Source organism: Enterobacter sp. B79-1, from assembly GCF_057444735.1.
Map to the genome: position 1 here is coordinate 57,672 of NZ_JBYAZJ010000005.1, position 56,371 is coordinate 114,042.

56 protein-coding genes and 5 tRNA genes (2 of these 61 only partly in view) are annotated in these 56,371 nt (G+C 57.2%); 29 read left to right on the top strand and 32 right to left on the bottom strand.

Annotated features, from left to right (window positions below; translation table 11 throughout):
• The 5 genes from AC2T6E_RS15035 to nudI form a co-directional block, all read left to right on the top strand.
• Positions 1-1,641, top strand: the final stretch of a protein-coding gene (locus AC2T6E_RS15035) for a BapA/Bap/LapF family large adhesin (protein ID WP_486692364.1). Its footprint begins 9,783 nt before the window's first position; the window shows 1,641 of its 11,424 coding nt (coding positions 9,784-11,424); its start codon lies off the left edge, out of view; it ends in the stop codon at positions 1,639-1,641.
• A gap of 79 nt (positions 1,642-1,720) precedes the next feature.
• The gene (locus AC2T6E_RS15040) at positions 1,721-3,124 is read left to right on the top strand and encodes a TolC family outer membrane protein (protein WP_486692366.1); all 1,404 of its coding nucleotides are present in this window, start codon (positions 1,721-1,723) and stop codon (positions 3,122-3,124) included.
• Positions 3,121-5,313: a type I secretion system permease/ATPase gene (locus AC2T6E_RS15045; RefSeq protein WP_486692368.1), complete on the top strand. Its 2,193-nt coding sequence runs from the start codon at positions 3,121-3,123 to the stop codon at positions 5,311-5,313. The genes AC2T6E_RS15040 and AC2T6E_RS15045 overlap by 4 nt, the downstream gene beginning before the upstream one ends.
• A gap of 10 nt (positions 5,314-5,323) precedes the next feature.
• Complete coding sequence (locus tag AC2T6E_RS15050; protein ID WP_174341028.1) at positions 5,324-6,493, top strand: beta-barrel domain-containing protein; 1,170 nt, start codon at positions 5,324-5,326, stop codon at positions 6,491-6,493.
• Between the two features lie 209 nt (positions 6,494-6,702).
• The gene (gene nudI, locus AC2T6E_RS15055) at positions 6,703-7,128 is read left to right on the top strand and encodes a nucleoside triphosphatase NudI (protein ID WP_108416440.1); all 426 of its coding nucleotides are present in this window, start codon (positions 6,703-6,705) and stop codon (positions 7,126-7,128) included.
• Here nudI and AC2T6E_RS15060 read toward each other — a convergent pair.
• Complete coding sequence (locus AC2T6E_RS15060) at positions 7,100-7,831, bottom strand: helix-turn-helix domain-containing protein (protein WP_108416439.1); 732 nt, start codon at positions 7,829-7,831, stop codon at positions 7,100-7,102. The genes nudI and AC2T6E_RS15060 overlap by 29 nt on opposite strands.
• 97 nt (positions 7,832-7,928) lie before the next feature.
• Here AC2T6E_RS15060 and AC2T6E_RS15065 point away from each other — a divergent pair, with 97 nt between their 5' ends.
• Positions 7,929-8,348, top strand: coding sequence for a nuclear transport factor 2 family protein (locus AC2T6E_RS15065; protein WP_148400974.1), 420 nt, complete (start codon positions 7,929-7,931; stop codon positions 8,346-8,348).
• A gap of 54 nt (positions 8,349-8,402) precedes the next feature.
• Here the strand turns inward: AC2T6E_RS15065 and AC2T6E_RS15070 are convergent, their stop codons facing one another.
• Both AC2T6E_RS15070 and AC2T6E_RS15075 read right to left on the bottom strand, forming a co-directional pair.
• On the bottom strand, positions 8,403-9,584 hold the full coding sequence (locus tag AC2T6E_RS15070) for an aminotransferase-like domain-containing protein (RefSeq protein WP_212474289.1): 1,182 nt from the start codon (positions 9,582-9,584) through the stop codon (positions 8,403-8,405).
• A gap of 19 nt (positions 9,585-9,603) precedes the next feature.
• Complete coding sequence (locus tag AC2T6E_RS15075) at positions 9,604-10,491, bottom strand: LysR family transcriptional regulator (protein ID WP_042715351.1); 888 nt, start codon at positions 10,489-10,491, stop codon at positions 9,604-9,606.
• Positions 10,492-10,588: 97 nt separating this feature from the next.
• Between AC2T6E_RS15075 and AC2T6E_RS15080 the strand changes: the two genes are divergently transcribed.
• On the top strand, positions 10,589-11,191 hold the full coding sequence (locus AC2T6E_RS15080; protein WP_486692372.1) for a short chain dehydrogenase: 603 nt from the start codon (positions 10,589-10,591) through the stop codon (positions 11,189-11,191).
• Here AC2T6E_RS15080 and AC2T6E_RS15085 read toward each other — a convergent pair.
• The 7 genes from AC2T6E_RS15085 to AC2T6E_RS15115 form a co-directional block, all read right to left on the bottom strand.
• Positions 11,185-11,919 (bottom strand): class I SAM-dependent methyltransferase, encoded by a 735-nt coding sequence (locus AC2T6E_RS15085; protein ID WP_120159310.1) that lies wholly within the window; start codon positions 11,917-11,919, stop codon positions 11,185-11,187. The two genes, AC2T6E_RS15080 and AC2T6E_RS15085, sit on opposite strands and share 7 nt — an antisense overlap.
• A 125-nt stretch (positions 11,920-12,044) precedes the next feature.
• Positions 12,045-13,424, bottom strand: a complete 1,380-nt coding sequence (locus AC2T6E_RS15090) for an amidohydrolase family protein (protein ID WP_447854691.1) — start codon at positions 13,422-13,424, stop codon at positions 12,045-12,047.
• Position 13,425: 1 nt separating this feature from the next.
• On the bottom strand, positions 13,426-14,382 hold the full coding sequence (locus tag AC2T6E_RS15095; protein WP_253178953.1) for a carbamate kinase family protein: 957 nt from the start codon (positions 14,380-14,382) through the stop codon (positions 13,426-13,428).
• Positions 14,379-15,959 (bottom strand): xanthine permease, encoded by a 1,581-nt coding sequence (locus tag AC2T6E_RS15100; protein ID WP_486692375.1) that lies wholly within the window; start codon positions 15,957-15,959, stop codon positions 14,379-14,381. Before AC2T6E_RS15100 ends, AC2T6E_RS15095 begins: the two co-directional genes overlap by 4 nt.
• An 11-nt stretch (positions 15,960-15,970) precedes the next feature.
• Positions 15,971-17,386 carry a YlbE family protein gene (locus tag AC2T6E_RS15105; protein ID WP_486692377.1) on the bottom strand — a complete coding sequence of 472 codons (1,416 nt, stop codon included), beginning with the start codon at positions 17,384-17,386 and terminating at the stop codon, positions 15,971-15,973.
• Positions 17,386-18,927, bottom strand: coding sequence for an acyl-CoA synthetase FdrA (gene fdrA, locus AC2T6E_RS15110; RefSeq protein WP_486692379.1), 1,542 nt, complete (start codon positions 18,925-18,927; stop codon positions 17,386-17,388). Before fdrA ends, AC2T6E_RS15105 begins: the two co-directional genes overlap by 1 nt.
• Positions 18,928-19,034: 107 nt before the next feature.
• Positions 19,035-19,640 carry an ankyrin repeat domain-containing protein gene (locus AC2T6E_RS15115; protein ID WP_108416429.1) on the bottom strand — a complete coding sequence of 202 codons (606 nt, stop codon included), beginning with the start codon at positions 19,638-19,640 and terminating at the stop codon, positions 19,035-19,037.
• 320 nt (positions 19,641-19,960) lie between these two features.
• On the opposite strand from AC2T6E_RS15115, the gene AC2T6E_RS15120 reads away from it, so the two are divergent.
• Positions 19,961-20,890, top strand: a complete 930-nt coding sequence (locus tag AC2T6E_RS15120) for a LysR substrate-binding domain-containing protein (RefSeq protein WP_100166249.1) — start codon at positions 19,961-19,963, stop codon at positions 20,888-20,890.
• Here AC2T6E_RS15120 and AC2T6E_RS15125 read toward each other — a convergent pair.
• Positions 20,887-21,045 carry a YqaE/Pmp3 family membrane protein gene (locus AC2T6E_RS15125; protein ID WP_010434321.1) on the bottom strand — a complete coding sequence of 53 codons (159 nt, stop codon included), beginning with the start codon at positions 21,043-21,045 and terminating at the stop codon, positions 20,887-20,889. The two genes, AC2T6E_RS15120 and AC2T6E_RS15125, sit on opposite strands and share 4 nt — an antisense overlap.
• Before the next feature lie 176 nt (positions 21,046-21,221).
• On the opposite strand from AC2T6E_RS15125, the gene AC2T6E_RS15130 reads away from it, so the two are divergent.
• The 3 genes from AC2T6E_RS15130 (at position 21,222) to AC2T6E_RS15140 (ending at position 22,310) form a co-directional block, all read left to right on the top strand.
• Positions 21,222-21,521 carry an ArsR/SmtB family transcription factor gene (locus tag AC2T6E_RS15130; RefSeq protein WP_089598175.1) on the top strand — a complete coding sequence of 100 codons (300 nt, stop codon included), beginning with the start codon at positions 21,222-21,224 and terminating at the stop codon, positions 21,519-21,521.
• 9 nt (positions 21,522-21,530) lie between these two features.
• Positions 21,531-22,052, top strand: coding sequence for a rhodanese family protein (locus tag AC2T6E_RS15135; RefSeq protein ID WP_148400988.1), 522 nt, complete (start codon positions 21,531-21,533; stop codon positions 22,050-22,052).
• A gap of 78 nt (positions 22,053-22,130) precedes the next feature.
• Positions 22,131-22,310, top strand: a complete 180-nt coding sequence (locus AC2T6E_RS15140; protein ID WP_010434327.1) for a YodC family protein — start codon at positions 22,131-22,133, stop codon at positions 22,308-22,310.
• 38 nt (positions 22,311-22,348) lie between these two features.
• Here AC2T6E_RS15140 and stpA read toward each other — a convergent pair whose 3' ends face one another.
• A complete protein-coding gene (gene stpA, locus AC2T6E_RS15145; RefSeq protein ID WP_148400990.1) occupies positions 22,349-22,753 on the bottom strand; it encodes a DNA-binding protein StpA in 405 nt (134 codons plus the stop codon).
• 492 nt (positions 22,754-23,245) lie between these two features.
• On the opposite strand from stpA, the gene alaE reads away from it, so the two are divergent.
• A complete protein-coding gene (gene alaE / locus AC2T6E_RS15150; RefSeq protein WP_120159318.1) occupies positions 23,246-23,695 on the top strand; it encodes an L-alanine exporter AlaE in 450 nt (149 codons plus the stop codon).
• Positions 23,696-23,727: 32 nt separating this feature from the next.
• Here the strand turns inward: alaE and AC2T6E_RS15155 are convergent, their stop codons facing one another.
• Positions 23,728-24,072: a DUF2002 family protein gene (locus AC2T6E_RS15155; protein ID WP_010434335.1), complete on the bottom strand. Its 345-nt coding sequence runs from the start codon at positions 24,070-24,072 to the stop codon at positions 23,728-23,730.
• Positions 24,073-24,232: 160 nt separating this feature from the next.
• On the opposite strand from AC2T6E_RS15155, the gene AC2T6E_RS15160 reads away from it, so the two are divergent.
• From AC2T6E_RS15160 to leuA, 13 genes are all read left to right on the top strand, one after another.
• Positions 24,233-24,559: an ElaB/YgaM/YqjD family protein gene (locus tag AC2T6E_RS15160; protein WP_010434339.1), complete on the top strand. Its 327-nt coding sequence runs from the start codon at positions 24,233-24,235 to the stop codon at positions 24,557-24,559.
• 242 nt (positions 24,560-24,801) lie between these two features.
• Positions 24,802-25,041: a glutaredoxin-like protein NrdH gene (nrdH, locus tag AC2T6E_RS15165; RefSeq protein WP_108416426.1), complete on the top strand. Its 240-nt coding sequence runs from the start codon at positions 24,802-24,804 to the stop codon at positions 25,039-25,041.
• Entirely contained in the window at positions 25,038-25,448 is a 411-nt protein-coding gene (gene nrdI / locus AC2T6E_RS15170; protein ID WP_325839731.1) for a class Ib ribonucleoside-diphosphate reductase assembly flavoprotein NrdI, read from the top strand. The genes nrdH and nrdI overlap by 4 nt, the downstream gene beginning before the upstream one ends.
• The gene (gene nrdE / locus AC2T6E_RS15175; protein WP_212474284.1) at positions 25,421-27,565 is read left to right on the top strand and encodes a class 1b ribonucleoside-diphosphate reductase subunit alpha; all 2,145 of its coding nucleotides are present in this window, start codon (positions 25,421-25,423) and stop codon (positions 27,563-27,565) included. The genes nrdI and nrdE overlap by 28 nt, the downstream gene beginning before the upstream one ends.
• Positions 27,566-27,574: 9 nt before the next feature.
• Positions 27,575-28,534 carry a class 1b ribonucleoside-diphosphate reductase subunit beta gene (gene nrdF, locus AC2T6E_RS15180; RefSeq protein WP_182401275.1) on the top strand — a complete coding sequence of 320 codons (960 nt, stop codon included), beginning with the start codon at positions 27,575-27,577 and terminating at the stop codon, positions 28,532-28,534.
• Positions 28,535-28,867: 333 nt separating this feature from the next.
• Entirely contained in the window at positions 28,868-30,070 is a 1,203-nt protein-coding gene (proV, locus tag AC2T6E_RS15185; protein ID WP_182401277.1) for a glycine betaine/L-proline ABC transporter ATP-binding protein ProV, read from the top strand.
• A complete protein-coding gene (gene proW / locus AC2T6E_RS15190) occupies positions 30,063-31,133 on the top strand; it encodes a glycine betaine/L-proline ABC transporter permease ProW (RefSeq protein WP_108416422.1) in 1,071 nt (356 codons plus the stop codon). The genes proV and proW overlap by 8 nt, the downstream gene beginning before the upstream one ends.
• Before the next feature lie 9 nt (positions 31,134-31,142).
• Positions 31,143-32,138: a glycine betaine/L-proline ABC transporter substrate-binding protein ProX gene (proX, locus tag AC2T6E_RS15195; protein WP_260662672.1), complete on the top strand. Its 996-nt coding sequence runs from the start codon at positions 31,143-31,145 to the stop codon at positions 32,136-32,138.
• A 211-nt stretch (positions 32,139-32,349) separates the two neighbouring features.
• Positions 32,350-33,534 carry an MFS transporter gene (locus tag AC2T6E_RS15200; protein ID WP_486692387.1) on the top strand — a complete coding sequence of 395 codons (1,185 nt, stop codon included), beginning with the start codon at positions 32,350-32,352 and terminating at the stop codon, positions 33,532-33,534.
• A 314-nt stretch (positions 33,535-33,848) separates the two neighbouring features.
• On the top strand, positions 33,849-34,379 hold the full coding sequence (gene mprA / locus AC2T6E_RS15205; RefSeq protein ID WP_089601288.1) for a transcriptional repressor MprA: 531 nt from the start codon (positions 33,849-33,851) through the stop codon (positions 34,377-34,379).
• Between the two features lie 128 nt (positions 34,380-34,507).
• Positions 34,508-35,680, top strand: a complete 1,173-nt coding sequence (gene emrA, locus AC2T6E_RS15210) for a multidrug efflux MFS transporter periplasmic adaptor subunit EmrA (protein WP_042714077.1) — start codon at positions 34,508-34,510, stop codon at positions 35,678-35,680.
• Between the two features lie 16 nt (positions 35,681-35,696).
• Complete coding sequence (gene emrB / locus AC2T6E_RS15215; protein ID WP_089601284.1) at positions 35,697-37,244, top strand: multidrug efflux MFS transporter permease subunit EmrB; 1,548 nt, start codon at positions 35,697-35,699, stop codon at positions 37,242-37,244.
• 197 nt (positions 37,245-37,441) lie between these two features.
• The gene (leuA, locus tag AC2T6E_RS15220) at positions 37,442-39,097 is read left to right on the top strand and encodes a 2-isopropylmalate synthase (protein ID WP_431643079.1); all 1,656 of its coding nucleotides are present in this window, start codon (positions 37,442-37,444) and stop codon (positions 39,095-39,097) included.
• Here leuA and AC2T6E_RS15225 read toward each other — a convergent pair.
• From AC2T6E_RS15225 to mltB, 19 genes are all read right to left on the bottom strand, one after another.
• A complete protein-coding gene (locus AC2T6E_RS15225) occupies positions 39,084-39,848 on the bottom strand; it encodes an AraC family transcriptional regulator (protein ID WP_431643081.1) in 765 nt (254 codons plus the stop codon). The genes leuA and AC2T6E_RS15225 overlap by 14 nt on opposite strands.
• 54 nt (positions 39,849-39,902) lie before the next feature.
• Positions 39,903-40,418 (bottom strand): S-ribosylhomocysteine lyase, encoded by a 516-nt coding sequence (gene luxS / locus AC2T6E_RS15230; RefSeq protein ID WP_010434381.1) that lies wholly within the window; start codon positions 40,416-40,418, stop codon positions 39,903-39,905.
• Positions 40,419-40,572: 154 nt separating this feature from the next.
• Positions 40,573-42,117 carry a glutamate--cysteine ligase gene (gene gshA / locus AC2T6E_RS15235; RefSeq protein ID WP_042716438.1) on the bottom strand — a complete coding sequence of 515 codons (1,545 nt, stop codon included), beginning with the start codon at positions 42,115-42,117 and terminating at the stop codon, positions 40,573-40,575.
• A gap of 83 nt (positions 42,118-42,200) precedes the next feature.
• Entirely contained in the window at positions 42,201-42,629 is a 429-nt protein-coding gene (locus AC2T6E_RS15240; protein WP_008499541.1) for a YqaA family protein, read from the bottom strand.
• Entirely contained in the window at positions 42,626-43,192 is a 567-nt protein-coding gene (gene yqaB, locus AC2T6E_RS15245; RefSeq protein ID WP_120159325.1) for a fructose-1-phosphate/6-phosphogluconate phosphatase, read from the bottom strand. The genes AC2T6E_RS15240 and yqaB overlap by 4 nt, the downstream gene beginning before the upstream one ends.
• A 258-nt stretch (positions 43,193-43,450) precedes the next feature.
• Positions 43,451-43,527: transfer RNA gene (locus AC2T6E_RS15250), tRNA-Arg, on the bottom strand.
• A 28-nt stretch (positions 43,528-43,555) separates the two neighbouring features.
• Positions 43,556-43,632: transfer RNA gene (locus AC2T6E_RS15255), tRNA-Arg, on the bottom strand.
• 29 nt (positions 43,633-43,661) lie between these two features.
• Positions 43,662-43,738 (bottom strand) — tRNA-Arg (locus AC2T6E_RS15260).
• 64 nt (positions 43,739-43,802) lie between these two features.
• Positions 43,803-43,879, bottom strand: a tRNA-Arg gene (locus tag AC2T6E_RS15265).
• A 4-nt stretch (positions 43,880-43,883) separates the two neighbouring features.
• Positions 43,884-43,976: transfer RNA gene (locus tag AC2T6E_RS15270), tRNA-Ser, on the bottom strand.
• Positions 43,977-44,318: 342 nt separating this feature from the next.
• Positions 44,319-44,504, bottom strand: coding sequence for a carbon storage regulator CsrA (gene csrA, locus AC2T6E_RS15275; RefSeq protein WP_000906486.1), 186 nt, complete (start codon positions 44,502-44,504; stop codon positions 44,319-44,321).
• Positions 44,505-44,745: 241 nt separating this feature from the next.
• A complete protein-coding gene (gene alaS / locus AC2T6E_RS15280) occupies positions 44,746-47,373 on the bottom strand; it encodes an alanine--tRNA ligase (protein WP_464357331.1) in 2,628 nt (875 codons plus the stop codon).
• Between the two features lie 131 nt (positions 47,374-47,504).
• On the bottom strand, positions 47,505-48,005 hold the full coding sequence (gene recX, locus AC2T6E_RS15285; protein ID WP_010434398.1) for a recombination regulator RecX: 501 nt from the start codon (positions 48,003-48,005) through the stop codon (positions 47,505-47,507).
• 70 nt (positions 48,006-48,075) lie between these two features.
• Positions 48,076-49,134 (bottom strand): recombinase RecA, encoded by a 1,059-nt coding sequence (gene recA, locus AC2T6E_RS15290; RefSeq protein ID WP_028014189.1) that lies wholly within the window; start codon positions 49,132-49,134, stop codon positions 48,076-48,078.
• An 89-nt stretch (positions 49,135-49,223) separates the two neighbouring features.
• Positions 49,224-49,721 (bottom strand): nicotinamide-nucleotide amidase, encoded by a 498-nt coding sequence (gene pncC, locus AC2T6E_RS15295; RefSeq protein ID WP_042713547.1) that lies wholly within the window; start codon positions 49,719-49,721, stop codon positions 49,224-49,226.
• A gap of 129 nt (positions 49,722-49,850) precedes the next feature.
• Complete coding sequence (locus AC2T6E_RS15300) at positions 49,851-50,729, bottom strand: metal ABC transporter substrate-binding protein (RefSeq protein ID WP_182401774.1); 879 nt, start codon at positions 50,727-50,729, stop codon at positions 49,851-49,853.
• 14 nt (positions 50,730-50,743) lie between these two features.
• A complete protein-coding gene (locus tag AC2T6E_RS15305; protein ID WP_010434409.1) occupies positions 50,744-51,604 on the bottom strand; it encodes a metal ABC transporter permease in 861 nt (286 codons plus the stop codon).
• Positions 51,601-52,254 (bottom strand): metal ABC transporter ATP-binding protein, encoded by a 654-nt coding sequence (locus tag AC2T6E_RS15310; RefSeq protein ID WP_182401285.1) that lies wholly within the window; start codon positions 52,252-52,254, stop codon positions 51,601-51,603. Before AC2T6E_RS15310 ends, AC2T6E_RS15305 begins: the two co-directional genes overlap by 4 nt.
• Positions 52,255-52,567: 313 nt before the next feature.
• Positions 52,568-53,668, bottom strand: a complete 1,101-nt coding sequence (gene mltB / locus AC2T6E_RS15315) for a lytic murein transglycosylase B (RefSeq protein WP_174340992.1) — start codon at positions 53,666-53,668, stop codon at positions 52,568-52,570.
• A gap of 252 nt (positions 53,669-53,920) precedes the next feature.
• Here mltB and srlA point away from each other — a divergent pair, with 252 nt between their 5' ends.
• The 4 genes in view from srlA to srlD are tightly spaced (at most 14 nt apart) and all read left to right on the top strand, a layout consistent with a single transcriptional unit that may run on beyond the window.
• Positions 53,921-54,484, top strand: a complete 564-nt coding sequence (gene srlA, locus AC2T6E_RS15320) for a PTS glucitol/sorbitol transporter subunit IIC (RefSeq protein ID WP_023333189.1) — start codon at positions 53,921-53,923, stop codon at positions 54,482-54,484.
• Positions 54,481-55,440 (top strand): PTS glucitol/sorbitol transporter subunit IIB, encoded by a 960-nt coding sequence (srlE, locus tag AC2T6E_RS15325; RefSeq protein ID WP_486692396.1) that lies wholly within the window; start codon positions 54,481-54,483, stop codon positions 55,438-55,440. The genes srlA and srlE overlap by 4 nt, the downstream gene beginning before the upstream one ends.
• A gap of 12 nt (positions 55,441-55,452) precedes the next feature.
• Positions 55,453-55,815, top strand: coding sequence for a PTS glucitol/sorbitol transporter subunit IIA (gene srlB, locus AC2T6E_RS15330; protein ID WP_008499554.1), 363 nt, complete (start codon positions 55,453-55,455; stop codon positions 55,813-55,815).
• Between the two features lie 14 nt (positions 55,816-55,829).
• On the top strand, positions 55,830-56,371 hold the 5' portion of the coding sequence (srlD, locus tag AC2T6E_RS15335) for a sorbitol-6-phosphate dehydrogenase (RefSeq protein WP_148401014.1). 238 nt of this gene lie beyond the right edge of the window; only the first 542 of its 780 coding nucleotides appear in the window; the start codon lies at positions 55,830-55,832; its stop codon lies beyond the right edge, outside the window.

The window sequence follows — 56,371 nt, forward strand, 5'->3', positions numbered from 1 at the left end:
TATAAGTTCAACGATGCGACCCAAACCTTCGAGCAGATGCGCGTTCAGCCGGGCTGGCTGCGCGCGCCGCTGCTGGGCGGCACCTCGTCCACGCTGACGCTGAATCTGCCGTCCGGGGAGTACCTCTTCCTCCTGAACACGGCGGCGGGGATCACCGCGCTGACGGCCTACACGCTGAACGTGCTGGAAGACCACGTCTATAGCGTGGCAAGCGTCGGTACCAGCACCACCGGGGATGTGCTGGCGGATGACGTCGCGCCATCCGGCACGCTGGTGACGGAAGTAAACGGCGTGGCGGTAAACAGCAGCGGCCTCACCACCATCGTGGGGGAATACGGCACGCTCTCCATTAACGCGTCCGGTCAGTACACCTACACCCTGAAGAGTGGCGTTGGCGCTGACCACATCAGCACGCCGGATACCTTCGTCTACACCATTACCGCGCCGAACGGTGCCAAAGATACGGCCTCGCTCAACATCACCCCAACCGCGCGGGCGATGGATGCGGTGAACGATGTCAGCACCGCGATGGACGTGACCTCGGTACACCATACAACGGCCTACTCGGATACAACCGTAGGGACGGCGAGCTGGAACGCCGCGCTGTTGGCATCAACCCAGGGTAGCGGAAACGGTACCTTCGTGGTGGATCCGAATACGGCCCTGCACAACGTGGTCTTGACCTTTAACGTCGCATCGCTCCTTTCTCTGGGCGGGTTGACGGTGGACTGGACGATAACCAATGGCGCGACCACCGTAAGAAGTGGTTCATTCAACGGCGGGCTGCTGCTGGGCGGCACAGCCACCATCAACCTGACGGGACTGGATCTGGATGCAGGTACCTATACGCTCAGCTATACCGGCAAAATGGGTCCACTGGCTGCGGGGAATATCACCATTACCCCAAGCGTCAGCGGCACCGCCTACTCCCTGACCCAGTTCGACTCCACCAGCGGTCATACCGTCAACGGCAACATCTTTGACGGCACCGACTCCGCCGGGGCAATGGATCAGCTGCACTCGGTGGATACTCGCCTGAGCATCACGGGCTACAACGGCGTGACCACCACCCTGGATCCTTACACCGGCAGCACTGCGGTGAACATTGTTGGCCATTACGGCACGCTGGCGATTGCGGCAGACGGTCATTACACCTACAGCCTCAACGCCGGGGTATCGCTCTCAACCATCACCTCGAAGGAGGTCTTTAACTACACCCTGACCGACGCGACCGGTAAAACGGATACCGCCTCGCTGACCATCAATATGGCGCCGCAGTTCATCAGCTCTGAACACAACGACGTCATTACCGGTACGGCTTACGGCGATACGCTGATTTACCAGGTGCTGAACAGCACGGCAGGTAACGCAACGGCGGGGAACAGCGCGGGCGACCACTGGACCAACTTCTCGCTGGCGCAGGGAGACAAGATCGACATTGGCGATCTGCTGGTGGGCTGGAACGGCAGCGCGTCGACGTTGGGTAACTATCTCACTGTTTCACAAAGCGGTGGCAATACTGTGATCTCCATCGACCGTGACGGTACGGGGGCCGCCTACACTAAATCTGCACTCGTTACGTTGGATAACGTTCAGACCACCTACGACGAGCTTGTTAACCAGCAGCACATCATTACCTGATAGCAACAGAACCACCTGACCCGGGCGCACAGCGCCCGGGCACAACAATAAAGCTGTACCATTTTATTAGGGACAAGACATGGGAAAGAAGATGCCTTACTGGTGGCTCTCGTGCTGCCTGATATCTGTGCCCGCTCTAGCTGCCAACCCGGCGGGAACGATCAATGCCGAACAACTCAGCGAAACGCAGGAACTCCCCTCTTTGAACGGCCGCGTGGCCCCGGTGGCCACGAAAGCTGCGCCCGGCACGCTGCAGCTGGGCGAAGCCGTAAACCGTGCCGTCACCTGGCACCCGGCCATCAGCGAAGCGGTAGGTAAACTCTACCAGCAGAGCGAAAACGTGGACGTCGCCAAATCGAAATACTATCCGCAAATCAATGCCGGAATGGAGAACGGCTATACCCACGACGGTGACGACAACGGCTTCACGCCGTCGCTGGTGCTCTCCCTCTCGCAAATGCTCTACGACTTCGGCAAAGTGGCGAGCCAGGTGCGCGCCGAAAGCGCGGGCGTCGCCCAGCAGCAGGCTAACGTGCTGGTCAGCATTGACACCATTGCCCACGATACCGCCATCGCCATGGTGCAGGTTCAGACCTTGCAGCAGATGGTAGACACCGCCAAAGAGCAGCTTGATGCCCTCTCCTCTATCGGAAAGCTGACGAAGCTGCGCAATGACGAAGGGGCCACCTCACTCTCTGACGTGGTGCAGACCGATGCCCGTATCGAAGGCGCGCGCGCCCAGCTGATGCAGTACCAGGCCAGCCTCAACAGCGCCCGCGCCACGCTGATGAGTTTTCTGGGCTGGGACAGCCTGAACGTCGTCAGCAACGACTTTCCGCAGAGCCTGGCCCGCAGCTGCGACATCGCCGAGCCGGACGATCGTCTGGTGCCCGCCGTGTTAGCGGCCTGGGCGCAGGCCAACGTCGCGCAGGCCAACCTTGACAATGCCAACGCGCAGATGACGCCAACCATTTCGCTTGAGCCGGAAGTGCGCCACTACCTTAACGACCGCTATGCGGGCAACGAAACGCGGGATCGCACCCAGTATTCCGCCTGGGTAAAAGTGCAGATGCCGCTCTATCAGGGGGGCGGCCTGACCGCCCGACGTAACGCAGCCGGACACGCGGTCGAGTCGGCGCAGTCCACCATTCAGCGCACCCGCCTCGATGTGCGGCAAAAACTGCTCGAAGCCCGCAGCCAGGTAATGAGTCTGATGGCCACGCTGCAAATTCAGGGGCGTCAGGAAGCGCTCAGCGCCCGCACCCGCGAGCTGTATCAACAGCAGTATCTCGACCTCGGCTCGCGTCCGCTGCTCGACGTGTTAAACGCCGAACAGGAGGTTTATCAGGCGCGTTTCACCCAGCAGCAAACCGCCGGACAGCTGCATCAGCTTCAGCTCAACTGCCTGTACAACACCGGGCGCTTACGCCACGCGTTCGAACTTGATAACCGCACCATCCAGACTGTGGAGATCCAGCCATGAAGCAACGCGATATTCCGCAGGGTGAAAACATGACGGATGATGCGCTGGAACAGTGGGCGCAGGCGTTTGGCTACGTGGCAACGCGTTATCGCGTAGCCTGTTCACCCGGCGCGCTGATGGCGGGTGCGCCGTGGCTGAAAGGTAAACCGATGGTGCCTGCCCTCACCCAGCTTGCGCGCGAGGCCGGACTGTCATTTGAGCTGCTGACGGCAGATCGGCAGTCCATCAATAGCTGGCGCTTGCCCGTCGTGGTGGAGCTGAGCGAGGGGAAAATCGGCGTCATTGAACATTTCGACGGCGAAGACACCCTTGAGGTCAGCTTTTTCGACGACAACACGCACACCAACCGCCTGTCGATGACGGCCATGCTCCCGGCCATCCGCCACGTGATCGCCCTGCGTCCCCTGGCCGCCCTGAAGGACAGCCGGGTGGATGCCTATATCTCTAAATATCGCCCGGACTGGCTCTACAGGCTGGTAATGCGCGACCTGCGCCCTTACAGCTGGGTCATGCTCGCCGCGCTGTTTATCAACGTGCTGTCGCTTTCGGGGATCGTGTTTTCCATGCAGGTTTACGACCGGGTGATCCCGGCTCAGTCCTACCCGACGCTGTACGTTCTGACTATCGGGGTGCTGATCGCCACGCTGTTTGGTTTTGTGCTGCGCGTGGCCCGCGGGCACATTATGGATCTGCTGGGCAAGCGCTCGGATCTGCGCGTGTCGGATCGCGTCTTTGGCCATGCGCTACGACTGCGCAACAGCGCCATCCCCCGCTCCACCGGCAGCTTTATCTCCCAGCTGCGCGAGCTGGAGCAGATCCGCGAAATGGTCACCTCCTCTACCATTTCCACGATTGTTGACCTGCCTTTCTTCCTCCTGTTTGTGGTGGTGCTGGCGATCATCGCGCCGCAGCTGGCGTGGATCGCCCCGGTCGCGGCGGTGATCATGGTGCTGCCCGGCCTGCTGCTGCAAAAGCGGCTGGCGGAGCTGGCGAAGCAGTCGGCACACGAATCCACCCTGCGCAACGCGGTGCTGGTGGAGAGCGTGCAGGGGCTGGAGGACATCAAATTGATGCAGGCGGAAAACCGCTTCCTGCAGCAGTGGAACAGCTATATCCAGATCACTGCCGAGTCCGGTCTGCGCACCCGCGAGCTGACGCAGAACCTGATCAGCTGGGGGATGACCATTCAAAGTCTGGTCTACGCAGGCGTCATCGTGGTCGGCGCACCGATGGTGATCGACGGGACGCTCACCACCGGTTCGGTGGTCGCCGCCTCGATGCTGGCCTCCCGCATGATCGCTCCGATGGCGACGCTGTGCGGCGTGCTGGCCCGCTGGCAACAGGTGAAGGCCGCCAAAGAGGGGCTGGACAGCATTATGCAGCTGCCCACCGAAAACCAGCGCGAAGAGACGCCGATCCGTCAGGACGTGCTGCGCGGCCATTACCTGTTCGAGCAGGCCCAGTTCCGCTATCACCCGGAAGATCCCCGCATGGCGCTGCGCATTAACCGTCTGGAGATCAAACCTGGCGAGAAAGTGGCGATCCTCGGGCGCAACGGCGCGGGCAAGTCCACCCTGCTGCAGGCGATGGCGGGCGGGATGGATCTGGCGGGCGGCGAGCTGCGGCTCGACAACTTCAGCCTGCCCCATCTCGACGTGGCGGACGTGCGGCGTAACGTCGGCTTTATGACCCAGAACGCGCGGCTGTTTTACGGCACCCTGCGCGAGAACATCACGCTGGGTATGCCGCGCGCCACCGATGAAGAGATTTTTGAAGTGCTGGAGATGTGCGGCGCGGCGAGCTTTGTGCAGAAGCTGCCGAAGGGGCTGGACTACCCGATTATGGAGAATGGCGTGGGGCTGTCCGGCGGGCAGCGGCAGTCCATTCTGCTGGCGCGCATGCTTCTGCGCGATCCGAATATCGTGCTGATGGACGAACCCACGGCGTCGCTTGACGAGCATACCGAGCGGGAATTTATCCAGCGCCTCACCGCCTGGCTTGGCAATCGTACGCTGGTTGTCGCCACCCACCGCGTCCCGGTGCTGGAGCTGGTGGAGCGCGTGGTAGTGTTGAAAGAAGGGATGCTGGTGATGGATGCGCCAAAAGCGCAGGCCCTGAGCAACAGCCGCATGCAGCAACAGCAGCAGGCAACCGGACGGGAGTGGAAAAATGAAAATCAGTCAGCGTGACGTTGCCGCAATGGACGATCTGGATAACGCCCTCGACTCCGAAAGCGGCTACACCGGCGCGCGGCGGATTGTCATCTTCTCTCTGCTGCTGTTTGTGGTGCTTGGCGTCTGGGCGTGGTACGGCATTCTGGATGAAGTTTCCACCGGGACCGGCAAAGTGATCCCCAGCTCGCGCGAACAGGTTTTACAGTCGCTCGACGGCGGGATCCTGACGGAACTGAACGTGCACGAAGGGGATCAGGTTCAGGCAGGACAGGTACTGGCGCGGCTCGATCCGACGCGATCGGAATCGAACGTCGGCGAAAGCGCGGCACGCTACCGGGCATCACTCGCCTCCAGCGTCCGGTTGTATGCCGAAGTGAACGATCTGCCGCTGAAATTCCCGCCTTCGCTGGCGAAATGGACGGATCTGATCGGGGCTGAAACGCGCCTGTATAACTCACGTCGCGCACAGCTTGAAGATACCCAGCGGGAACTGCGCTCGGCGTTAGATCTCGCCAATAAAGAGCTGGCGATCACCCAGCGGCTGGTCAAAACCGGTGCCGCCAGCCACGTGGAAGTGCTGCGTCTGCAGCGGCAGAAAAGCGATCTGGAACTCAAGCTGACCGACGTGCGCTCGCAGTATTACGTTCAGGCGCGCGAGGCGTTATCCAAGGCCAACGCGGAGGTGGATATGGTTTCCGCCATTCTCAAAGGGCGTGAAGATTCGGTGACGCGTCTGACGGTGAAATCCCCGGTGCGCGGCATTGTGAAAAACATCAAAGTGACCACCATCGGCGGCGTGATCCCGCCCAACGGCGAGCTGATGGAGATCGTGCCGGTGGACGATCACCTGCTGATTGAAACCCGCCTGTCGCCGCGCGATATCGCCTTTATCCACCCTAATCAGGAAGCGCTGGTCAAAATCACCGCCTACGATTACGCGATTTACGGCGGGCTGCATGGCGTGGTGGAGACCATTTCACCGGATACCATCCAGGACGAAGCGAAGCCGGAAGTGTTTTATTACCGGGTATTTATCCGCACCAGCCAGGATTACCTGGTGAATAAGGCGGGCAGGCACTTCTCGATTGTGCCGGGGATGATTGCGACGGTGGACATTAAGACCGGAGAGAAAACGGTGCTGGATTATATGATCAAGCCGTTTAACCGGGCGAAAGAGGCGCTGAGGGAGCGGTAGTCAATCGCCGGGTGGCGGCTCCGCCTTACCCGGCCTACATCCGCATAGAGTGAAAATTCGCTATGATTTTCTCCCTCTCCCTGTGGGAGAGGGCTGGGGTGAGGGCATCACAAAACGCAGAAAACCAAGGAATGAGAATCGAACACCCCTAACATAACCTCCCCCCCAATCTGCTAAAGTAGCCCAAACTCATTTTTCAGGAAGAAACCATGCGCCAACGTACCATTGTCTGCCCCATCATTCAGAACGACGGGGCCTATCTGCTGTGCAAAATGGCCGACGATCGCGGCGTATTTCCCGGCCAGTGGGCGCTGTCCGGTGGAGGGATGGAGCCGGGTGAAACGATGGAACAGGCGCTGCGCCGTGAGATCCGCGAAGAGCTTGGCGACGCGCTGGAGATTACCGAGGTAAAACCGTGGGCATTTCGCGATGACACTCGGGTGAAAACCTACGCTGACGGCACCACGGAAGAAATTTATATGATTTACCTGATCTTCGACTGCATCAGCGCCAACCGTGAGGTGACCTTCAACGAAGAGTTTCAGGAGATCGCCTGGGTTAATCCGGAATCGTTAAAACAGCTGGATCTCAACGAAGCCACGCGCATTACCTTCGCCCAAAAGGGCCTTCTTTAATTGCCCACTGCCCCGGCGTTTTACCGGTCCATGCTCTGAAAACCTCAATAAATGCGCTGACGCTGCTGTAGCCGCAGGACAGCGCAATCCACCCTACCGGCTTCCCCGCCGCCAGCCACTCCATTGCCCGCATGACGCGTGCCAGCTGCCGCCAGTTAACGAAGTTCATTCCGGTCTGGGCACTAAACCGACGGTTAAACGTACGCACGCTCATCCCGACATGGCTGGCATGACTCTCGACCGTCTGATTATCATCGACAAACTGCAGCAAATGGCTGACTACGTTCTTCAGACGCGGATCCGTCGGCACGGGCAGAGAAAAGTGAGCCTGGGGCGTCAGGGCAAGCTCATCCAGCAGCAAAGTCAGCTTTCGCGGATCGTACTCACTCTCTGGACCACATAAACGGCTAAACAGTGCATGGGTGAGAGCGTCGGGCTCGAACAGCGCGGGCGAATCGGGAAGCATTCCACACCAGGCGGGGTCCAGATAGATAGCGCAGCCTTCTATCGCGCTTTCAGAGAAGGCGGCGTGCTGCTGGCCCGGCGGGATCCAGCCGATATGCTTTGCCGGCACGACCGAGCGCGCCTGCTGCGTCTCAATGACCAGCAGTCCCGTTGCAATGCGCCACAGCTGGCCGGTGCGATGACTATGCCAGGGCGTTCGATACCCGCCGGGATGAAGGAGCGTTTCAACACTGATCATATCATTTTGACCGAAAATCGTTATTCATCGACGCATTACAGAAACTACGTCTTCGGCTGTCAAGGATAATGATGATTCAACCATTTGAGGAGCCCGCATGAGCATTATCACATCCCTGGTAGCCCACCCTGACAACACCGTGCAGCGCAAGGAAATGGCTAGCCTGTTAACCAACTTATTCAAAGGCGACGTCGATCCGGCAGAGCTTTTTACGCCCGATTACCAGCAATTTACGGACGGTCACGCGCTTGATTATCAGGGTTTTGTTCGGCACCTGAACCACGTTCGATCGCAGATCCGCGAGATAGCATTCAGGGTAGAGGAGTTCACCTGTCACGATGGTCTTTTGGCAGACCGGCACTGGGTTACCGTAACGTATCCGGATGGTCGGCAGGCAGAGATTGAGGTGTATATGTTTGCCGCACTGCGAGAAGGAAAAATCTGTCGTATCCATGAGGTCACGCTGGTGATTGGCGGAGAGGCATCAGACCGCGCGCTCGCCCACGCCACGCATTAAGCTCACCCTAAACGCGAACGGCGCATAACAGCATTTGCCGTTATGCGCCCCCTCTTACAGCGAGATTTTCAAACGTCGAACCGCTTCTATCAGCTGTTCATCCGTTGGCGTCACAAACGACATACGCAGCGTTGTCTGGTCAGGTTCGTTGCAGTAGAAGAACTCACCCGGTACAAACACCACGCCGTTGCTTAACGTCTTCTCCAGCCAGCGCGTGGTGTTCATGCCGTTGTTCATTTTCGCCCACAGGAACATGCCGCCCTTCGGCTTGTGGAACGACATCACATCGCCCAGCTCGGCCTCCAGCTCAGTGGCAAACGTCTGGTATTTCTGGCGATAGGCTTCGCGGATCATCTTAATCTGCCCCGCCAGACGACCGGTTTTCAGGTACTCATAGGTCATCAGCTGTGACAGCGTGCTGGTGTGCAGATCGGTGGTTTGCTTCAGATTAACCACCGCACGTTTCAGCCACTCGGGGACCAGCACCCAGCCCACGCGGGTTCCCGGTGCGAGGATTTTAGAGAAGGTGGAGGTGTACACCACGTTCTCTTCATTGCCGATATCTTTGGCGTGAGCTATCAACGGGCGGAACACTTCGTCGGTGTAATTAATTTCGCTGTACGGGTCGTCTTCGATAATCACGAAATCATAACGTTTTGATAATTCCACCAGCTGTTTACGGCGCGCTTCGGAAAGCGTCACGCCGCCGGGGTTACCAAAGGTTGGAACGATGTAGACCGCTTTGATGGCTTTCTTTGCCACCAGCGCTTCAAGCTCATCCACCTTCATACCGTCGCCGTCGGTGCCGACGGATTCAAAGTTGGCCTGCGCCAGGCCGAAGACCTGCAGCGCGGCGAGATAGGTTGGACGCTCAACGACAACGGTGTCACCCGGGTTGATTAACGCACGCGCCAGCACGTCAAGTGATTGCTGCGAGCCGGAAGTAATAACGACATCATCGGCCTTACAGGCAATACCGCGCCCCTCGCAGATGCGTTTAATTTCCTCGCGCAGCCCCGGGACGCCTTCCGTCAGACCGTACTGGAACGCCTCGCCAAAATGCTGCGATAAGACGGAATCGGCAGCAATTTTAAGCCCATCGTGATCGAACAGATCGGGATTAGGAATACCACCGCCCAGCGAAATCACCCCTGCCATTTTGCTATGTTTTAATAATTCACGGATGGCAGAGGATTGCAGGCCCTGCGCGCTGTTGGCGAGTTTGTTTGCAGACATTCTTTGATTACCTTCTTTTTTATATTGTGCCCAATCTTAGCAGAATATGGGCGATAAATTCCGTAAGCTTAGGCAGTTGACGTAAATCCTGACGCCACAATAAATGCACCGGCCTCGGCGCGGGCGTGTACTGCTCCAGCACCCGCACCAGCCTGCCGCTTGCCAGCTCTTCCGCCACCAGCACCTCCGGTTGCAGCAGTAATCCTGCACCTGCCCGCGCCGCCATGCGTAATCCATAGCCATCGTTGCATCTTAAGATCGCATCGCGCTTCCAGCGCACTTCTCCTTCCATGCCCGGTAGCCGCCACTCGTTACGGGCGGTCCACACCGTGTGCGATAGACACAGATGATTCACCAGATCGGCGGGCGTCTGTGGCGTGCCGTAGCGCGCTAAATAGTCCGGCGCGGCGCAGATCACCATCCGGTAAGGGCAGAGGTACTTCGCTACCAGATCGTCGTTTTGAATGTCGCCAATGCGAATGGCCAGATCGACCCCTTCATCCACCAGATCGACCATCCGGTTGGTGAGATCCAGCTCCACACGCACCTCCGGATACCGCTGTAAATAGGTGGCGGTGAGCGGTGCAATCACGCAGCCACCAAACGACGTCGGTGCCGTGACGCGCAACGTTCCGGCAGGCGCAGCACGCAGCCGCTCGACTGCATTTTCAGCAATGGAGACCTGCTCCAGCACCCGCTTCGCCTCCTCGAAATAGACGCGCCCGGCGTCGGTCAGGCTTTGACGGCGCGTGTTGCGCTCCAGCAGTCGCGTGCCGAGCTGGGTTTCCAGCAGGGCAATATACTTCCCCACCATCACCGCCGACATCTCCAGACGTGATGCAGCACCAGTAAAGCTACCGCTTTCCACCACCGCAATAAACGTCTCCATACCGCGAAGCTTATCCATATTCCGAACCTCTGGTTAGCAATCTTCTAACGTTAGCCCAGTTTATCTGACTTTTTATTTATTAAAGAATGAAGTCTCACAACATAAGGAGTCTGCTATGAAAATCGTCATTATTGGTGCCAGCGGTACGGTCGGTCGTGCAGTAGCGGAAGAGCTGAGTCGTCGTCACGAAGTCATCCGCGTGGGCCGCACGCAGGGCGACTATCAGGTGGATATCACCTCGCAGGCGAGCGTTCAGGCGCTGTTTGAGAAAATCGGTCCGGTGGACGCGATTGTCTCCGCCAGCGGCAGCCTTCACTTTGGCCCCCTCGCGACCATGAAGGACAGCGATTTCAACCGGGGATTGCAGGATAAGCTTTTGGGGCAGGTTCGCCTGGCGCTGACCGGCCAGCACTACCTGAACGAAGGCGGCTCGATTACGCTGATAAGCGGGATTGTGGCGCACGAGCCGATTGCGCAGGGGGTGAATGCCACCACGGTCAATGCGGCGCTGGAAGGGTTTGTGCGCGCTGCAGCCTGTGAGCTGCCGCGCAGGATCCGCATCAACCTGATTAGCCCGACGGTACTCACCGAATCCGTCGAAGCGTACGACGGCTTCTTCCCGGGCTTTGAGAGCGTTCCCGCCGCGACCGTGGCGCAGGCCTACCGTCGCAGCGTGGAAGGCGTGCAGAGCGGACGCGTGTATAAGGTGGGTTACTGAGCCTTACGGGCGGCGATCAGCACCAGCATCGGGCGCTCTGCCTCTTCGGCCAGCGCGGGCCAGGCGTCAATCTGCGCCTGCGTTGGCCCCCACTCGTTGACCTCGCTTACCGTTAACCCGGCCCCGATCAGCGCGTTAAGCGTGGTGCCCAGCGTGCGGTGATACTTGATGACGCCGTCCGCCAGCCAGTTGCTGACGCGCTTGCCTTCTTCCTGATAATGGTTCACGCCCCAGAACCGCTCGCCACTGTCGTCGGTCAGCCAGCCTTGACGGGTGGCGCAGGTGTAAATGGGGTGCTCCATGGAAAAAACCAGGCTGCCGCCGGGCTTAAGCGCGCGCTGAACCTTCGCAAACAGGGTATCCAGCTCCGGCAGGTAGTGCAGCGCCAGCGAGCTATAGACCAGATCGAGGCTGTTCTCGTTGAGCTCGAGTGATTCCATATCGCTACGCTGATAGTGAATCTGTGGATCAGCGGTAAGCTCCCCAGCGCGGGCGAGCATCTTTTCGGAGATATCAACGCCCGTGACGTCAGCAGCGCCCAGGTCACGCGCCGCGCGGCAAAACCAGCCGTAGCCGCAGCCGAGATCGACAACCGATTTGCCGGTTAAATCCGGCAGCATGGCCTTAAGCGCGGGCCACTCCGGCGCACCGTCGAGGCCCTGAACCGAGCGCGGAAGCTGGGCGTAGCCTTCGAAAAATGCCGGGTTGTCGTAGATGTTTTGTGCCATGGCAGATCCCTCTTAAAGAATGTGCATAGCAGTATACTGCATTGTCGGGTGGCGGCTTCGCCTTACCCGACCTACAAAATCTCCGAACCGTAGGCCGGGTAAGCGCAGCGCCACCCGGCACCACATTAGCCCACCGAGCCCCAGACGAGGTTGCCCTTGTGGAACGTCGCGGTACGCGGTGAAATGCGCGCCACGGCCTCGGCGGAACAGGAGGCATCCACCAGCACAAAGCTGGCGTCGTCCTGCGCTTTCGGCCACACGCGCTCGCCTTTGTCGTTCAGCGGCAGCACGTCGCCGGTGGCGATACCGAGCGCGCGGGAGAGCGTCTGCTCGTTCGGGCGGATGTAGAGTTGCGCATAAAGATTCGCTTTTTCCAGCATGTCCCCCAGACCGTAGGGCGACCAGTGGTCGATCACGCTGTCGGTCCCCGTCATCACAAACACGCCCTTCTCGCGCAGCTGCTTCAGCGGCATATGCAGGGTGCCAATCGGCACGGTGGAGGCGATGGTCACCTGCTGCGCCGCCATGCGGGTGGCGATCTCATCCACCTGCTGCTCGTTGAGCGTCGCCAGCGCGAAGGCGTGGCTGATGGTCAGTTTGCCCTTCAGCTCCGGCGTTTTCTCCACGGTTTCGACCATGTAGTTCACCGCCGCCACGCCCGCCGGGCTGGTTTCGTGCAGGTGAATATCCACCCCTTTGTCGTAGTCCAGCGCGATCTGGAACATCAGATCGAGAGATTTCTCCATCGCACCGTCAACGTTAGTCGGGTCCAGCCCGCCTACGTAGTGCGCCCCGGCCTGCATCGCCTCGCGCATCAGCTTTTCAGAATTCGACAGCAGCAGCCCATGCTGCGGGAAGGCAACGATTTCGCAGTCAAAACCCGCTTTGCGGCGCGCCAGCACTGCCTGCAGATTTTCCAGGTTTTTCAGGCCGGAAACCGGCTCAATATTGCAGTGGCTGCGGGCGATGGTAGAGCCTTTCGACTGGATCAGGTCGATCAGCTTTTCCGCGCGCTCCTGGGTGTAGGGCTGCAGCTCCGGCAGCATTTTTTGTTCCAGGCGGATCATGTCCTGAATCGTGGTACCCGCAGGACGGTTCAGCGAGCGCCACGGGCCGCCGTAAAAGGTTTTATCCAGGTGGATGTGCATGTCGCGCATCGCCGGGAGCATCAGCTTGCCGCCCGCGTCATAGTGCGGCAGCGTGGCGTCGGCATGGCTTTTATTGTCGCGCAGGGCGACGATCTTCCCGTCGTTAATCTCCAGCGTTTTCAACTCGGTGCGGGTGCTTGTCGCCACGCTGCCGTCAACGTTAAACCCGGCTTCGAGCAGCACGTTGTCGAGGTAGTAATGTTTTGCGGTGATGCTCATCGGTTTGCCGGTCTCGCAGGTTGGCTTTGCGGTATCCGCAGCATACGCGACGGAGCCGGTGGCGCCAAACAGCGCGCAGGCGGTAACCATTTTGCCGCTCTGGCTAATAAACTCGCGGCGGCTTTTGTTTTCACTCATCTTATCTTCCTTCATTAACAATATGGGTACCGGTTTCCCCGCGCAGCGCCGCGGGCAGGCAGTCCGGCGAGGTGATAATCACGCGCTTGCCGCCGTGGTGTAAAAACTCCAGCGAGGCGACGATTTTGGGCAGCATGCTGCCCGCCGGGAAGTGGCCCTCTTCCATGTAGCGCGCCATCTGCGCCACGTTAACAGCGTCCAGCGCCTGCTGGTTTGGCTTGCCGAAGTTGACGCACACTTTTTCGACCCCGGTGGTGATCACCAGCACGTCGGCGCGGATCTCGCGCGCCAGCAGCGCGGTGGAGAGATCTTTATCAATCACCGCGTCGACGCTCTGATACTCCCCCTGCTCACTGCGAACAACGGGGATCCCCCCGCCGCCCGCGCCGATCACCACAAAGCCTTTTTGCGTCAGCGTTTTGATGGCGTCTGCCTCAACGATGCGCAGCGGCTGGGGTGAAGCCACCACGCGACGGTAGCCCCGGCCGGAGTCCTCAACAAAATGCCAGTCCGGGTGCGCGCTCTGCAGCTCGTCGCGCTGTGTCTCGCTGAAAAACGCACCGATCGGTTTCGTCGGGTGCGTAAAGCCGGGATCGTTTTTATCCACCTCTACCTGCGTGACGACCGTGACCGCTTTTTGCTCGCCGCGCGCGGCAAGCCGGTTGTTTAGCGCCTGCTGGATCAGGTAACCGATGCCGCCCTGCGTATCCGCCACGCAGTTTGCCAGCGGGGTCAGCGGCAGCCCTTCCCGCTCGTGGGCGATTTCGGCGCGGCGCAGATCCAGCCCCACCTGCGGGCCGTTACCGTGGGTGAGCACGATGTCATAGTCGGAGGCCAGCATCTCCAGCACCGACTCGGCCACCGCTTTCACCGCCTGCGCCTGATGTTCAACCGACTGGCTGGCGTTGTCTTTGATAATGCTGTTGCCGCCGATGGCGACGACCATAAGCTCTTTCATTTTGTTTCCTTTAGAAGGTGCGTTCTGGTGCCCTCACCCCGGCCCTCTCCCACAGGGAGAGGGGGATTAACAGAGATATCCAGCACATGCTTCACCACAAACATGCCGCCCATCATCAGATACGCGGTGACGAACATCAGCGAACTGCCTTCGGCAAATCCCACCACCGGGGCATGGATCACCCCAAACAGCGCCAGCAGCGCCCCACCCGCAGCGGCGACAGCCCCGCGCAGCGGTTTGTTGATGATGGCAAAGATGGCGATACAGCCCCACAGCATGCTGGCGAGCGGTGCGCCGTTACCGAGATGCATCAGCCCTTCGTAGTAGATCCCTTTGCTGTGCAGCACGTCGGTGCCGATTTTCCCCGCGCTGGTGCCTGCGGCGCTCATCACGCTGTTCATCATGGTCAGCGCCCAGTTGGCGATCCACGGGAACAGGCAGATGAAGATGACGGGCACCTCCACTTTGGGCGTTTCCCTCACCACCTGGTTGGCCGTCACGACGCCGATAAACACCAGAATCGGCACGATGGCGGTCATCGGTATGATGGCGAGCATAAACGCCCCCAGCCCGAACAGCGGCACGATGAACATGGTCACGCCCGAGGCCAGCGTGTAGCCGATGCTGGCCCCCATCGCTTTCCAGCCGGGATGACCGACGTAGACCGTGACCGGGAACGGGTTCCCCATCAGGCATCCGAGCATGGAGGCCAGGCCGTTCGCCAGCATCACCTTGCGGGTCGGGTATTCATCCCCTGCCGCGTGGGCGCTTTCGATGTTCTCGAGGTCAAAGATGTAGTTCGCCAGCCCCAGCGGAACGGCCGATGCCAGATACGGCAGCGCGTGCGGCAGGCCCTGCAGGAAGCCTTCTACGTGCACCTGCGGCGGGTTAAAGCCGAACGATGACATGGACGCTTTAATCGCTTCCGGGCTTTGCAGACCCGAGAGCCACGCTAGCGCCGTTCCGGCAACCAGCAACAGCAGACCGGTCGGGATTTTGGCGAAAATGGGCTTTTTACCGAACCAGTTAATAAAGATGAGCAGCAGCACGATAAACGACACAGTCGGCGCTTCGAACGCCTGCAGCATCGGGTTCATCGCCAGCAGCAGCAGGCCCAAACCGGAGAGGCACGACAGCAGCACGGTGCGCGGGATCATCTTGCGGATGGTTTCCCCTAAAAACGAACCGCCCGCGAGGATCATCGCTTCTACGAAACACCACACTAGGCCAATCTGAATGGCGAACTCCGCATCGCCCGTTTGCTGATACACCGGCATCAGCACCAGGAAGGTCACGGTAAAAATTGACGGCGCGCTGGGGCCGGACGGCAGCGCGGTGACGTCCGTTCGCCCGGTGGCGCGCGCCATCTGCATGCCGAACCAGGCGTAGCAAATACTTGCGACCAGCACCGCCAGCCCGAAGGCCGGCGCGATGCGTCCATAAACAATCTCCTTCGGGATGCCGACGACGAAAATGAGCAGCCCCATCATGGTCAGCAGGTTCGTCAGGTTGTTGGTCATCAACCCGAAGTACGCCGCCCAGTCACCTCTTTTCCACTCCAGTTTCATGCTTTTCATGGATGCTTACCTTATAAGAAGTAGCGATCGCGGAAGGTCAACAGCGCCTTTTCAAAACAGCTAAACGGCGGGTGAACGATGCCCGCCCCAATCATGCCGATGCCCGCGTCTTTGTGGGCAATGGCGGTGTTGATCACCGGCAGAATGCCGCTGCCCGCGACTTTGGTGATATCGATGGCGGTCGGAATGCCCATAAACGAGAGCAGCGGAATGGTGACGTTCGGGTTTTCGCCGAGGGTGATTTCACGCATCTGACGCGAGAAGTCGATGGCTTCCTCCACCGTGCCGCCCACCAGGGCCACAATCGCTGGCGCCGTCGCCATGGCAAAGCCGCCGATGCCGTAGGTTTCGGTGATGGCGCTGTCGCCGATATCCAGCCCGGAGTCTTCCGGCTTATAGCCCGCAAACATCGGGCCAATCACCTGCTGCGCCGGGCCGGTGAACCACTGCCCCGGCAGGCCGGAAATACGCAAGCCAAACTCGTAGCCGTTACGCGCCATAGTCGTCACCACGGTGCTGTACTCGATACCGTGGGCGGCATCCAGCGCGGCTTTACACATTGCCATCCACGTCGGGCCGGAGAAGTAGTCGCTGCTGGCGACAAACTCAAACACCTCGCGCTGCTGCGCCACTGGATAGCCCGCCTGAATCAGCCCCGGCGTTAGCGCCTGAATCAGCAGCGTGGTGCCTGCGTTGTTGCGGTTGTGGCACTCGTCGCCCATGTGCAGTGCCTGGGCCATCATCAGGCGCAGGTCGATCTCGCCGATGATCTTCATCGCGTCGCGCAGCATCGGGCCGAGAACGTCGCGCATCCAGTTCAGACGGTCGATCACGCTCTGGTCGTTGGCGCCCATGCGCAGGATCTTCGCCATCTGCTCGCTGAGGTTGGTGAAGGCGCGGTTGCCGTAGGTTTTGTTCTCGACGATGTGCATAAACATTGATGCCGAGGTGACGCCCGCCATCGAACCCACACAGTCGTGCTCGTGGCAGGGGGAGAAGGTGATATCGCCAGAGGCCGCCAGTCGCGCCGCGTCCTCCAGATCGGTGGCCAGCCCTTCAAACACCAGCGCCCCGGTGACCGCCCCTTTCATCGCCCCGCACATGTTTTCCCAGGCGACAGGCGGGCCCGCGTGCAGGATGGTGGTGCGGGTCATCCCCGGCACGACGTTGATCGCCTGATCAAAGCCCACCAGCACCGGGTGGGACTGAATAATGCGCTCCAGCGCAATCTTGTTGGCGGCGGCAATTTTCTCCGCCAGCGGTTTTTCCGCCAGCTGGTCGAGCGCTTCAACGACCTGCATATTGCCCTGCCCCGGCGGGGTCCAGTCGAGATGGGTGACCGGGACGTGCTGCTTTTTCAGGTCGTCACTGAACATGGCAATACCGACATTAATGACGTTCAGCGGCTGGTTAAATAAGGTGGTCATCAGGCGTTCTCCCCTTTGCAGACAAATTCACGTGCCAGTAATCCGGTATTGGTACTGCTGCTGGCCCAGATCACGCCCGCATCGGTCAGGAGCTGGCACTGCTGGGTCAGTGACGGCGTATCCTGGTCGGTGCCGAGCACGTAGCCGAGGATCGCCAGCGGACGGTTGTCGGCCTTCGCGATCGCCTGCGCCTCTTTGATCGCCTCGATCATCACGCCGACCGGATCCTCGTGCGATCCGAAGCCGAGCACGAAGTCCATCACGATCACCCCCACTTCGGGATCCCGCGCCTCCTGTAGCAGACGGCTGATGCGGTTGGCCGGGTCGATCATCGGGTGCGGCTTGCCGTTGGTGAAGTCGTCGTCGCCAAAGTCGAGGAAGGTGTGGGCTTTACTGACGCTGATGTCGCCCAGGCGCTTAGCCGGATCCGGCTGGATGTTGCTGTAGACGTCGTCGAATTTCGCAAGCGCCGCGAACATCGCCTCGTCGCACAGGGTGCCGCCGCAGAACAGGCCGCGAATGTACTTCTGCTGCGGGGTCAGGCGGGCGCGCACCTCTTCAATCAATGGCCAGTTGAGCGGATGCAGGTCCAGGGACTCTTTTTTGATGCCGGTAAGCAGGACCGCCTTCAGGGCCGCCTCTTTGGTGCCGCGGGCAAACTGCAGGCCATCTTCATCGGCAGGCGGTTCGCTGCGGCCGAGGAAGCAAACAACCACAGGCTTGCGGCAGGCGCGGGCGCGAGCCAGCACTTTCTCCGCCACCGCAGGGGCCGGTGGCTTGGAGATGAGTGCAATCACCTGGGTGCCCTCGTCGGCTTCCAGCATGTCGATGGCGTCGAGCATCATCAGGCCGCCAATTTTCTCGCTGAGATCGCGCCCGCCGGTGCCAATCAGCTGCGACACGCCGCCGCCGAATTCGTGAATACGCACGCTCAGCTCCTGGCTGCCGGTGCCGGAAGCGCCGACGATGCCAATCGAGCCGCGACGCACCGCGTTAGCAAAGCACAGTCCCGCGCCGTTGATGATGGCGGTGCCGCAGTCCGGCCCCATCATCAGCAGCCCTTTCTGGTGCGCCAGCTGCTTCAGCGCCAGCTCGTCGTCGAGCGACACGTTATCGGAAAAGAGCATTACGTTAAGATCGTTTTCCAGCGCCTGCCGCGCTTCGCGGGCGGCGAAAGTACCGTTGACGGAAATTACCGCAAGGTTTGCGTCAGGACGATGGGTTTTGGCGCTGGCAATCGTCGCGTAGCGCGCTTCATGGGATCCTGCGCTCTCTTTACGCGTGAACAGCGCTTCGATAGCCGCCAGCGTTTCATCATTCGCCGCGTCGCCTTTAATCACGATCATCAGGTCGCCGTTTTTGGCTTCGGTTAATTCCGGCGTTAATAGCCCGAGGTTTTTTAATACGCCTTTGTTCATTTCCGTTGCCATGGCCACAAACGCCTGCTCGACGCCCGGTAATTTATTGGCTTTGGTGGAAACGGACATTAATGATACGGAGTCGAAATACGTATTCTTTTTAATCACGATTTTCGTTGGCATTATTTTCTCCTGAAAGCGGATAAAAGGGGGCCGCCGTCGTGCAAAATGCACGTCGGTTAAAAATACTTTTGAATTAACGGCCAGCCGGAAAAGGCTGGCCGAATGCGTTATGCGCCTGCCGCCAGCAGCAGGTCGGCTATCGCATCGAACCCTTTTTCTCGCGCCAGCTCGAGCGGGGTTTTGCCGTATTTGTCGGTCATGTGCGGGTTCGCGCCGTGATCCAGCAGCAGCTTGACGATCTCCTGCTGCTTCGCGCCGCCGTCGTTAAGCACGATGGCTTCCAGCAGCGGCGTCCAGCCGACAAAATTGGTGTGGTTGACGTTGATATCCGTTTTTTCCAGCAGCTCGCGCACAATCTCAACGTGCCCTTTTTCACTGGCTGGCGTAATGCCCACGCCGCCAAAGCGCGTCAGGCGGTCGAGATCGGGATTTGCCGGAAGGACAAGGCGCAGCAGGGTAATATCGTTGGTCAGGCAGCTGATGAGGAAGGGGTTAAAGCAGGTCTGATCCTGCTTATCAATATCCGCCCCGGCGGCAATTAATAGCTCCACGCAGGAATAATGCTTTTTCAGGCTGGCAATAATAACCGCGGTTCTTTTCTGACGGTTGGTGGCGTTAATATCCACGCCTTTCTCCAGACAGGCTTTTAGCGCATCGCTATTGCCCTCTTCTGCCGCCAGCAGAAATTCAGTAACGAGTTCGTTCGCAGACATATTCAGACTCCCGATGTTTTTATTTCTGTTGACCTGAGAATAGCAACAGCCTGGTCATAAAAGAATCCGCTTAAAAATGATTCATCGACAGTCAATTCATTGTTGAGTTAAATTCAATAAACCGGTTAAAACGTGCGTCTGTGCAACCTTTTTCTTATGTTACACCGCGTTTTAGCGCGCGAAGCTGCATTATGCTTATGCCTGACGAAGCCTTACCAAGTGCGGCCTGCAGCAAATAGTCAGAACTGTGACCGGCTTCAAATACGTTGTAACATCGTTGTTAAAATATGTTCAAAACTGATGGCTGACGGGAGTGAGATATGAATTCCATCTTTACCGAAGAGAACCTGCTGGCCTTCACCACCGCGGCGCGCTTTGGCAGCTTCAGCAAAGCCGCCGCCGAACTGGGCGTGACGACCTCCGCCATCAGTTACACCATTAAGCGCATGGAGACCGGGCTGGACGTGGTGCTGTTTGTGCGCAACACGCGCAGCATCGAGCTGACCGAGTCCGGCTTTTACTTTTACCGTAAGGCCACCGACCTGCTTAACGACTTCCACGCCATCAAGCGCGGGATTGATACCATTTCGCAGGGCATCGAGGCGCGGGTGCGCATCTGTATTAATCAGCTTTTATACACGCCGCGCCACACCGCCAGGCTGCTGCAGGTGCTGAAAAAACAGTTTCCGACCTGTCAGATCACCGTCACGACCGAGGTCTACAACGGCGTCTGGGATTCTATTATCAACAACCAGGCCAATATCGCGATTGGCGCGCCGGACACGCTGCTCGACGGCGGCGGGATTGATTACACCGAAATTGGCGCTATTCGCTGGGTCTTTGCCATCGCTCCGGAACATCCGCTCGCCTTTGTTCCCGAACCGATAGCGGAGAGCCAGCTGCGCCTGTATCCGAACATCATGGTGGAAGATACCGCGCATACCATTAACAAAAAGGTTGGCTGGCTGCTGCACGGGCAGGAGGCGATTCTGGTGCCGGATTTCAACACCAAATGCCAGTGTCAGATCCTGGGGGAAGGGATTGGCTTTTTGCCGGAATACATGGCGAGAGAGGCGGTGGAGGATGGACTCCTGGCGACGCGACGCATTAACAACCCGCGCCAGGATTCGCGCATGCTGCTCGCCACGCAGCATGCCGCGACCGGTCAGGTGACGCGCTGGATCAAACAGCAGTTTGGTCCAGAAGGTGTGCTGACCGGGATCTACAGCGATTTACTCTGGCGTGCTTAGCTTTTGGTTTGCACCCAGAACGCGTGGATAAGGCCGGGGAAGTAGCCCAGAATGGTCAGCAGGATATTCAGAATAAATGCCCAGCCAAATCCTTTACCAAGCAGCACCCCCAACGGCGGGAGAATAATCGTAAAAACAACGCGCCAAAAACCCATAATGACTCCGTGCAAGCTAACTAATTGAATAAAAAGAGAACACTCTCTAAGCGTAGCCAGTTTACCCGGCTGTGCCATTACCCCGCCGTTCTTTTACCCTCTTTTACGATTTTGACACTGGCTTAACGCGCACCTTTACTTTAGTATTTACTTAATTAAGAAAACACTAAAATACCATGACTGAACTTGAACAGCTTCAGGCCAGCGCTGAGCAGGCCGCAGCATTGATGAAAGCGATGAGCAACCCGCACAGGCTACTGATCCTCTGCACACTTTGCGGCTCACCGAATACCAGCGCGGGCGATCTGGCGCGCGCGACGGGGCTCAGCGCGTCCGCCACGTCCCAACATCTTGCGCGCATGCGCGAGGAAGGCCTGATCGGCAGTACGCGGGATGCCCAACGCATTCTCTACGCCATTAAGAATGACGCTGTATACCAGATTATCAGCACCCTCAAACACCTCTATTGTCCGTAAGGAGCCGCCATGCCTCTTCCTCTGATTACGCCACAGCAGGCAACTGCGCTTATTGCTGAGGGCGCTAAACTGATTGATATTCGCGATACCGATGAATATGCCCGCGAGCATATTGCCCTCGCCCACTCCGTCCCGCTGGATTCCTTACCCGGCGCACTTCAGGCTCAGGCAGGGGAAACGGTGATTTTCCACTGTCAGTCCGGTGCGAGAACGTCGAACAACGCCGCGCGTCTGGTACAGGCGGCCTCTCCCGCGCGGGCATACGTCATTGAAGGTGGCATTCAGGGCTGGAAACAGGCAGGGCTGCTGACCGTCGAAGATAAATCACAGCCTCTGCCCCTGATGCGGCAGGTACAAATTGCAGCGGGGCTGCTGATCCTGCTCGGCGTGGTGCTGGGCTACACGCTCTCAGGCGGCTTTTTCCTGCTGAGTGGTTTTGTGGGGGCGGGCCTGCTGTTTGCCGGTCTGACCGGTTTTTGCGGCATGGCGCGGCTGCTGAAGATCATGCCGTGGAACCATCGTACCTCGTAAGCAGTACCAGACCGTTTAATGCTGTACCCTTTGCATGACGTGGGCTAAGGTGAAGATCGCTAAATGAGAGGAGGTACTATGTTTTCTGTTGGTGATTATGTGCAACCGCGTCAGGGCGGTCCAAAACTGAAAGTGCTCGACGTGAAGGACGACAGCATTGTGGTCGTGCAGGCCAGCAATGAACAGGGCGAGACATTTACCCTGAAAGCCGCAGAGGTGACGTTATATACCGAAGCCGGTGATTTTGGCGTCTGCTGAATGTAAAACCGGGCGGATACGTCCGCCCGGCTCAAGACTTAAATCAGAAAATCATCCAGTGTTTTACCGTTTGCCAGCGCATTGGCGATCGCCTTTGGCGTGCGGCCCTGGCCGGTCCACGTTTTCTCTTCGCCATTCACATCGATAAAGCGATATTTCGCTTCACGCACTTTGCGTTTTTTCGCCGGTTTGCCCGCCTGCACGCGTTCAGTACCGAGCAAATCGGAAGGTGAAATACCGTCGGCTTTCATCCGTTCCAGCAACGCATTAATTTTATCCTGCTGCTCTGCACGTTGCTGCTCGAATTCCGACTGCTCGTGTTGTTTTTCTTCAACAACGATCCTGACCTTCTCCAGCATTTCTTCCAGAATGTCGACGGATAATTCACGTGCCATTGCACGCAGCGTACGGATATTATTAAGATTCTGTAACGTCAAAGACATAATAATTAAAAACCTTTTCTTTGGAGTAAACCGGAAATCAGCCGACAGAATAATTCATTTTAAACGCAATATCTACCCATCAGCGCGACAGGACAATTTTGTAAATATTTTAAAATAAATAATTTATATATCTGCCGAGAGAACCGCATGCGTCTCGTGAATTAATTGTCGCATCAAAATATACGGTTACCTTTGAGCCAAATTGTAGAATATCACGCGGCCCTCAAAGACGCGGTTACGACCCCTGAAAGGATTTCACATAACCAATTGATTTATAAATACAAAAATACATGAAGAAGAGAAAATAACGAAGCGAGCAAAAAACAGACAAATTTAGAGCATTTTGTGGAAAAAACGCCAACAAATAAAAATTTATCACTAGTTGTTAGTTTAAAGCCAGAGAGATACGCTATACACGTCAAACAAACCAATCTAAACCACTAAGATTTACCGTTAAAACATCACCTTTTGTGCTTCTCAAGGAGTTCAGACATGTTCTCACCGCAATCACGCCTGCGCCATGCGGTAGCGGATACCTTCGCGATGGTCGTCTACTGTTCCGTCGTCAACATGCTGATTGAAATTTTCCTCTCTGGAATGACCTTTGAGCAGTCACTTTCATCTCGTCTGGTGGCCATCCCGGTCAACATCGTTATTGCCTGGCCTTACGGATTATATCGCGATGCGATTATGCGCTTTGCCCGTCGCATGAGTCCGGCAGGTTGGGTTAAAAATCTGGCCGACGTGCTGGCGTATGTCACATTCCAGTCACCGGTTTATGTGGCTATTCTGCTGACCGTGGGCGCAGACTGGCATCAAATCGCGGCGGCGGTCAGCTCAAATATCGTGGTTTCGATGTTAATGGGTGCGGTCTACGGCTACTTTCTCGACTACTGCCGCCGTCTGTTTAAAGTCAGCCAGTACAGCCAGGCAAAAGCATAAGGTGGGGCGACTGGCTCATGCCAGTCGCAGACTTACTGAATGTCGCCAAACAGTCCCTTCAGAAAACGCTCCAGCGCCATCCGTGAACTGAAACCGTGCGGAATACCATAATGCTCATGCGTCTCACCGCCTAAATAGAGCGGAAATTGCTGATAATGATCGCAGGTTTTAATATCCGAGGCAGGCTCAGCAAAGGACAAACTTCTGTCTTTCAGGGTCGGGTGAATAATGAGAGCAGTGCGCCCCATTCTCGCTTCACGGTTTACGTAAACATAATTCTCGCCACGGCGATATCCATACGCTTTAGATGTCACCTCATCCATGGTGAATCCCTCTTTTTCAAGAACGCGCGCCACCTCATCGGGTCGTAAATACATATCTCTTCCTCGTTATCTTTTCCTGCCCGGCAACCTTACAGTATTCAGCATTAGCAGGGCTTTCAGAATATTCCATAAACGGTTCAATAAGCCGTGACTCGCTTCAGATATTAAATTTCTGAACTAGACTAAACGGGAACGCAAAATTATGGAGGATCCTATGTTTAACAGACCGAACCGAAACGATATTAATGATGATGCGCAGGATATTCGTAATGATGTCAGCCAATTAGCGGACACGCTAGAGGAAGTGCTGAAGTCCTGGGGAAGTGACGCGAAGGATGAAGCAGATGCCGCAAAACGTAAGGCTCAGTCTCTGTTGCGTGAAACCCGTGCCCGGATGCATGGTCGTTCTCGCGCTACGCAGGCGGCCTGCGACGCGGTGAGCTGTGCCAATACCTTCGTCCGTGAAAAACCGCTTTGTGCACTGGGTACGGTTGCCGCCGTCGGTATTTTTGTTGGTGCCCTGCTCAGCCTGCGTAAGTAAACACGACTTATCAGCCCCGGTTGCCTCAGGCGCCGGGGCTTTTCTTTGTCCGAACGCCTGTAAAACCCGTACAGCACGCCCTGCCCCGTTGTGCTCATCACCCGGGCATTATCAATCTAAAATTCCCATATCTTGTATGGTTGATAATTATCACAACTACATCTAGTATTCCTTTAGCAACAGAGACACAACCCGACGCGTTCAATCGCGCCGTTTTCTAATTCTAAATGGAAATACGAATCATGAGCATTATTATTTACACTCGTAACGATTGTGTTCAGTGCCACGCAACCAAACGTGCAATGGAGAGCCGCGGCGTGGCGTTTGAGATGGTGAATATCGATCTGGTGCCCGATGCCGCCGATACCCTGCGTGCGCAAGGTTTCCGGCAGCTTCCGGTGGTCGTTGCCGGAGAGACCAGCTGGTCTGGCTTTCGCCCGGACATGATCAACCGCCTCGCCGCTCAGGCCGCCGGTGCATGAGTGGGCTGGTTTTCTTCTCCAGCAGCTCGGAAAACACGCTCCGCTTTATCGAGCGCCTCGGGCTGCCTGCGACCCGCATCCCGCTTAACGAGCGGGAGCGAATTCAGGTAGACGAACCTTACATACTGGTGGTGCCCAGCTATGGCGGCGGGGGTACGGCGGGAGCGGTTCCCCGTCAGGCGATCCGCTTTCTCAACGATCCCCATAACCGGGCGCTGATCCGCGGGGTTATTGCGGCGGGAAATCGCAATTTCGGCGATGCCTTTGGCCGCGCCGGGGATGTCATCTCTCAAAAATGCGGCGTGCCGTATCTCTATCGCTTCGAACTGATGGGGACACAGCAGGACGTAGAAAACGTGCGTAAAGGAGTGAACGAATTTTGGCAACGACAACCGCAGAACGCGTAATGCAGGCAACGCCTGATTACCACGCATTAAATGCGATGCTCAACCTCTATGACCGCGAGGGGCGCATCCAGTTTGGTAAAGACCATGATGCGGTGGACGCCTTTTTTGCCGCCCACGTTCGGCCTAACACGGTGACGTTTGGCAGCCAGCATGAGCGTCTCGACTATCTGGTTAAAGAAGGCTACTACGAAGAACGCGTGCTGACCCGCTACGACCGCACCTTTGTGGTGAAGCTGTTTGAACGCGCGCATGCCAGCGGTTTTCGTTTCCAGACGTTTCTTGGCGCGTGGAAGTACTACACCAGCTATACCCTGAAGACCTTTGACGGCAAACGCTACTTAGAGAGCTTTGAAGATCGCACCGTGATGGTGGCGTTAACCCTGGCGCAAGGGGATGAAGCGCAGGCTGAACGCTTGATGGAAGAGATCCTCTCCGGCCGCTTCCAGCCCGCCACGCCGACCTTCCTCAACTGCGGCAAGGCCCAGCGCGGCGAGCTGGTCTCCTGTTTCCTGCTGCGCATCGAAGACAATATGGAGTCGATTGGCCGAGCGGTGAACTCGGCGCTGCAGCTCTCTAAACGCGGCGGCGGCGTGGCGTTTCTGCTCTCGAACCTGCGCGAAGCGGGCGCGCCAATCAAGCGCATCGAAAACCAGTCCTCCGGGGTGATCCCGGTAATGAAGATGCTGGAAGATGCCTTCTCCTATGCCAATCAGCTCGGCGCGCGTCAGGGCGCGGGGGCGGTTTACCTGCACGCGCACCACCCTGATATTCTGCGCTTTCTGGATACCAAGCGCGAAAACGCCGATGAAAAAATCCGCATCAAAACCCTGTCGCTCGGCGTGACGATCCCGGATATCACTTTCCGGCTCGCCAAAGAGAATGCCGAGATGGCGCTCTTCTCGCCGTATGACATTGAGCGTATTTACGGCAAAGCCTTTGGCGACGTGGCAATAAACGACCTCTACGACGAGCTGGTGGCCGACGATCGCATCCGTAAAAAGTACATCAACGCCCGCGATTTCTTCCAGCGGCTTGCGGAGATCCAGTTTGAGTCCGGCTATCCCTACATCATGTACGAGGACACGGTGAACCGCGCTAACCCGATTGCCGGGCGCATCAACATGAGCAACCTGTGCTCGGAGATTTTGCAGGTCAACAGCGCCTCCACCTACGACGAAAACCTGGACTACGCGGACATCGGGAAAGATATCTCCTGCAACCTCGGCTCGCTGAATATTGCCCACACCATGGATTCCCCAGACTTTGGCCGCACGGTGGAGACCGCCATTCGCGGGCTGACGGCGGTGTCCGATATGAGCCACATCCGCAGCGTGCCGTCCATTGAGGCGGGCAACGCCGCGTCGCACGCCATCGGCCTGGGGCAGATGAACCTGCACGGGTATCTGGCGCGGGAAGGCATCGCCTACGGCAGTCCGGAGGGGCTGGATTTCACCAACCTCTATTTCTACACCGTCACCTGGCACGCGCTGCACACCTCGATGATGCTGGCGCGCGAGCGCGACCAGCGCTTCGCGGGCTTTGAGCAGTCGCGCTACGCGAGCGGAGAGTATTTCAGCCAGTACCTTGAAGGCGACTGGCAGCCGAAAACCGAAAAAGTGCGCGAGCTTTTTGCCCGCGCGGGGATCGTTCTGCCGACGCGCGAGATGTGGCAGCAGCTGCGTGACGAGGTGATGCGCTACGGCATTTATAACCAGAACCTGCAGGCGGTGCCGCCGACCGGATCGATTTCCTACATCAACCACGCCACGTCGAGCATTCATCCCATCGTGTCGAAAATTGAAATTCGTAAAGAAGGCAAAACCGGGCGCGTTTACTACCCTGCCCCGTTTATGACCAACGAGAACCTGGCGCTCTATCAGGACGCGTATGAGATCGGCCCGGAAAAAATCATCGATACCTACGCCGAGGCGACGAAGCACGTGGATCAGGGGCTGTCGCTGACGCTCTTCTTCCCGGACACCGCCACCACGCGGGATATCAACAGGGCGCAGATCTATGCCTGGAAGAAAGGCATCAAAACGCTCTACTACATTCGCCTGCGCCAGCTTGCGCTGGAAGGCACCGAAATCGAAGGCTGCGTGTCCTGCGCGCTGTAAGGAGAAAGGATGAAACTGTCACGCGTGAGTGCCGTTAACTGGAACAAAATCCAGGACGATAAAGACCTGGAGGTATGGAACCGCCTGACCAGCAACTTCTGGCTGCCGGAAAAGGTGCCGCTTTCGAACGATATTCCGGCCTGGCAAACGCTGAGCCACGCCGAGCAGCAGCTGACGATCCGCGTCTTTACCGGCCTGACGCTGCTGGACACCATTCAGAATACCGTCGGTGCGCCAGCGCTGATGAGCGACGCGCTGACGCCGCACGAAGAGGCGGTGATGTCGAACATCAGCTTTATGGAAGCGGTACATGCCCGCTCCTACAGCTCGATTTTCTCCACCCTGTGCCAGACCAAAGACGTGGACGCGGCCTATACCTGGAGCGAAGAGAGCGCGTCATTGCAGCGCAAGGCGGAGCTGGTGCTGGAGTATTACCGCGCCGACGAGCCGCTGAAGAAGAAGATCGCCAGCGTGTTCCTGGAATCCTTCCTCTTCTATTCCGGCTTCTGGCTGCCGATGTACTGGTCGAGCCGGGGCAAGCTCACCAACACCGCCGACCTGATCCGCCTCATCATTCGTGATGAAGCGGTGCACGGGTATTACATCGGCTATAAGTATCAGAAAGGGCTGGAGAAAGTCAGTCCGGAGAAACGCGAGGAACTCAACGATTTTGCCCTCGATTTGCTGATGGATCTGTACGACAACGAGTTGAGCTATACCGAAGAGCTGTACGCCGGAACGGGCTGGGAGGACGACGTGAAAGCGTTCCTCTGCTACAACGCCAACAAAGCGCTGATGAACCTGGGCTACGAGGCGCTGTTCCCGCCGGAAATGGCGGAGGTGAACCCGGCGATTCTGGCCGCGCTGTCGCCTAACGCCGACGAAAACCACGACTTCTTCTCCGGGTCTGGCTCGTCGTACGTGATGGGCAAAGCGGTGGAGACGGAAGATGAGGACTGGGATTTTTAATGTATGAATTAACGTTCATTAATTAAATATAAATCTCATTATTTCCATACCAATATTTCACCAGGCACTACACTGTAATTTCCCCGTCATATTCGCCTGAACCACACCGATTCAGGCGAAATTTCCCGATGCAGCAGCAAAAAATTGAGAAAAATTCAAAAAGCCCTCAGCCCTTTACTCATGGGAAATTCAGCCGTTTCGCTTGCGTCAAAATTCCGACTTCAGGCCACCTCAGGGTTGTCTCAGATTCTCAGTATGTTAGGGTTATGCCCGTTAACAATTTACCATGGTAATCATATCGACATAAACTAATAACAGGACACTCTCTATTGCATGGCAATTAAATTAGAAGTGAAAAATCTTTATAAAGTATTTGGCGAGCATCCGCAGCGCGCATTCAAATATATTGAGAAAGGCCTTTCGAAAGAGCAAATTCTGGAAAAAACCGGGCTATCGCTTGGCGTTAAAAACGCCAGTCTGGCCATTGAAGAAGGCGAGATTTTTGTCATCATGGGGTTATCCGGTTCGGGTAAATCCACTATGGTTCGCCTTCTCAATCGCCTGATTGAACCCACCCGCGGGCAGGTGCTGATTGACGGCGTGGATATCGCCAGAATATCAGACGCAGAGCTTCGCGAGGTGCGCAGAAAGAAGATTGCGATGGTGTTTCAGTCATTCGCGCTAATGCCGCATTTGACGGTGCTGGATAATGCCGCCTTCGGGATGGAATTAGCCGGTACGCCCGCTCAGGAACGGCAGGAAAAAGCCCTTGATGCACTGCGTCAGGTTGGGCTGGAAAATTATGCCCACGCGTATCCGGATGAACTTTCCGGCGGTATGCGTCAGCGCGTGGGATTAGCCCGCGCGTTAGCCATTAATCCAGACATCTTATTAATGGATGAAGCCTTCTCGGCGCTCGATCCGTTAATTCGCACCGAGATGCAGGATGAGCTGGTAAAATTACAGGCTAAACATCAGCGAACTATTGTCTTTATTTCCCACGATCTGGATGAAGCCATGCGTATTGGCGACCGTATTGCCATTATGCAAAACGGTGAAGTGGTACAGGTCGGCACCCCGGATGAAATTCTCAATAATCCGGCGAATGATTATGTCCGCACCTTCTTCCGCGGCGTGGATATTAGCCAGGTGTTTAGCGCCAAAGATATTGCCCGTCGAACCCCGAACGGCATTGTCCGTAAAACGCCAGGCTTCGGCCCGCGCTCGGCGCTGAAGCTGCTGCAGGATGAAGACCGTGAATACGGTTATCTGGTTGAACGCGGCAATAAATTTGTCGGCGTTGTCTCCATCGACTCCCTGAAAACGGCTCTCACTGAGAACCAGGGGATCGATGCGGCGTTAATTGACGCTCCGCTCGCCGTGGACGCAGAAACGCCGCTCAGCGAGTTGCTCTCTCACGTGGGTCAGGCGCCATGCGCCGTACCGGTCGTTGGTGAGGAACAACAGTACGTCGGCATCATCTCAAAACGGATGCTGCTGCAGGCTTTAGATCGCGAGGGGGCAAACAATGGCTGATCAATCTAACCCGTGGGGTACCACTGAAGCAGCGGACAGCGCTGCGCAATCTGCCGACGCGTGGGGTTCCACGCCAGCCCCGACCGATGGCGGCGGTGCGGCAGACTGGCTGAACAGCGCACCCGCGCCTGCGCCAGAACACTTCAATATTATGGATCCGTTCCACAAAACGCTGATCCCGCTGGACAGCTGGGTTACGGAGGGGATCGACTGGGTGGTCACCCACTTCCGTCCGGTCTTCCAGGGGATCCGCGTCCCGGTGGATTATATCCTGAACGGCTTCCAGCAGCTGATGCTGGGCATGCCAGCGCCGGTGGCGATTATCCTGTTCTCCCTGATCGCCTGGCAGTTCGGTAGCGCGGGCATGGGGGTCGCCACGCTGATCTCGCTGATTGCCATTGGCGCGATTGGCGCGTGGTCGCAGGCAATGATCACCCTGGCACTGGTGCTGACCGCCCTGCTCTTCTGCGTTGTCATCGGCTTACCGATGGGGATCTGGCTGGCGCGCAGCCCGCGGGCTGCGAAGATTATTCGTCCGCTGCTGGATGCGATGCAGACCACGCCGGCGTTCGTCTATCTGGTGCCGATCGTGATGCTGTTCGGCATCGGCAACGTGCCGGGGGTAGTGGTGACCATTATCTTCGCCCTGCCGCCGATTATCCGTCTGACCATTCTGGGGATTAACCAGGTGCCTGCAGATCTGATAGAGGCATCGCGCTCGTTCGGCGCCAGCCCGCGTCAGATGCTGTTCAAAGTTCAGCTTCCGCTGGCGATGCCGACCATCATGGCGGGCGTTAACCAGACGCTGATGCTGGCCCTGTCGATGGTGGTGATCGCCTCGATGATCGCCGTTGGCGGACTGGGCCAGATGGTGCTGCGCGGTATTGGCCGTCTCGATATGGGGCTGGCGACCGTCGGCGGCGTCGGGATTGTGATCCTCGCCATCATTCTTGACCGCCTGACCCAGGCTGTCGGTCGTGATTCACGCAGTCGCGGCAACCGTCGCTGGTACACCACCGGCCCCGTCGGGTTATTCACCCGCCCTTTCACGAAGTCAAAATAAGGAACAACGATGCGACATAACGTCCTTTTTGCCACAGCGTTTGCCACTCTTGTCTCCACCAGCACGTTTGCGGCTGAGCTGCCTGGTAAAGGCATTACCGTACAGCCGGTGCAGAGCACCATTTCGGAAGAGAGCTTCCAGACGCAGATCGTCAGCCGCGCGCTGGAGAAGCTGGGCTACACGGTCAACACGCCGAGTGAAGTGGATTACAACGTGGGCTACACCTCGATTGCCTCCGGTGACGCCACCTTTACCGCGGTGAACTGGCAGCCGCTGCATGACGATATGTATGCCGCCGCCGGTGGTGACAAGAAGTTCTACCGCGAAGGCACCTTCGTGACGGGCGCGGCGCAGGGGTATCTGATCGACAAGAAAACCGCCGATAAGTACCACATCACCAACATTGAACAGCTGAAAGATCCGAAGATCGCCAAACTGTTCGACACCAACGGTGACGGCAAGGCCGACATGATGGGCTGCTCGCCGGGCTGGGGCTGTGAAGCGGTGATTAACCACCAGAACAAAGCCTTCGATCTGGCGAAAACCGTCGACGTGAGCCACGGCAACTACTCCGCGATGATGGCCGACACCATTGCCCGCTTCAAAGAGGGTAAACCGGTGATCTACTACACCTGGACGCCGTACTGGGTGAGCGACGTGCTGAAGCCGGGTAAAGACGTGGTGTGGCTGCAGGTGCCGTTCTCCTCCCTGCCGGGCGAGCAGAAAGATATCGACACCAAACTGCCGAACGGCATGAACTACGGCTTCCCGGTGAACACCATGCATATCGTCGCCAACAAAGCCTGGGCAGAGAAAAACCCGGCGGCGGCGAAGCTGTTCTCGGTGATGAAGCTGCCGCTGGCAGACATCAATGCCCAGAACGCCATGATGCATGCGGGTAAATCGTCAGAAGCGGATGTGAAAGGCCACGTGGACGGTTGGATCAAAGCCCACCAGCAGCAGTTCGACGGCTGGGTGAAAGAGGCGCTTGACGCGCAGAAGTAAAAAATACAACACAACCTTACCCCTCACCCTAACCCTAACCCTCTCCCCAAAGGGGAGAGGGGACTTTATACACCCTCTCCACTTTGGGGAGAGGGCTGGGGTGAGGGGATTAACCGCACAAACACACACATAACAATCCCCCAACATTCACCATCATTGGTTATTATGGTTTCCGGAAATATAATCACTCAACTAACGATTCCTGAAACTAATGACAAAAACAACTCAGGGGCTTAGCCCCGCACTCATCCTTTTAATGTCCGTGGCAACGGGTCTGGCAGTCGCCAGCAACTACTACGCGCAACCTCTTCTCGACACCATCGCCCGCGCGTTCAATCTCTCTGCCAGCTCCGCAGGCTTTATCGTCACCGCCGCCCAGCTTGGCTATGCCGCCGGGCTGCTGTTCCTGGTGCCGCTCGGCGATATGTTTGAACGCCGAATGCTGATCGTCTCCATGACCCTGCTGGCGGCCGGTGGGATGTTGATCACCGCCAGCAGCCAGTCGCTGACGATGATGATTATCGGTACCGCCCTGACGGGACTGTTTTCCGTGGTGGCGCAAATTTTGGTGCCGCTGGCGGCAACGCTCGCTTCACCGGAAAAGCGCGGCAAAGTGGTCGGCACCATCATGAGCGGCCTGCTGCTGGGGATTTTACTGGCGCGAACCGTCGCCGGGCTGCTGGCTAGCCTCGGCGGCTGGCGCACCGTTTACTGGGTGGCGAGCGTGTTGATGGTAGTGATGGCACTGGCGCTGTGGCGCGGGCTGCCGAAAGTGAAGCAAGAGAACCATCTTAACTACCCTCAGCTTCTGGCCTCCGTACTCAGCCTGTTCACGCAGGATAAACTGCTGCGCACCCGCGCTCTGCTGGGGTGTTTCACCTTCGCCAACTTCAGCATTCTCTGGACGTCGATGGCCTTTCTGTTGGCCGCACCGCCGTTTAACTATTCCGAAGGGGTGATTGGTCTGTTTGGTCTGGCCGGTGCGGCGGGCGCGCTGGGCGCAAGACCGGCGGGTGGGCTGGCTGACAAAGGCAAGTCGCACATGACCACGACTGCCGGGCTGGTTTTACTTCTGCTCTCCTGGGCGGCTATCTGGTATGGGCACGTCTCCGTGCTGGCGCTGATCGTCGGTATTCTGGTGCTCGACCTGACCGTTCAGGGCGTGCATATCACCAACCAGACCGTCATTTACCGCGTGAAGCCAGAAGCGCGAAACCGCCTCACGGCCGGGTACATGACCAGCTACTTTATCGGTGGTGCTGCAGGTTCGTTGATTTCTGCTTCCGCATGGCAGCATGCGGGCTGGACAGGCGTGTGCGCCATCGGCGCCATCATGGCGGTGCTGAATCTGCTGGTCTGGTGGCGTGGCTATCACCGCCAGGAGGCAATTCACTAAGATTTACACTGCTTTAGGCCTCCTGGGGTGTAAAGGGGGCCTGCATCTGTTAATGTTAACGCAATTATTTATTCCAGAAATTTTAATGTGGGTGACATATTTAGTTTACGCATGAATAGCTCAGACCCCCATCCTCACATTCCCTCTTCAACGGGTTTATACCCTACGCTTTCTGTGCTCACCGGGTCACGGACTTACCCGGCGCTTTCTGATGGTGACATACGTTTGGCGGATATAACCGCACAAATAATTCATTTACATTATTTGTCACTATCGTTACTATATCGGCTGTAATTAATGAGGTTATGCCCAAAATGGATAGTTCGTTTACGCCCATTGAACAAATGCTTAAATTCCGCGCCAGTCGTCATGAGGACTTCCCTTATCAGGAAATCCTGCTGACTCGCCTGTGCATGCACATGCAGGGTAAGTTGCTGGAAAACCGTAATAAAATGCTGAAAGCTCAAGGGATTAACGAGACGTTGTTTATGGCGTTAATTACGCTGCAGTCTCAGGAAAACCACAGCATTCAGCCGTCTGAGCTGAGCTGCGCGCTGGGTTCATCCCGCACCAATGCGACCCGTATCGCTGATGAGCTGGAAAAACGCGGCTGGATTGAGCGCCGTGAAAGCGACAACGACCGCCGCTGTCTGCATCTGCAACTGACCGATAAAGGTCACGAATTCCTGCGTGAGGTGCTGCCACCTCAGCACAATTGCCTGCACAAACTCTGGTCTGTCCTCAGCACCGCCGAGCGAGACCAGCTTGAGCACATCACTCGCAAGCTGCTCACCCGTCTGGACCAGATGGATGAAGATGGCGCCATCCTTGAGGCGCTGCGCTAACGCGACGACACGCTCGAATATCCTGATTTAAAAAAGAAAACTGACAGGCCAGCACGTCAAACTGCTGGCCTTTCTGACAACAGGTCGGCTCAGCCGATGTGAAAATAAGAAGATCGTGGAGAACAACAATGAGCGCAAATGCGGAGAATACCAACCCGCAGCAACCGGCCAACAAGAAAGGCAAACGTAAGAGCGCCCTTCTTCTGTTGACCTTGCTCTTTATTATTATTGCCGTGGCATATGGGATCTATTGGTTTTTAGTATTGCGTCATGCTGAAGAGACTGACGATGCATACGTGGCAGGGAACCAGGTTCAAATTATGGCGCAGGTGTCGGGCAGCGTGACGAAAGTCTGGGCTGACAATACCGACTTTGTGCAAAAAGGGGATGTGCTGGTCACGCTCGATCCGACCGACGCCCAACAGGCATTCGAAAAAGCACAGACAGAGCTGGCCTCCAGCGTCCGTCAAACTCGCCAGCTGATGATCAACAGCAAACAGCTTCAGGCCAGCATCGACGTGCAGAAAACCGCACTGGCGCAGGCGCAGAGCGACCTCAATCGTCGTGTTCCTCTCGGCACCGCCAACCTGATTGGCCGTGAAGAGCTGCAGCACGCCCGCGACGCCGTTGCCAGCGCGCAGGCTCAGCTGGACGTGGCGATCCAACAGTACAACGCCAACCAGGCGATGGTGCTGGGCACCAGTCTGGAAAACCAGCCAGCCGTTAAGCAGGCGGCGACCGAAGTGCGTAACGCATGGCTTGCCCTGCAGCGTACCAAAATCGTCAGCCCGATGACCGGCTACGTCTCCCGTCGTTCCGTGCAGCCAGGCGCGCAGATTGGCACCACGACGCCACTGATGGCGGTCGTTCCCGCGAACAATCTGTGGGTGGATGCGAACTTCAAAGAGACGCAGCTTGCGCATATGCGTATCGGCCAGACCGCAACCGTTATCAGCGACATCTACGGCGATGACGTGAAGTACACCGGTAAAGTGGTCGGTCTGGACATGGGGACCGGCAGCGCCTTCTCCCTGCTGCCTGCGCAGAACGCCACCGGTAACTGGATCAAAGTGGTGCAGCGTCTGCCGGTGCGTATCGAGCTGGATGCCAAACAGCTGGCGGATCACCCGCTGCGTATCGGTCTTTCCACGCTGGTGACGGTCGACACCGCCAACCGCGACGGTCAGATCCTCGCAAGCCAGGTGCGCAGCAGCCCGGCTTATGAAAGTAACGCCCGTGAAATTAGCCTCGATCCGGTCAACAAGCTGATCGATGACATCGTGAAGGCAAACGCCGGTTAATCCGAAGGTGAGCGTTATGCAACAGCAAAAGCCGCAAAAACCGCTGGAAGGCGCGCAGCTGGTCATTATGACCATTGCGCTGTCTCTGGCGACATTCATGCAGGTGCTGGACTCCACCATCGCAAACGTGGCGATCCCGACTATCGCCGGGAACCTTGGCTCATCGCTGAGCCAGGGAACCTGGGTCATTACCTCGTTCGGGGTGGCAAACGCCATCTCCATTCCGATCACCGGCTGGCTGGCGAAGCGCGTCGGTGAAGTGAAGCTGTTCCTGTGGTCAACGGTATTGTTCGTTCTCGCCTCCTGGGCGTGCGGCATGTCCAACAGCCTGACGATGCTGATTTTCTTCCGCGTCATTCAGGGGATTGTGGCCGGGCCGTTGATTCCGCTGTCGCAGAGTTTACTGCTGAACAACTACCCACCCGCCAAACGCTCCATTGCGCTGGCGCTGTGGTCAATGACCGTAATTGTCGCGCCGATTTGCGGACCGATTCTCGGTGGCTACATCAGCGATAACTACCACTGGGGCTGGATCTTCTTTATCAACGTACCGATTGGTGCGCTGGTCGTGTTGATGACCCTGCAGTCTCTGCGCGGTCGCGAAACGCGTACCGAGCAGCGGCGAATTGATGGCGTGGGGCTGGCGTTGCTGGTCGTCGGCATTGGTAGCCTGCAGATCATGCTCGACCGGGGTAAAGAGCTGGACTGGTTTGCCTCGTCGGAAATCATCGTCCTCACGGTCGTTGCCGTGGTCGCTATCAGCTTCCTGATTGTGTGGGAACTGACGGACGACAACCCAATAGTCGACCTGTCGCTGTTTAAGTCGCGAAACTTCACCATCGGCTGTCTGTGTATCAGCCTCGCCTACATGCTCTACTTCGGCGCGATCGTTCTGCTGCCGCAGCTGTTGCAGGAGGTATACGGCTATACCGCGACCTGGGCGGGGCTGGCCTCTGCGCCAGTGGGGTTAATACCGGTTCTGCTGTCGCCGATTATTGGTCGTTTCGCCCATAAGCTCGACATGCGCAGGCTGGTCACGTTCAGCTTCATCATGTACGCCGTCTGCTTCTACTGGCGCGCGTATACGTTCGAACCGGGAATGGACTTTGGCGCGTCCGCGTGGCCGCAGTTTATTCAGGGCTTTGCCGTGGCGTGCTTCTTTATGCCACTGACCACCATTACGCTTTCCGGCTTACCGCCTGAGCGCATGGCGGCGGCGTCGAGCCTGTCGAACTTTACCCGAACGCTGGCGGGCTCCATCGGGACGTCGATCACCACGACGCTGTGGACCAACCGGGAATCATTGCACCATGCGCAGTTGACCGAAGCGGTGAACCCGTTCAACCCGAATGCTCAGCAGATGTATAGCCAGCTGGAGGGAATGGGGATGACGGAGCAGCAGGCGTCCGGCTGGATTGCTCAGCAGATCACCAACCAGGGGCTGATTATCTCGGCCAACGAGATTTTCTGGATATCGGCGGGGATCTTTATCGTCCTGCTGGGGCTGGTGTGGTTTGCTAAACCCCCGTTTGGTGCCGGTAGCGGCGGCGGTGGGGCGCACTAGTCTTGTGCGCAGGATGCCGGGTGGCGGCTACGCCTTACCCGGCCTACGATAACCGGGCCATCATTCGTAGGCCCGGTAAGCGTAGCGCCACCGGGCAACCGCCCCGGCTGTCCAGTACGCGACAGCGATTGTCAGTTTCGATAAAGCATCGCGCCTGAAATCAATTCACGATAGTGAAAAGACAACAGGAGCGCATCATGCTGAACACACCCGCCGACAAGTACCAACCCTATCCCACGCTTTCCCTGCCCGACCGCCGCTGGCCGGAGCAACGCATCACCCGCGCGCCGCGCTGGCTCTCAACCGACTTACGCGACGGCAACCAGGCGCTTGCCGAGCCGATGGACAGCGCGCGCAAGCTGCAGTTCTGGAACCTGCTGCTGGGCTGCGGATTCAAAGAGATTGAGGTGGCCTTCCCGTCCGCTTCCCAGACCGACTTCAATTTTGTGCGCCAGCTGATTGAAGAAAACCGCATTCCGGATGACGTCACGATTCAGGTGTTAACCCAGGCGCGGGAAGATCTCATCCGTCGCACCTTTGAATCCCTGCGCGGTGCGAAACAGGCCACCGTCCATCTGTATAACGCCACCGCCCCGCTGTTTCGCCGCCTGGTGTTCGGCATGGAGAAAGCGCAAGTCGTCGAGCTGGCAACGCGCGCCACGCGCCTTATTCGTCAGCTGTGTGAAGAGAACCCGGATACCCGCTGGCAGTACGAGTACTCCCCGGAGACCTTCTGCTTTACCGAGCCAGAGTTTGCGCTGGAGATTTGTGAAGCGGTGGCGGAGATCTGGCAGCCGTGCGATGCGCGGCCAATGGTGATTAATTTACCCGCTACCGTCGAAGTGAGCACGCCGAACGTCTACGCCGATCAGATCGAGTATTTCTGCCGCCACTTCAGCCGCCGCCGCGATGTCTGCATCAGCGTGCATCCGCATAACGACCGCGGCACAGGCGTCGCCAGCGCGGAGCTGGCCGTGATGGCAGGCGCAGACCGCGTGGAGGGCTGCCTGTTTGGCAACGGCGAGCGCACGGGCAACGTCTGCCTGGTGACGCTGGCGATGAATCTCTACAGCCAGGGCGTTAGCCCGAATCTGGACTTTAGCGACATGAACCACGTAGTGGAAGTGGTGGAAGCCTGTAACCAGCTGCCAGTGCATCCGCGCCATCCGTGGGCGGGGCGGCTGGCCTATACCGCCTTCTCCGGCTCGCACCAGGACGCGATCAAAAAAGGCTTTGATGCCCGTCAGCCTGGCGAGCGCTGGGAGATGCCCTATCTGCCCGTCGATCCGCAGGATATCGGCTGTACCTATGAAGCGGTGATCCGCGTGAACAGCCAGTCGGGCAAAAGCGGCAGCGCGTGGCTCATCGAACAGAACCATGGCCTGAAATTACCCCGCGCCCTGCAGCAGGATTTCAGCCAGCACGTGCAGCAGGAAACCGATCGCCACGGAAAAGAGATGACGCAGAATGCGCTGTGGCAGCTGTTCCGCACCCGCTACGGCCTGGTGGCAACGCCGCCGTTTGCGCTGCAATCCTACCGCAGCGACAGCCAGCAGGACGGCCAGCTGCACTTAACGGCCAGCGTCGCCACGCAGGGAGGAACGCGCCAGCTTGAGGGTCAGGGTAACGGTCTGCTTTCTGCCGCCGCTCAGGGCTTAAGCCGCTGGGTCAACGCCCCGTTCGTGATTAAGGATTACCACGAGCATACGTTAGGCGAACGCAGCGACAGCCGATCGGTGGCCTACATCCGCTGCCTGTTCCAGGACGGCAGCAGCCGCTGGGGCGTGGGCATTGACAGCGACGTGGCGCGCGCATCGCTTCAGGCGCTGTTCAACGCCGTCAGTCGTTCTTAAAGTAATCGCTGGGTGAAGTTCCCATCACCCGGCGGAACATCGCCGTAAAGGCGCTGTGACTGCCGTAACCCAGATCCAGCGCCACACGCAGCACCGGCTGTCCCTGCGCCAGCCGCACTAAGGCTTCCAGCAGGCGCGCCCTTCTCACCCACTCACCGTAGCTTAATCCCGTCTGCTGCTGAAAATGGCGGTTCAGGGTACGCTCGCTCATCCCTACCATGCTCGCGGCCTGCGCGCTGCTCCAGCTTTCCCCCGCGTTTTGCCGGATTTGCAGACACAGATGGCGTAATGCCTCACTTTCTGGCTCCGGCAGATAAAACGGCAATGCCGGCATCATGCGGATTTCATCGAGGATCAGCTCATAGACCCGTTCATCCCGGCTGCCGGGTGAGTACGATTCAGGTAACGCAAGGGAGACGAGGATCAGCTCGCGCAACAGCGGCGTGATCTGCACGATCTGGCAGGTGGCCGGGAGATCGGCGCGCGCCAGCGGATCGATAAACAGCGTGCGGGCTGCGACATTGCCGGTGATTCGAAGAGAGTGCTGTGTCCCCGCAGGGAGCCAGACGCCGCGACCGGGCGGCACCACCCAGCAGCCGGATACGGTATCGACCCGCACCACGCCAGTCAGGCTGTGCAACAGCTGAGCGCAGTCGTGCTGGTGCCACGGCTCGCTGTCGCCGTGAACGTAATCATGGGCAAACGGAACGAGGGGGCGATGGGTAAAGGAAAAGGTTGCGGTTGTGGTCATGGGGTTAAACCACTCTCACCCTACCCTCTCCCTGAGGGAGAGGGAAAAGGTGCACTAGATGTGCAGTTCCTGCAGTTTTTCTTTTGGCAGGGCCAGCTCATCGTTGCTGTTCACGCGAACGTCGCGTTCGATGATGTGGCGCGCGATTTCCTGCGCTTCTTCCAGAGAGTGCATCTGGTAAGTCCCGCACTGGTAAACGTTCAGCTCAGGGATCTGGTTCTGCTCTTTCACCTTCAGCACGTCTTCCATCGCCGCTTTCCACGCATCTGCAACGCGCGTCTCGTCAGGCACACCAATCAGGCTCATGTAGAAACCGGTACGGCAGCCCATCGGAGAGATATCGATGATCTCAACGCCGTTGCCGTTCAGGTGGTCGCGCATGAAACCGGCGAACAGGTGCTCCAGCGTGTGAATGCCTTTCTCTGGCATCACTTCTTTATTTGGCACGCAGAAACGCAGATCGAAAACGGTGATCGTGTCGCCGTGCGGGGTGTGCATGGTCTTCGCCACGCGGACTGCAGGTGCTTCCATACGGGTATGGTCGACAGTAAAGCTATCTAATAACGGCATACGTCACCTCCGATAGTGATTTTTTTTAAAATAAACTGAACTCTTCTACAGAATGCGCGTCTGAGTATATGAAAGACGCGCATTTGTTATCATCATCCCTGAATTCAGAGATGTATATTTTGGCCACAGCGATGTGGCCTTTTTCTTTTTCAGCTCAAGCCTGCTTCGCCAGAAACGCTTCAAACGACTCCGTATCCGCCGCCTCGACCTCTTTCTGACGCACAACGGACGCATCGCGTTCCGCCACAAAATCCGCTTCGCTCAGCACTTCTAACGGCTCCTGCATCAGCATCTCACGGTACTCCGCTGAGAGTGAACGCCCCGTGCCGCCAATGCCCTGATCAATCATAGAACGCAGAATGCGTGCTGAGAACGTCAGTTCAGGATTATCAAAGCTTTCAACCAGCTGGTCGCAAACGGCCTGATACGCTTCACCACCGTATACGCTGTCCATCGTCTGGGCCACGCGCTTCAGGTCGTGGAACAGATCTTTACCCACCTTAGCGAGCGGGAACTGTGCCGTTTCACAGCCGATGCCTAACGTCAGGCCAGGCTTGCGCCCTTCCAGAATCACGCGATTCCAGTTGGTACGGGTACAAAGCAGTTCGTCTGAACTCATTTCCGGCGCATCCGCCAGCACGCACCAGACCATAAACAGATCGAGGAAGCGAACCTGCTGCTCGTCGACGCCAATCGGCGAGAACGGGTTGATATCCAGCGAGCGTACTTCAATGTATTCAATCCCGCCGCGCTGCAGCGCGTCCGACGGCGTTTCACCGCTGCGTGTAACGCGTTTCGGACGAATCGGTGCATACAGCTCGTTTTCAATCTGCAGCACGTTACTGTTGATTTGCAGACGCTTGCCGTCTTTTTCGAGGCCGATTTTCTCGTACTCTTCGGACGGGGTTTTGATCGCCCGCTTCAATCCTGCCACATACTCGTGCAAATCGTTAAACGTAATACCGAGATTGCTTTGCGATTTATTGGTATAGCCAAGGTCGCTCAGGCGCAGAGAGGTCGCGTAGGGCAGGTAATACATCCCGCACTCGGTTTTTTCGAACGGCAGCGTGGTCGGTTTTCCCTGCAGGAAGGAAGAACAGATCGCCGGAGAAGCACCAAACAGATACGGAATGATCCAGCCAAAACGATAGTAGTTGCGAATCAGGCGGAAGTAGCCCGCTGAGATCGCGTCTTTATCGGTTTCACCGCATTTTGCCTGCCAGAACGCCATTGGCAGTGAGAAGTTGTAATGAACGCCTGAAATCGTCTGCATCAACGCGCCGTAGCGGTTTTTCAACCCTTCGCGATAAAGCGTCTTCAGTTGACCGATATTGGACGTGCCGTATTGTGCCAGCTCAATCTCCTGCCCCTGCTCGATATAGCACGGCATGCTGAGCGGCCACATGCGCTCATCGCCCATGTTACGGGCAGTAAAGCGATGAATGTCACGCAAAATGGAAAGCATATGATCAACATCACCTTCCACCGGCGTGATGAATTCCAGCAGCGCCTCAGCAAAATCGGTTGTGATCCATTTATGTGTCAGCGCCGAGCCTAACGCCTTCGGGTGACCCGTCGTCGCTAAGCTACCGTCCGCGTTAACGCGCAGCGTTTCACGCTCAAGACCACGCTGAATACCCTTCAGAGCCTGAGGGTGGTTTTCCAGCCAGGCCAGCGCCTGAGATACGTCCGGGATCAAATTGACCTCCCGCCTGTCAAAGTAATGTTACTCAGCATAATTGTAATGGTTGACGATTGAAGGTCGCGTATTCATTCCACCAATTAGTGCCACCACGTCATACCCTGTAGTGTTGCCCACGCCACGAGAACATAGCGCAACGCCTTGCCAAGGCACAAAAAAAAGAGCACCGGTCCCCAGGAGATGCGCATCCATCCCGCCAGCAGACACAGTAAATCGCCTATTACAGGCATCCAGCTTAATAACAGCGTGGCAGCGCCATAGCGTTTTAGCCAGCCGACTGCCTTTTCCTGCCAGCGCGACTTTTCGCGCAGCGGAAAGAAACGCCCAAGAATAACGTTAGTCAGCCCCCCAAGGCTATTACCCATTGTTGCTATTAATACGAGCAACCAGGGCTGACTCACGCCGGACAACAGCATCGCCACCAGTACCACTTCCGAATTTCCCGGTAATAGCGTGGCGCTTAAAAAACTGCTGGCGAATAATGAAGCGAGTGACAGCGCGTCACTCACAGTAAGCGCACATCCACCGCGTCCATTCCGGCATCACGCGCGGCCTGGATACCGAAATCGGCATCTTCAAACACAACGCATTTTGCCGCCGGGACGCCCATTAACTCTGCGCAGAGCAGGAAGGTGTCCGGTGCGGGCTTGTGATGTTTAACATGATCGGCGGCAACCACGGCAGAAAAATAGTGGCGAAGGCCAAGATGGTTGAGTAATGCCTCAGCAATCGCACTTTCGCTACCCGTTCCTACCGACATCGGACGACGCCCGTGCCACTCTTTTACCACGTCAATCAGCGGCAGAGGGCGTACGGTATCTAAAAGCATGGCTTTTACCGCATCGGTTTTTTCACGTGCGAGCAGGTGCGGGTCGAGATCGGCCTGATTCAGTTCAATCACGGCCTGCGCAATACGCCAGGTGGGGGATCCGTTGAGGGCAATCATCGCCTGAAGGTCGAAACGCATACCGTAGCGGCCCAGAACGTCAGTCCAGGCTTTACGATGCGTAGGTTCGGTATCCAGAAGAGTGCCATCCATATCGAAGATCAAACCGTCATACTGTGCGTACATCGTGCTCTCGCTAACCGATTAACAAAGCATTACTTTATCGTAAATGGTGGTTTTTGTCGCTGATTGCGAAGTGATAACTACGAGAGTGATTAAGAACTAAACATCGAAGGGAATAACAGAAGAGATGGTGCATCCGGGAGGATTACTCGGCTTACGCCTCGCCCTGCGGGCCGTTACTGAAGCAACGTTATCCTCCCTGGTGCTTGCGGTTAACTCGCAGACCTTGAAACAACAGCGTTGCTATTATCTCGGAGAATATGGTGCATCCGGGAGGATTCGAACCTCCGACCGCTCGGTTCGTAGCCGAGTACTCTATCCAGCTGAGCTACGGATGCATCAGGGAAATGCTTTAGAAACAGTAAATGGTGCATCCGGGAGGATTCGAACCTCCGACCGCTCGGTTCGTAGCCGAGTACTCTATCCAGCTGAGCTACGGATGCATCAGGGAACTGCTTTCAGAAATAGTAAATGGTGCATCCGGGAGGATTCGAACCTCCGACCGCTCGGTTCGTAGCCGAGTACTCTATCCAGCTGAGCTACGGATGCATCGGGATTTACTACTGTACTGCTCGATATTCATATCACTTCTAAAGCAATATGAAGTAATAGATGGTGCATCCGGGAGGATTCGAACCTCCGACCGCTCGGTTCGTAGCCGAGTACTCTATCCAGCTGAGCTACGGATGCAAAATGGCGGTGAGGCGGGGATTCGAACCCCGGATGCAGCTTTTGACCGCATACTCCCTTAGCAGGGGAGCGCCTTCAGCCTCTCGGCCACCTCACCACACAACGCCTCTTTCGAGTGCTTCGAGTAACTCGTTAAGAGCTTCTCGTCGCTGCGTGGCGCATATATTACTTTCTGGGACTTATAAGTCAAACAATTTTCCACAACCTTTTATCGTTTGCACAAATCGCACGCAATTCGCATGTAAAAGCCGCAAAGAGGGTGTTTTATAAGCGGATTTTGCAGACATCTTCACAGAAAACTCTTGTGAGAAACACGCAGTCAGGGCGAGATAAGAGTGAGGGAGTGGTTAAAAACAGAGCGATTGAAATAGAACGGTAACTTTATGCAGGAAAAATGGCAGGAGGGTTGCGTCTCGCCCGACAGCGAGACGCGACAATATCAGTAACTGGACTGCTGGGATTTTTCAGCCTGGATACGCTGGTAGATCTCTTCACGGTGGACAGATACTTCTTTAGGAGCGTTAACACCAATACGTACCTGGTTACCCTTTACCCCTAAAACTGTCACGGTGACCTCATCCCCAATCATGAGGGTCTCACCAACTCGACGAGTCAGAATCAGCATTCTTTGCTCCTTGAAAGATTAAAAGAGTCGGGTCTCTTGTATCCCGGCATTATCCATCATATAACGCCAAAAAGTAAGCGATGACAAACACGTAAAGTGTAAGCAGTCACGGCATCACATTCTGTTAAACGTAAGTTTAGCCGATATACACAAACTCAACCTGACTTTATCGTTATCGATAGCGCAGTGAACAAGACGCCATAACGTTACCGCTATGGCGTCTGCTTGTGCTTTGTAGTTATTACAGTTTCGCGCTTACCCAGCTTTCAACGCTGGCCAATGCCGCAGGAAGTGCCGCCGCATCCGTACCACCGGCTTGCGCCATGTCCGGACGACCGCCACCTTTGCCACCCACCTGCTGGGCGACCATACCAATCAGTTCCCCTGCTTTGACGCGGTCGGTCACATCCTTAGAGACGCCCGCAATCAGAGAAACCTTACCTTCTGCCACTGTCGCCAGCACGATAACGGTAGAACCAAGCTGGTTCTTGAGATCGTCGACCATAGTGCGCAGCATCTTAGGCTCAACGCCCGCCAGATCGCTGACCAGCAGTTTGACGCCCTTAATGTCTACAGCCTTGCTGGAGAGGTTTGCACTCTCCTGCGCCGCAGCCTGCTCTTTCAGCTGCTGCAGCTCTTTTTCCAGCTGACGCGTGCGATCCAGCGCAACGCGCACTTTCTCGCCCAGGTTCTGGCTATCGCCTTTCAGCAGCTGCGCGATGTCGTGCAGCTGATCGCTCTGCGCATGCAGGCTGGCGATTGCGCCTTCACCGGTCACCGCTTCAATACGACGCACACCTGCCGCCGTACCTGATTCGGAAACAATGCGGAACAGGCCGATGTCGCCGGTGCGCGATGCGTGCGTGCCGCCACACAGCTCGGTAGAGAAGTCGCCCATGCTCAGCACGCGAACGCGGTCGTCATATTTCTCGCCAAACAGCGCCATCGCACCTTTTTTCTTCGCGTCCTCGAGCTCCATGATGTGGGTCTCGATTGGCAGGTTACGACGGATCTGCGCGTTCACCAGATCTTCCACCGCGCGGATTTCAGACGGTTTCATCGCTTCAAAATGCGAGAAGTCGAAACGCAGCACTTTGTCGTTAACCAGAGAACCTTTCTGTGCAACGTGGGTACCCAGCACGTCGCGCAGGGCAGCGTGCATCAGGTGGGTTGCAGAGTGGTTCAGACGAATGCGCGCGCGGCGTACTTCATCAACGTTAGCCTGTACGCCCTCGCCCACTTTCAGAGAACCGGAAACCAGTTTGCCCTGGTGACCAATCGCCTGACCGTATTTCTGGGTGTCGCTAACGCTGAAGCTAAAGCCGTTGCCTTTCAGTTCGCCCTTATCGCCAACCTGGCCGCCGGATTCCGCGTAGAACGGCGTTTTGTCCAGAATGACAACCGCATCCTGACCCGCGCTGATGCTGTCCACGGCTTTACCGTCAACAAACAGGGCGGTCACTTTGCCGGTTAGTTCCAGTGCTTCATAGCCTTTGAATTCTGATGCGCCGTCAACGCGGATCATCGCGTTATAGTCTGCGCCGAAACCGCTGGATTCACGCGCACGACGACGCTGTTCTTCCATCGCGGCTTCGAAGCCTGCTTCGTCAACTTTGATGTTGCGCTCGCGGCAGACGTCTGCCGTCAGGTCAACCGGGAAGCCGTAGGTGTCGTACAGGCGGAAAGCGGTTTCGCCATCCAGCGTGTCGCCTTTAAGCTTCGCCAGCTCTTCGTCCAGCAGCGCCAGACCGCGCTCCAGGGTACGAGCAAACTGTTCTTCTTCAGTTTTCAGAACCTGTTCAACCTGCGCCTGCTGGCGTTTCAGCTCGTCACCGGCCGCACCCATCACGCCAATCAGTGGCCCAACGAGTTTATAGAAGAAGGTATCCTTCGCGCCCAGCATGTTGCCGTGACGGATAGCACGACGAATGATGCGACGCAGCACGTAGCCACGGTTTTCATTCGACGGGATAACGCCGTCGGCAATCAGGAACGCGCAGGAACGAATGTGGTCTGCGATAACGCGCAGCGATTTGTTGCTGAGGTCGGTCGCACCGGTCACTTCTGCAACGGACTTGATCAGCGTGCTGAACAGGTCAATGTCATAGTTGGAGTTAACGTGCTGCAGCACTGCGGCAATACGTTCCAGACCCATACCGGTATCAACGGACGGCTTCGGCAGCGGCTCCATGGTACCGTCAGCCTGACGGTTGAACTGCATGAAGACGATGTTCCAGATCTCGATGTAGCGGTCGCCATCTTCTTCAGCGCTTCCCGGAGGGCCGCCCCAGATGTGGTCGCCGTGATCGTAGAAGATCTCGGTGCACGGACCGCAAGGACCGGTATCCCCCATCTGCCAGAAGTTGTCAGACGCATAAGGTGCGCCTTTATTATCGCCGATACGAATAATACGTTCGCGTGGGATACCGACTTCTTTTTCCCAGATTTCGAACGCTTCGTCATCGGTTTCGTAAACGGTAACCCACAGACGCTCTTTCGGCAGGTTGAACCAGTTTTCACCGGTCAGCAGTTCCCATGCGTACTGGATAGCATCGTGTTTGAAGTAGTCGCCGAAGCTGAAGTTACCCAGCATTTCGAAGAACGTATGGTGGCGCGCGGTGTAACCGACGTTTTCCAGGTCGTTGTGTTTACCGCCCGCACGCACGCAACGCTGTGAGGTTGTGGCGCGGGAATAATTACGCTTGTCGAGACCAAGGAAAACATCCTTGAACTGGTTCATCCCGGCGTTGGTAAACAGCAGAGTCGGATCATTGTTCGGTACCAGGGAGCTGCTGGCAACAACCTGGTGTCCCTTACTATGGAAAAAGTCGAGAAACGCCTGACGGATCTCAGCGGTGCTCTTGCTCATAATTATCCTGAAATCAAGCTAACGAAATGTCGCAGCAGGTCTGTATCGGTAAACCGTTGGACAGACCAGCTACTGGAAAAAGTGGGAATAAGATAAGTTTTCTTGGGTGGGAAGTAAAATCCCGCATGCGTTCAATCGGCAAAATTACGCCAGATATCCTGAATATCTTCCATCAGAAAGCCGCGGTAGAGCAAAAAGCGTTGGATTTTGACTTTTTCTGAAAATTCACGCGGCAGCGGTTCGCCGTATTTCCGAATCGCCTGTTCTTTTGCCAGTTCGCACCAGTCGGTATCGCATTCGCGCATCGCTTTTTCAATCGATTCACGGGCAACCCCTTTCTGGTTCAGCTCCTGCCGAATGCGCGCGGGCCCGTATCCTTTGCGGCCACGGCTGGCGAGAAAGCGGGAAGCAAAGCGCTCGTCGTCAAGATAGTGATGCTCATAGCACCAGGCGATCACGCGGTCGTAATCTTCTGCTGTGGCATCAATGTCTTCCGGCCCGTTTTTGCTCATCACGGGTGCAGACAGTTTTCGCCGTAGCTCTTGTTCGCTGTGGTCACGCACGGCAAGGATGCGCACCGCGCGGTCCAGCAAGCGCGCGTAGGCGGGTCGACGTGATGTGGATTCACTCATAAAAAAAACCTGCAGATTCAGAAATGCAAAAAGGGCCGCATCAGCAGCCCTTCATCTTTACACGAGAGACTTAAAAGTCTTCGTTGGTTTCTTCAGCATCCGCAGCATCCACCACGAAATCAGGTTTGGAGTCCTGGTTATTCAGCAGAAGCTCACGCACCTTCTTCTCAATCTCTTTCGCTGCAGCCGGGTTCTCTTTCAGCCAGGAGATAGCATTCGCTTTACCCTGACCAATTTTGTCACCGTTGTAGCTATACCATGCGCCCGCTTTTTCAATCAGCTTTTCTTTCACGCCCAGGTCAACCAGCTCGCCGAGGAAGTTGATGCCTTCGCCGTAGAGGATCTGGAACTCAGCCTGTTTAAACGGCGCGGCGATTTTGTTCTTCACAACCTTCACGCGGGTTTCGCTACCGACCACGTTCTCGCCCTCTTTCACCGCGCCGATACGGCGGATATCCAGACGGACAGAGGCGTAGAATTTCAGGGCGTTACCACCGGTAGTGGTTTCCGGGTTACCGAACATCACACCAATTTTCATACGGATCTGGTTGATGAAGATCAGCAGCGTGTTGGACTGCTTCAGGTTACCGGCCAGCTTACGCATCGCCTGGCTCATCATACGTGCCGCGAGGCCCATGTGAGAGTCACCGATTTCACCTTCGATTTCCGCTTTTGGCGTCAGTGCCGCAACGGAGTCGACGATGATCACGTCAACCGCACCAGAACGCGCCAGCGCGTCACAAATTTCAAGGGCCTGCTCGCCGGTATCCGGCTGGGAACACAGCAGGTTGTCGATATCAACACCCAGTTTACGGGCATAGACAGGGTCCAGCGCGTGCTCAGCATCGATAAACGCACAGGTTTTACCTTCGCGCTGCGCCGCTGCAACAACCTGCAGGGTCAGGGTGGTTTTACCCGAGGATTCCGGTCCGTAGATTTCTACGATACGGCCCATTGGCAAACCGCCAGCGCCCAGTGCAATATCCAGAGAAAGCGAACCGGTGGAGATAGTTTCCACGTCCATGGAACGGTCTTCACCCAGGCGCATGATGGAGCCTTTACCGAATTGCTTTTCGATCTGGCCCAGTGCTGCCGCCAACGCTTTCTGTTTGTTCTCGTCGATAGCCATTATTACTCCTGTCATGCCGGGAGAAGCGACTGCGCTTCACCGTGGATTTCTGTTCTGTTGGTGCAATTATACTGTATGGTCATACAGTATCAAGTATTTTGTAGAAATTGTTGCCAGAGCGTTTTCAATGCGTATTCCGTTGCCTGGCGACGTACGCTTTCGCGGTCGCCGCTGAAGCACTCCCGGCGGGTGATCCCCTCGCCTTTGGCGGTGGCAAAACCAAACCAGACGGTGCCGACAGGCTTCACGTCGCTGCCGCCGTCCGGGCCCGCAATGCCGCTAATGGAAATCGCGTAATCTGCCCGCGCCTCTTTCAGCGCGCCAATGGCCATCTCAATCACCACCGGTTCGCTCACCGCGCCATGCTGTTCGAGTGTCGATTCACGCACGCCAATCATCTGTGCTTTAGCTTCGTTACTGTAGGTCACAAAACCGCGTTCAAACCAGGCGGAACTCCCGGCAATGTCGGTAATCACTTTGGCAACCCAACCGCCAGTACAGGACTCTGCCGTTGTGAGGGTCGCACCACGCTGTTTCAGCGCCAACCCTACCACTTCGCTAAGCTGCATCAATTCATGGTCAGTCATTCTCGCTCCAGGCTTCGGAAAAACGTGCTGCACAAGATAGCACTTTCTCGTTAGATATGGGGATGAGCTTGCGGTTTTACGAGGGGGCTTCAGAAAAAAGCCGATGCAGGCGCACCGGCTCTGGACATGTTATTTCATGCTGTTCGCAATCGTATCGACATTGTGACGAAACGCCTTAACGTAGGTATCTGCTACGCCGCCTTTTGACGACAGCGCTTCCGGGTAGAGTTCGCCGCCCGGCTGCGCACCCGTGGCGCTGGCAATCTGTTTCACCAGTCGCGGGTCAAGCTGGTTTTCCATAAACCAGGTTTTTACGCCGTCGGCTTTTATCTGATTAATGATCTCAGCCACCTGCGCCGCACTGGCCTCGCTCTCTGACGACAGCCCCTGCGGGGCAATAAACGTCACGCCGTAGGCGCGACTGAAATAGCCGAACGCATCATGGCTGGTCAGCACCTTGCGCTTATCCTTCGGGATCGCGCTAAAACGCGTTTTGGCCCAGCTATCCAGCTGGTTAAGCTGTGCGATATAGGGTTTTCCGGAAGCTTCCAGCGCAGCTTTATCTTCCGGGTCAGCTTTCACCAGCCCGTCCAGAATATTTTGTGCATACAGCGCCCCGTTCGCCGCGCTGTTCCACGCGTGCGGATCGGTCACGGTTTTTCCCTCTTCCTCAAGCGTGTGGGTTTTCACCCCGGTCGACGCCACCACCAGTTGGCCTTTAAATCCTGAGGCCTTCACCAGCCGGTCGAGCCAGCCCTCCAGCCCCAGACCGTTGACCACCACCACATCGGCCTTATTCAGCGCCGCGCTGTCTTTCGGTGACGGTTCGAAGGTATGCGGGTCGCCGTCCGGCCCTACCAGCGTCGTCACTTTCACGTGGTCTCCTCCCACTTCCTGAGTCAAGTCACCCAATATTGAAAAACTGGTCACCACGTTGAGCGTTTTCGCCATCACACCGTGCGACATCATCCCCAGCGCGAGCGCCACAGCTAACCCTGTACGTTTCATCATTTCCCCTTGCGTTAAAAAAGCGCCCGCAGGCTGCCAGCCAGCCTGCTGCGCGTACCAAATAAAACAGAGATAAAGAACAGCGCGCTGGCGGTGAGCACGATGGATGGCCCCGCAGGCAAACTCGCCGCCCAGGAAAGGCTGAGCCCGAGCCACGCACAGAAAATACCGCTGATGCCCGCCATCAATAACAACCCAGGTAACGTGCGTACCCAGCAGCGTGCTGCCACTGCGGGAAGCATCATCAGCCCGACGGCCATCAGCGTGCCAAGCACCTGAAACCCGGCCACCAGGTTAAGCACCAGCAGCGCCAGAAACAGTCCATGCAATAAGCCAGGTAACCCGCGAGCATTCACCTGCAGCCAGGCGGTATCAAAGGCCTCTGTCACCAGCCCGCGATAGAAAATCGCCAGCGTGATAAGCGTGACGATGCATACGCCGGTGACGAACAGCGCGGCGTCGTTGTCTACCGCAAGAATGGAGCCAAACAGCAGATGCAGTAGATCGACATTCGAGCCGCGCAGCGAGACCAGCGTGACGCCCAGCGCCAGCGAGCCAAGATAAAATCCGGCAAAGCTGGCATCTTCTTTGAGCGGCGTGCGGCGGCTGACCAGACCGGCCACCAGCGCCACGGTAATTCCCGCGATAAAACCGCCAATACTCATCGCCAGCAGCGACATTCCGCTGAGCAAATACCCCACGGCGACACCCGGCAAAATGGCGTGAGAAAGCGCATCCCCCATCAGGCTCATCCGACGCAGCTGAAGAAACACGCCGAGCGCGGTGGTACTGACGGAGAGCGCCAGGCAAACCACCAGCGCGCGGCGCATAAACCCGTATTCGATAAACGGCTGGAAAAATGTATGCCAGATCATGCCACCCTCACCCGTTCGGTTTTCCACTGGGGAACGTCAGCATCCAGCCGTAAGGTTTGCGGGAAGTGGCGCGACACGCGCTCGCTGTCGTGTAAAACCGCGAGCAGCGTTTGCCCCTGCATATACATCTCCAGCATCAGGTCCATCAGCACGTTGCAGGTGGCTTCATCGACCCCGGTAAAGGGCTCATCCAGCATCACCAGCGGCGCCTGCTGCACCAGGACGCGTGCAAACAGCATGCGCTGAAACTGTCCGCCGGAGAGTTCATCGATGGTGGATAACGCCATGGATCCCAGCCCGACGCGCTCAAGCGCGCTGGCAATCCGCAACCGCGTCTCGCGACGAAAACCGGAAAAAAGCGATATGCGCGGCCAGCAGCCCATGCTTACTACGTCCTGTACGGTCAGCGGAAACTGTGCCTCCAGCGCGTGACGCTGTGCCAGCCAGCCGATTACCGGGCGCTTACCCTGCCAGCGGAAGCCGCCGCTGACGGGAGGAATAAACCCTGCCAGCGTTTTCAGCAGCGTCGATTTCCCGCAGCCGTTAGCGCCGATAATGGCGGTCATGCTCCCCCGTTCGATCACCCCCGAAAGAGGATGCGTAACGGGCTGGCGGTCATAGCCCGCGACCAGTTCGTTCATCACGATCATGGCAATGCCACCGCCCAGCGCACGGCCAGCCCGATAAAGACAACAAGCACCAGCGCCAGCAACAACCGAACGAGAGCAGACAGAGAAAAAAGGGACGTTGACATTTTGATACCGAATTAAATGTTATAACATAACAATAATGAAATGCGGTTAAGATGTAAATGGCGGGTTTGAAAAGGGAGTGTGGCGAAATGTTTCTGCAAAATTCCCCTCTCCCGTGGGAGAGGGTCAGGTTGAGGGCATCAGGCCGCACCGTGCATGCAGCCATGCCGGGTGGCGGCGTTGCCTTACCCGGCCTACCCGTCAGAATGACTTACTGACTAAACGGTGACGCCGCCGGGACGCGGGCCTGAGACACCGCCAGCCCCAGCTGCCACACCGCCATTGCGTAGTGGGTACTGTGGTTATAACGGGTAATGGTGTAGAAGTTCGGCATGCCGTACCAGTACTGATACCCGGTTCCCACGTCCAGACGCAGCAGGCTCACCTGCTCGACATTGCCCAGCGGCTGCGTTGGCGTTAAGCCTGCCGCCGTCAGCTGTGCAACGCTGTATTTAGTTTTGAAGCCGTTTTCCAGGCCAAACGCCTCGCCGTTTGCCTGCACCGCAACTTGCCCACCCGGCGTCCAGCCGTGCGCTTTGAAGTAGTTCGCCACGCTGCCGATGGCATCCACCGGATCCCACAGGTTGATGTGACCATCCCCGTTAAAGTCGACGGCATATTGCTTATAGGAAGACGGCATAAACTGGCCGTAGCCCATCGCACCGGCAAACGACCCTTTCAGATCCAGCGGGTCGTCCTGTTCGCTGCGCGCCATCAGCAGGAAGGTTTCCAGCTCGGAAGAGAAGTATTCCGCGCGGCGCGGGTAGTTAAAGGAGAGCGTCGCCAGCGCGTCCAGGATGCGGGTTTTACCCATCACGCGGCCCCAGCGGGTTTCCACGCCGATGATCCCGACGATGATTTCCGGCGGTACGCCGTACACCTGCCACGCGCGGTTGAGCGCATCTTCATACTGATTCCAGAACACCACGCCGTTTTGCACGTTGTCCGGGGTAATAAACTGTTTGCGATAGCGCAGCCACGCGCCGTTTGGCCCGGTCGGCACCTGTGCCGTCGGTGCCTGGCGGTCCATCAGGCGCAGCACGTAGTCCAGACGCTTGGCCTGAGACAAAATTTCGTGCAGCTGCTGTCTGTCAAAGCCGTGTTTACTCACCATTTTATCAATGAACTGCTCGGCCGCCGGGTTATTCGCGAAGTCGCCGCCCATCTGCATCATATTGTGCTGCGGCTCCAGCAGGAATCCTCCGGAAGGCGCGCCCGCCGTTTGCTGAACGGCTTCGGTCTTAGGTTTGCTACTACAGGCAGACAGCAGAATAAGCGCAGGCAACAGCGCTGCATAACGACGCTTGAACATGAGACATCCATTTAACGGGTTCGATAAGAACCCAGTATGGTAAAGCATCCGCAACACCTCAAGGAAGCGGTACGCACTCCCCCAACGCAAATCCGCGCTTTTTTCCACCGATAACCATTGCCCCCATCAATAAACTTTCAAAATAATCTATTTTTCTTTCATTGTGAGATCTAATTAACACTTTAAAACCTTTCAAAGTGATTATTATTAGCCTGTCAGACAAAAACAAAAAAGCCCCCACAGGAGAGAAGAATGATAGAAACCATCACCCACGGCGCCGAGTGGTTCATCGGGCTGTTTCAGAAAGGCGGAGAAGTGTTCACCGGCATGGTGACCGGGATCCTGCCCCTGCTGATCAGCCTGCTGGTGATCATGAACGCGCTGATCAACTTTATCGGCCAGCAGCGCATTGAACGCTTCGCCCAGCGCTGTGCCGGGAATCCGCTGTCCCGCTATCTGGTATTACCGTTCATCGGCACCTTCGTGTTCTGTAACCCGATGACCTTAAGCCTCGGCCGCTTCATGCCGGAAAAGTACAAGCCGAGCTACTACGCCGCCGCCTCCTACAGCTGCCACTCCATGAATGGCCTGTTCCCGCACATCAACCCCGGAGAGCTGTTTGTCTATCTCGGGATCGCCAGCGGTCTCACCACCCTTGGCCTGCCGCTCGGCCCGCTGGCGGTGAGCTATCTGCTGGTCGGCCTGGTCACCAACTTCTTCCGCGGCTGGGTGACGGACCTCACCACCGCCATTTTTGAGAAAAAAATGGGCATCCAGCTTGAACAGAAAGTCCATCTTTCAGGAGCCACAGCATGAACCGGATCCGCATTGAGAAAGGCACGGGCGGCTGGGGCGGCCCGCTGGAGTTCGACGCCACCGAAGGCAAAAAGATCGTCTACATCACCGCGGGCACGCGCCCGGCGATCGTTGACAGGCTGTGCGAGCTGACCGGCTGGGAAGCGGTCGACGGCTTTAAGGAAGGCGAACCGCCGGAGGCGGAAATCGGTGTGGCGGTGATCGACTGCGGCGGCACGCTGCGCTGCGGTATCTATCCGAAGCGCCGAATTCCGACGGTGAATATTCACTCCACCGGAAAATCCGGCCCGCTGGCGCAGTACATCCTTGAGGACATTTATGTCTCAGGCGTGAAAGAGGACAACATCACGCTGGTGAATGGCACTGCCGCGCCGCAAAAAGCGGCCCCGCGCGAGTACGACACCAGCAAGAAAATCACCGAGCAGAGCGACGGCCTGCTGGCGAAGGTCGGGATGGGCATGGGTTCCGCCGTGGCGGTGCTATTCCAGTCCGGGCGCGACACCATCGACACGGTACTGAAAACCATCCTGCCCTTTATGGCGTTCGTCTCGGCGCTGATCGGCATCATCATGGCGTCCGGCCTGGGGGACTGGATTGCCCACGGCCTCGCCCCGCTCGCCAGCCACCCGCTCGGGCTGGTCACGCTGGCGCTGATCTGCTCCTTCCCGCTGCTGTCGCCGTTCCTCGGCCCGGGCGCGGTGATTGCCCAGGTCATCGGCGTGCTGATTGGCGTGCAGATTGGTCTGGGGAACATCCCTCCGCACCTCGCCCTGCCCGCCCTGTTTGCCATTAACGCCCAGGCGGCGTGCGACTTTATCCCCGTTGGGCTATCGCTGGCCGAAGCGCGCCAGGACACCGTGCGCGTAGGCGTGCCGTCCGTGCTGGTGAGCCGCTTCCTGACGGGCGCGCCGACGGTGCTGATTGCCTGGTTTGTCTCCGGCTTTATTTATCAATAAGAGGTTCCTGCGATGACCGTGATTTACCAGACCACCATTACCCGCATCGGCCAGAGCGCGGCCGACGCGCTGAGCGACCAGATGCTGATCACCTTCCGCGAAGGCGCCCCGGCAGATATCGAAGAGTTTTGTTTTATCCACTGCCACGGCGAGCTGAACGGTGAGCTGAAGGCAGGAAGCCAGCTGGAGCTGGGTGAAGCGCGCTATGCCGTGACTGCCGTTGGCGACGTGGCCGAGCAAAACCTGCGCGAGCTGGGCCACATCACCCTGCGTTTCGACGGCCAGCCGCAGGCCGAATATCCCGGTACGGTTCACGTAGCGGGCCCGGTTCCGCAGGCTGTCACCCCAGGCTGCACGTTAAAATTTGTTGCGTAATTAAGGAGAAACACATGAGTCAGGTTGCCGTTGTCATTGGTGGAGGACAAACCTTAGGCGAGTTCCTCTGCCGTGGGCTTGCCGCAGAGGGTTACCGCGTGGCGGTAGTGGACATTCAGAGTGAAAAAGCCGCCCGCGTGGCGGACACCATCAATACCGAGTTTGGCGAAGGGATGGCGTACGGGTTTGGTGCCGACGCCACCAGCGAGCAGAGCGTGATGGCGCTGGCCCGCGGCGTGGACGAGATTTTTGGACGTACTGACCTGCTGGTCTACAGCGCGGGGATTGCGAAAGCGGCCTTTATCAGCGATGTCGAGCTGGGGGATTTTGACCGCTCGCTGCAGGTGAACCTGGTGGGCTATTTCCTCTGCGCCCGCGAGTTTTCCCGCCTGATGATCCGCGACGGCATTCAGGGGCGCATCATTCAGATCAACTCAAAATCAGGGAAGGTAGGCAGCAAGCACAACTCCGGCTACAGCGCGGCGAAGTTTGGTGGCGTGGGGCTGACGCAGTCTCTGGCGCTGGATCTGGCCGAGTACGGCATTACCGTGCATTC

Excerpts from the sequence above, each read along its gene's own strand:
- alaS (WP_464357331.1), bottom strand. The coding sequence starts at position 47,373 with ATGAGCAAGAGCACCGCTGAGATCCGTCAGGCGTTTCTCGACTTTTTC.
- AC2T6E_RS15160 (WP_010434339.1), top strand. The coding sequence starts at position 24,233 with ATGTTTAACAGACCGAACCGAAACGATATTAATGATGATGCGCAGGAT.
- pncC (WP_042713547.1), bottom strand. The coding sequence starts at position 49,721 with ATGACTGACCATGAATTGATGCAGCTTAGCGAAGTGGTAGGGTTGGCG.
- AC2T6E_RS15040 (WP_486692366.1), top strand. The coding sequence starts at position 1,721 with ATGGGAAAGAAGATGCCTTACTGGTGGCTCTCGTGCTGCCTGATATCT.
- stpA (WP_148400990.1), bottom strand. The coding sequence starts at position 22,753 with ATGTCTTTGACGTTACAGAATCTTAATAATATCCGTACGCTGCGTGCA.
- mltB (WP_174340992.1), bottom strand. The coding sequence starts at position 53,668 with ATGTTCAAGCGTCGTTATGCAGCGCTGTTGCCTGCGCTTATTCTGCTG.
- nrdI (WP_325839731.1), top strand. The coding sequence starts at position 25,038 with ATGAGTGGGCTGGTTTTCTTCTCCAGCAGCTCGGAAAACACGCTCCGC.
- nrdF (WP_182401275.1), top strand. The coding sequence starts at position 27,575 with ATGAAACTGTCACGCGTGAGTGCCGTTAACTGGAACAAAATCCAGGAC.
- srlA (WP_023333189.1), top strand. The coding sequence starts at position 53,921 with ATGATAGAAACCATCACCCACGGCGCCGAGTGGTTCATCGGGCTGTTT.
- AC2T6E_RS15135 (WP_148400988.1), top strand. The coding sequence starts at position 21,531 with ATGCCTCTTCCTCTGATTACGCCACAGCAGGCAACTGCGCTTATTGCT.
- nudI (WP_108416440.1), top strand. The coding sequence starts at position 6,703 with ATGCGCCAACGTACCATTGTCTGCCCCATCATTCAGAACGACGGGGCC.
- AC2T6E_RS15125 (WP_010434321.1), bottom strand. The coding sequence starts at position 21,045 with ATGGGTTTTTGGCGCGTTGTTTTTACGATTATTCTCCCGCCGTTGGGG.
- fdrA (WP_486692379.1), bottom strand. The coding sequence starts at position 18,927 with ATGCCAACGAAAATCGTGATTAAAAAGAATACGTATTTCGACTCCGTA.
- csrA (WP_000906486.1), bottom strand. The coding sequence starts at position 44,504 with ATGCTGATTCTGACTCGTCGAGTTGGTGAGACCCTCATGATTGGGGAT.
- srlB (WP_008499554.1), top strand. The coding sequence starts at position 55,453 with ATGACCGTGATTTACCAGACCACCATTACCCGCATCGGCCAGAGCGCG.
- AC2T6E_RS15305 (WP_010434409.1), bottom strand. The coding sequence starts at position 51,604 with ATGATCTGGCATACATTTTTCCAGCCGTTTATCGAATACGGGTTTATG.
- leuA (WP_431643079.1), top strand. The coding sequence starts at position 37,442 with ATGCTGAACACACCCGCCGACAAGTACCAACCCTATCCCACGCTTTCC.
- AC2T6E_RS15060 (WP_108416439.1), bottom strand. The coding sequence starts at position 7,831 with ATGATCAGTGTTGAAACGCTCCTTCATCCCGGCGGGTATCGAACGCCC.
- recX (WP_010434398.1), bottom strand. The coding sequence starts at position 48,005 with ATGAGTGAATCCACATCACGTCGACCCGCCTACGCGCGCTTGCTGGAC.
- alaE (WP_120159318.1), top strand. The coding sequence starts at position 23,246 with ATGTTCTCACCGCAATCACGCCTGCGCCATGCGGTAGCGGATACCTTC.
- nrdH (WP_108416426.1), top strand. The coding sequence starts at position 24,802 with ATGAGCATTATTATTTACACTCGTAACGATTGTGTTCAGTGCCACGCA.
- AC2T6E_RS15050 (WP_174341028.1), top strand. The coding sequence starts at position 5,324 with ATGGACGATCTGGATAACGCCCTCGACTCCGAAAGCGGCTACACCGGC.
- AC2T6E_RS15310 (WP_182401285.1), bottom strand. The coding sequence starts at position 52,254 with ATGATCGTGATGAACGAACTGGTCGCGGGCTATGACCGCCAGCCCGTT.
- proX (WP_260662672.1), top strand. The coding sequence starts at position 31,143 with ATGCGACATAACGTCCTTTTTGCCACAGCGTTTGCCACTCTTGTCTCC.
- AC2T6E_RS15100 (WP_486692375.1), bottom strand. The coding sequence starts at position 15,959 with ATGAAAAGCATGAAACTGGAGTGGAAAAGAGGTGACTGGGCGGCGTAC.
- AC2T6E_RS15090 (WP_447854691.1), bottom strand. The coding sequence starts at position 13,424 with ATGAGTGAAAACAAAAGCCGCCGCGAGTTTATTAGCCAGAGCGGCAAA.
- AC2T6E_RS15140 (WP_010434327.1), top strand. The coding sequence starts at position 22,131 with ATGTTTTCTGTTGGTGATTATGTGCAACCGCGTCAGGGCGGTCCAAAA.
- yqaB (WP_120159325.1), bottom strand. The coding sequence starts at position 43,192 with ATGTACGCACAGTATGACGGTTTGATCTTCGATATGGATGGCACTCTT.
- AC2T6E_RS15200 (WP_486692387.1), top strand. The coding sequence starts at position 32,350 with ATGACAAAAACAACTCAGGGGCTTAGCCCCGCACTCATCCTTTTAATG.
- AC2T6E_RS15225 (WP_431643081.1), bottom strand. The coding sequence starts at position 39,848 with ATGACCACAACCGCAACCTTTTCCTTTACCCATCGCCCCCTCGTTCCG.
- emrB (WP_089601284.1), top strand. The coding sequence starts at position 35,697 with ATGCAACAGCAAAAGCCGCAAAAACCGCTGGAAGGCGCGCAGCTGGTC.
- srlE (WP_486692396.1), top strand. The coding sequence starts at position 54,481 with ATGAACCGGATCCGCATTGAGAAAGGCACGGGCGGCTGGGGCGGCCCG.
- proV (WP_182401277.1), top strand. The coding sequence starts at position 28,868 with ATGGCAATTAAATTAGAAGTGAAAAATCTTTATAAAGTATTTGGCGAG.
- emrA (WP_042714077.1), top strand. The coding sequence starts at position 34,508 with ATGAGCGCAAATGCGGAGAATACCAACCCGCAGCAACCGGCCAACAAG.
- AC2T6E_RS15065 (WP_148400974.1), top strand. The coding sequence starts at position 7,929 with ATGAGCATTATCACATCCCTGGTAGCCCACCCTGACAACACCGTGCAG.
- proW (WP_108416422.1), top strand. The coding sequence starts at position 30,063 with ATGGCTGATCAATCTAACCCGTGGGGTACCACTGAAGCAGCGGACAGC.
- AC2T6E_RS15085 (WP_120159310.1), bottom strand. The coding sequence starts at position 11,919 with ATGGCACAAAACATCTACGACAACCCGGCATTTTTCGAAGGCTACGCC.
- AC2T6E_RS15120 (WP_100166249.1), top strand. The coding sequence starts at position 19,961 with ATGAATTCCATCTTTACCGAAGAGAACCTGCTGGCCTTCACCACCGCG.
- AC2T6E_RS15300 (WP_182401774.1), bottom strand. The coding sequence starts at position 50,729 with ATGAAACGTACAGGGTTAGCTGTGGCGCTCGCGCTGGGGATGATGTCG.
- AC2T6E_RS15070 (WP_212474289.1), bottom strand. The coding sequence starts at position 9,584 with ATGTCTGCAAACAAACTCGCCAACAGCGCGCAGGGCCTGCAATCCTCT.
- AC2T6E_RS15095 (WP_253178953.1), bottom strand. The coding sequence starts at position 14,382 with ATGAAAGAGCTTATGGTCGTCGCCATCGGCGGCAACAGCATTATCAAA.
- AC2T6E_RS15115 (WP_108416429.1), bottom strand. The coding sequence starts at position 19,640 with ATGTCTGCGAACGAACTCGTTACTGAATTTCTGCTGGCGGCAGAAGAG.
- AC2T6E_RS15130 (WP_089598175.1), top strand. The coding sequence starts at position 21,222 with ATGACTGAACTTGAACAGCTTCAGGCCAGCGCTGAGCAGGCCGCAGCA.
- AC2T6E_RS15080 (WP_486692372.1), top strand. The coding sequence starts at position 10,589 with ATGAAAATCGTCATTATTGGTGCCAGCGGTACGGTCGGTCGTGCAGTA.
- AC2T6E_RS15155 (WP_010434335.1), bottom strand. The coding sequence starts at position 24,072 with ATGTATTTACGACCCGATGAGGTGGCGCGCGTTCTTGAAAAAGAGGGA.
- mprA (WP_089601288.1), top strand. The coding sequence starts at position 33,849 with ATGGATAGTTCGTTTACGCCCATTGAACAAATGCTTAAATTCCGCGCC.
- AC2T6E_RS15105 (WP_486692377.1), bottom strand. The coding sequence starts at position 17,386 with ATGACCACCTTATTTAACCAGCCGCTGAACGTCATTAATGTCGGTATT.
- AC2T6E_RS15075 (WP_042715351.1), bottom strand. The coding sequence starts at position 10,491 with ATGGATAAGCTTCGCGGTATGGAGACGTTTATTGCGGTGGTGGAAAGC.
- AC2T6E_RS15045 (WP_486692368.1), top strand. The coding sequence starts at position 3,121 with ATGAAGCAACGCGATATTCCGCAGGGTGAAAACATGACGGATGATGCG.
- recA (WP_028014189.1), bottom strand. The coding sequence starts at position 49,134 with ATGGCTATCGACGAGAACAAACAGAAAGCGTTGGCGGCAGCACTGGGC.
- luxS (WP_010434381.1), bottom strand. The coding sequence starts at position 40,418 with ATGCCGTTATTAGATAGCTTTACTGTCGACCATACCCGTATGGAAGCA.